Raw genomic sequence first — 57671 nt, 5'->3', positions numbered from 1 at the left:
CCGGACAGGCGCCGGAGCTGTTTGTACTGGGGAAATACTATGAGGCCAATGAGCGGCTTCTCCCCCACAGGATTTTCCAGATCAACGGTTCAACGGAGGCGGCGGTCCTTGGTGGGATGGACATTGTGATGATACCGGGTGATGAGGGAAATTATAAAATTACGACCAGGGCAGACCTGGAACGTTTCAGGGAATTTATTTCGCAAAAAGAGGATACGATGGGAGAAATTTCAAAATGAAGGCATGGGTGCTTGAAGATATCGGGAAGATCCAATATAAAGAGGTGTCAAAGCCACTGCCCGGGGAGCATGAGGTTTTAGTGGAAGTGAAGGCGGCGGGAATCTGCGGCTCGGACATTCCACGGATCTATCAGACCGGCGCGCACCGGATGCCGCTGATCCCGGGACATGAATTTGCGGGCCGGGTAGTGCAGACCGGCGAAAATACGGATGCAAAATGGCAGAATAAACGAGTCGGCATTTTTCCGTTAATTCCCTGCCGCAGCTGTATCGCATGCAGGAAAGGACAGTATGAGCTATGCAGAAATTACAGCTACCTTGGTTCCAGACAGGATGGGGGATTTGCGGAGTATGTGGCAGTGCCGGAGAGCAATCTGATCGAACTGCCGGAAACTGTTTCATATGAGGAGGCAGCGATGCTGGAACCAATGGCAGTGGCATGCCACGCACTGCGGCGTGTGGGTGCATCATACCAGGATACGGTTGCCGTGTGCGGACTGGGGACGATCGGAATGCTGATCGTCATGCTTTTATTGGAACGGAATGTGAAGGATCTCCTTGTAATTGGAAACAAGGAATTCCAAAAACAAATGATTTTAAAGCTTGGCATCAAAGAAGAACAGTTTTGTGACATCAGGTCGGAAAATGTGGATGCATGGCTGGATAAAAAGACCGGAGGAACCGGGGTAGATGTTTTTTTTGAATGTGTTGGTAAAAATGAAACCTTTTCACTGGCAATTGAGCATGGGGCGCCGGGCGGAAAGGTTTGTCTGGTTGGAAACCCATATTCGGACATGCTGCTTGATAAGCAGGTTTACTGGAAGATTTTAAGAAATCAGCTGACCGTAACTGGAACATGGAATTCTTCTTTTACAAGGGAAGTGACAGATGACTGGCATATGGCAGTGTATCTGCTAAAAGAAAAAAAGATTGTTCCTTCACAGCTTATTTCCCATCGGTATAAGCTGGAAGGATTAGACCGGGGATTTAAGATCATGGGGAACAGATCAGAGGATCATATGAAGATCATGGCGGTTACGTAACAGCAGCTAACAGGAAAATGAATGGTATACAAGAGGCAGGGCAGATGAAAGAAATTTCAATGGATTTTTTCAGAGATGAAGTGAGAAACGGATTTTTTATTCCCACAGTGATAAAACAGGCATGGGCGGCGCAGTTACAGGTGTTGGATGTGATCGATACCATCTGCAGAAAGCATGGCATCACGTATTTTGCAGACTGGGGAACGATCCTTGGAACTGTGCGCCACGGCGGATATGTGCCGTGGGATGATGATCTGGATATCTGCATGAAACGGGAGGATTACGTCCGGTTTAAAGAAGTGGCCAGGACAGAACTGCCGGAACATTTTTGCATTCATGATTATGAACATAAGGAAGACCACTGGGAGTTTTTAGCCCGTGTTGTTAATCATGAACATATATGCTATGATCTGGATCATCTGAAAGAGTTTCATAATTTCCCGTATCTGACAGCAATTGATATTTTTGTGCTGGATTATCTGTATAAAGATGAGCAGAAGGAAAAGCAGCGATGTGAGGAAGTGAAATACATTATCGCATTTGCGGACATGATTGTTGGGGGAAATGTTACACCGGCAGTCAAGGAGAAAAATTTAAAAAAGCTGGAACAAAAATATCATAAGAATTTTAACAGGAGACTGGATGCTCGTCATATGGGGATCGAATTGTACCGTCTGGCAGAGGAACAGATGGCCCGTGTGCCGCAAGAGCAGTCTGACAGGATGGCGCAGATATTCCCATGGGGGCTGTTGGGAAAACGTGGAGAGGATAAAAAATATTACGGGAAATTTGTAAGACTTCCATTTGAAAATACGACGATGCCGGTGCCTGCCGACTATCACGAAATTTTGAGCCATAAATATTATGATTATTTTAAGATCCATAAAGTGTGGGGGGGACATGATTATCCGTATTTTGAAGCACAGCGCAAAAGTTTGCAGGCGGTTGCTGATTTTAAACTGCCGGAATTTACATTTGACAGGGCAATGCTGCGCCAGAATATTAGTCTGACAAAAAGTGACCACACGATGCAGAACACCGCTGCCGATGCGCTGCAGACGATCCAGGAATTGCATAATGCATTTATTGAGGGAATGCAGGGGAAAGCAGGCAGCGGATTAGTGGCAGATGATATAGAGCATATGCTTAATATACTGGCACAGTGCCAGGACATTGTGATCGATCTGGGCAATTATATTGAGCAGATGAAAGGAGAACATCATCCGTCAGCAAAGAAATGTGTTGTGGTATTGGAAGCGTATTGTGAAAAGCTTTTTCATGTATATAACGCACTGTCCGGTGGAGCAGAGAACAAAAACTTATGTGAAGAATTGAAGCAGGCATTTGTTCAGATGAAACAGACGGTTGAAAAGGAGATCATCCATAAAAAACTGGTTGCCTTTTTACCGGATGATCCTAAACGGTGGAAAGAAATGCAGAAGATGTATGACCATTATAAACAGCAGGAAAATACAGAGGTCTGCGTGACACCGCTGCCATTGTTTACGAAAGATCCATATGGAGAGATCACGGCACAGAAAGAGGGAAATGACAGAAATGATAAGAGAGAGGAATATCCGGATCATTTAAATGTTATACCATGGACGGCTATCCAGATGCAGTTTTATGAATTTGCGGCCATTGTGATCCAGAATCCATATGATGGGGAGAATCCATATCTGACGATTCCACCGGCATATTACGCAAAACGGCTTCAACAGTACACAAACTGCCTTATCTATATGATGCCCCAGGGGGTTAATGACTTTACGGAAGATGATATTACAGATGTATATGGGTTGAAGTACAGCCTGACTATGCCGGGGGCCATGTATGCTGACAAGATTTTAATAGAGTCTTCTGCTATGAAGGAGCTGTTTGCAGATCACCTGACTGCATTTGCAGGTGAAGATACAAGAGCAGTCTGGAATGAAAAAATAGAGCCGGTCTGCGCATTTTTGGGTGTGGAAAATTGTCAGGAAACTCCAGAGAACAGAAGCGGGCAGAAAAAAACACTTCTTTATTGCATTGGTGAAAATGAATTTTTTGAGAATACGGCTGCTGCACTTGATAAAGTGAAAGAACGGCTTGAGGTCATGGCGCAGTATCCGGATCGTCTGAAAGTGGCAGTATGCCTGTACCCATATGATATTGCAATGTGGGAGATCATTTCTGCGGCAGAAAAGGGTGAAGTGATCCAGGTATTAAAAAAATATTGTCATAGTAAGCATATAGAATTTTTGGAAACAGCTGATATCCATATGGATGATATGACTGCCTATTATGGCAGCCCGTCCCCGCTTATCTGCCGGTTCGTAGAACAACATAAACCGGCGATGGTGTCTGAATGTGGCTGTGACGTTACACAATGAAAATGAACTGCCCGTGTCCAGTAACTATAGTGTAAGCATATGCTAAATCCCGCAGTTATATCAGATATGCATGAATTGCATAGTATATGAAACAGATTTTCATTGATTTTCAGAAATAATGAGACTATAATGAGCATTAAATTAGTTACAGCGGTCAAAAATAGTAAGGCATTTTAGGTTTTAGACAGAAAGATTCCGAGAAAATCTGAGTAAAAGAAACGGAGGATATAAGATCATGGAAAAGAAAAATCTTGACTGGGCAAATATTGGTTTTGCATATATGCCAACTGATATGCGTTATGTATCAAATTATAAAGATGGAGCATGGGACGAGGGAACTCTGACCGCTGATTCCAATGTTACGATTAATGAGTGTGCAGGTATCTTACAGTACTGCCAGGAATGCTTCGAGGGCTTAAAGGCCTATACAACAGAAGATGGAAGCATCGTTACCTTCCGTCCTGATATGAATGCAGAACGTATGATGACTTCTGCCGAGAGACTGGAAATGCCAGTATTCCCTAAGGAAAAATTCTTAGATGCATTGGATCAGGTTGTTAAGGCAAATGCAGCGTGGGTTCCGCCTTACGGAAGCGGCGCAACCTTATACATCCGTCCATATATGTTTGCTTCAGGTCCTGTTATCGGTGTTAAGCCATCCCATGAATATCAGTTCAGAATGTTTGTTACACCAGTTGGACCATACTTCAAGGGCGGCGCTAAGCCGATCACTATCTGTGTCAGCGACTTTGACCGTGCAGCACCTCACGGAACAGGCCATGTAAAAGCTGGTCTGAACTACGCAATGAGCCTTCATGCACATGAAGTAGCACATGCAAATGGATTTGATGAGAACATGTTCCTGGATCCGGCAACCAGAACTTATGTAGAGGAGACCGGCGGTGCAAACTTCCTGTTTGTAACAAAGGATGGCGAGGTTGTTACTCCTAAGTCTGATTCTATCCTTCCTTCTATTACAAGACGTTCTCTGGTATACGTTGCAGAGCATTATCTTGGTTTAAAGGTTACTCAGAGACCGGTTAAACTGTCTGAGTTAGGTGACTTCGCTGAGTGCGGACTTTGCGGTACTGCAGCAGTTATCTCCCCTGTTGGCAAGGTAGTAGACCACGGCAAAGAAATCTGTTTCCCAAGCGGCATGGACGAAATGGGACCAGTGATCAAGAAGCTGTATGATACTTTAACCGGTATCCAGATGGGACGTATTGAAGCTCCGGAAGGCTGGATCAGAAAGATCTGCTGATAGATATTAAACAGACAGACATAGATATCATATCTCCCGGATATATTGTTGTAACAGTATATCCGGGAGATATTTTGTGAAAGAAGTAAAGGATTTATTATGTAAAGTCTGCATCTGGATGACAGTATTTTCCCTGCTCTTATCCGGCTGCAGCATTCTGGACAAAAAAGAGGAGAAAGTACGTGATCTGGAGATCATGCCTGTTTCGGACAGTGAACTTCCACAGGAATTACAGACGCTGATCGCCCAGAAAACATCAGCTCCCTTTAAAATGACTTATTCTACAGATGAAAATCTGTACATAGCTGTTGGATATGGGCCACAGGAAGGCGGCGGATACAGCATCAGTGTTAATGAACTGTATCTGACGGGGAATTCCATTGTTATTGATACAGAGTTAAAAGGACCGGAAACAGGAGAAAATACAGGAACAGAAAGCTCCAGCCCTTATATTGTGGTAAAAACAGAACTTTTGGAACTGCCGGTTGTGTTCCGGTAAAAATGTTACAGTTCAGCCATGACTGTAACTAAAAGGTAACTAAAAAAGCAGAAATTGGTGTGAACACTCTTTTCTGGAAATTGTTCATATGCTATACTGGTACATCATTTTCGAAACGATGTACTAATCCATCATTTTCAGAAGGGAGCAGTATTATGATATTTAAAGATATTTGGCTGGACATTAAGGCAGTACAGGAACGGGATCCGGCGGCCAGAAGCGCTCTGGAAGTTTTGCTTTTGTATCAGGGGATCCATGCACTGATCTGGCACCGGTTTGCACACTGGTTTTATAAGCATAAGATGTTTTTTATAGCCAGACTGATCTCACAGATCGCCAGATTTTTCACCCTGATCGAGATCCATCCGGGAGCACAGTTAGGCCATGGCATTCTTATTGATCATGGTTCGGGTGTAGTCATTGGTGAAACAGCGGTGGTTGGCGATAACTGTACCATTTATCAGGGTGTCACTCTGGGTGGTGTAGGAACCCAGAAGGGCAAGCGTCATCCTACTCTTGGAAACAACGTAATGGTTGGTGCCGGAGCCAAGATATTAGGTGCATTTGAAGTGGGTGACAACTGTTCCATTGCTGCCAACGCAGTGCTTTTAAAACCGCTGGAAGACAATGTAACAGCTGTTGGTATCCCGGCAAGACCGATTAAAAAGGACGGAGTGACCATTCCAAGACGGAAAGAGACTATGACTTTGGAAGAATATGAGCAGATGAAAGAGCGTATGTCCCAGATGGAAGAAGAAATCCGTCAGTTAAAGGAAAAACTGGAGAAACAGTAAAAGGTTCAGGAAATATATTTAAGTATAAAACACCTGTTGTCCGCATAGACTTTCGTAAAAGACTATGAAAACGGCAGGTGTTTTTTATGGAATTAATAAAGAAACAGATACATATGAACCAGTGGAAAGGAAATGCAGTGACCCAGATCACTCTGGATGAAGATTTTATCGTTCCGGACACATTAGAGGATATGGATCAAGTTATTTTAGATAATGCAAGGATCCTTGGGGAAAATGGGAGAATCCAGGATGAGAAAATGACCATAAAAGGAAAAATGGAATTTGCGGTCCTTTACAGGAAGGAAAATGGCGGTCTGGAGACTTTAGGAGGTAATATTCCTTTTGAAGAAATGGTAAATGTACCCGGTCTTAAGGAGGGGGATGATGTAACAACAAGCTGGATCCTGGAGGATATGAAGGCAGAAATGATCAATTCCAGGAAGCTGGGAGTCCAGGCAGTTATTACAGTGGAGATACGGGCAGAAGGAGAGGAAAATGCATATGCAGCTTCTGATGTGAAAATGTCCGGGACAGAAGGCGGCATGATACCGGAAAAAGATGTGCCGGAAGTAAGGACTGGGATCATCTCACCGGTGGTGCTGGCATTACACAGGAAAGATACCTACCGTATCCGGGAGAATACAGCTGTTACAGGAGGAAGACCGGATATTGCCAGGCTTTTATGGAAGGAGATCCATATTGGAAATCAGACGGTAAAGCCTTTAGAGGGACGTCTGTATCTGGAAGGCCAGTTAAATGTATTTGTTATTTATGAAACAGAGGAAGAAAACATGCCGGTACAGTGGATGGAAGAGGTGCTGCCATTTTCCGGGGATATAGAGATATCCCAGGCCCATGAAGGCCAGATCCCACAGGTATCTGTGAGGCTGTCTCACGGGGAAATAGAAGTAAAGCCGGATGCAGAGGGACAGATGCGGGAGCTGGACGTGGATGTGGTACTGGAACTGGATATCAGGTTATACGAAGAAAAAGAGGAAACCCTGATCCGGGATATGTATTCCAACAGCAGTAAATTGATCCCGGAGACAAAAAAACTTCAATACGAGCGGCTGATCGCCAAAAATGTATGCAAACCCCGGATCGTGGAGAAAATACATCTGGGGCAGTCAGAACGCATTTTACAGATCTGCCATACCCAGGGAAGCATCCAGCTGGATGAGGCAGAGCCTCAGGAAAACAGTCTGCTGATAGAGGGGGTATTAGATGTGACCATTCTTTATCTTACCAGTGATGATAAAGCACCGGTCCGCTCTGTTTCCCGCCAGATCCCCTTTAAATGCAGTGCCCAGGCATCTGGTATTACAAAAAACAGTGTGTATCAGCTGGATACAGCCTTAGAGCAGCTGGCAGCACTTATGACCGGGAATGATACTGTGGAGATCAGGGCAGCTGCAGCCCTTGATTTTATGATATTAGAACCTGTAACGGAAACTGTGATCACAGGAGTAAAAGAAGAACCGCTGGATCTAAAGGCACTGCAGGCACTTCCCGGCATAGCTGGATACATTGTACAGGAAGGTGACTCACTGTGGGATATTGCAAAAAAATTCCATACCACTATGGGAAATATCATTACCACCAATGAACTTCCGGGAGAGCAGATCAAGGCGGGCCAGAGACTGCTTCTGGTAAAAGAGGTGGGAGTGTAGAAGGACTTTCTGGAGTTATGAAGAAAAAAAGTAATGTAAGATAAATGAAATATGTGCTATCATAGTATCTGCAAACGAAAAAAGAAATGAGGTACGAAATGAATTTGAATTTTAAGCCTGTAGAGGCTGAAGATATGTCCAGGCTGCACCCTTTTTATGGTCTCAGGCCCAATAGGACCTGTGACAGCGTATTCCTGGACTCTTTTTTATGGAAAGATTACTATAAGGTAAAATGTGCGGTCAGCGAAGACCGGGCTGCTTTATGGCTTATGGAAAAAGATGGCATTCTTTCAAGTGCCATGCCGCTTTGCAAAGAGGAAGATCTTCCGCATTTCTTCTATCAGATGGTAGATTATTTTGACAATGTACTCCATAAACCTTTCTATATTTCTCTGGCTGACGCAGAAGCTGTAGAATATCTGGATCTGGATCCGGAAAAGTTTGAAGTAACAGAATTAGATGACTTAAAAGATTATCTTTACGATGGAAATGCCATGCGTACACTGGCAGGAAAGAAGCTCCACAAGAAGAAAAACCGTTTAAACGGCTTCTTAAAAACCTACGAAGGCAGATATGAATACCGCAGGATCTGCTGTTCTGACCGTCAGGAAGTGTGGCAGTTTATGGAAAAATGGAGACAGCAGAAAGTAGAGTCTTATGAAAATGAGATTTCCCTGGATTACGAAGTAGCCGGTATCCATGATATTTTAAAAAACTGCTCTGCCTTTAATGTGCCAATGGCCGGTGTTTATATTGACGGGGAATTAAAGGCATTTACAGTGGGAAGCTTAAATGAGCGGGAAAATATGGCAGTGATCCATATTGAAAAGGCGGATCCTGAGATCAATGGCCTGTATCAGTTCATCAACCAGCAGTTCTTAGTCCATGAATTTCCGAATGTGGCGTTAGTAAACAGAGAAGATGATGTAGGCATGCCGGGACTGCGCAAAGCGAAGATGAGCTATTATCCGGTGGATTTTGCAAGAAAATACTCCGTTAAGAAGAAATATTGAGTTTACAGAAATTAAGATAAATTCGTTACAGTTCAGTCATTACATCTTCTTGTTTCCATATTCATGAAAACAAGAAGCTTGGTGGTTCAAGCATATGCTGATTTGGAAGAAAAAGTGCTTATGCAAGCAAGCTTGCAACACACTTTCTCATTCAAACCAGCGCATGGCTGAACTGTAACATAAATTCCATTCAATAAGGCTGCTGTACTGGGCAGAAAGAGGTGGATGTGGTACGATATTTAGATAAAAGTGAATACGGAAAATGCAGACTCTTATGGGAAGAAGCATTTCCGGAAGATTCAAAAAGCTTTGCAGATTATTATTTTTCTGAAAAACTCCCAGGCAGTAAAGTGCTTGCCATAGAAGGAGAGGAAGGGAAGCTTTTGACCATGGCTCATTTAAATCCATATATGATCTCTGTAAATGGAAAAAAATGGGAACTGCCTTATATTGTAGGCGTGGCCACGGCTGCAGACCAGCGTCATAAAGGCTATATGCGCCAGGTCCTTTATAAAATGCTTCGGGATTTAAATCAGGAGAAAAAGCCTTTCTGTTTCCTGATGCCTGCCGCAGAGACGATCTACCGCCCTTTCCAGTTTGCCTTTATCTATGACCAGCCGGTGTGGAAACCAGAGGACGAACCGGAAAAAGATCTGGAAAAGTGCCCTGTGGATCTGGCAAAAAAGGCAGAAACAGCAGCTCACTGGATGAATGATTGGCTTGAGAAGCATTATGAAGTTTATGCAGTAAGAGATAAGGCTTATATGGAGCTTCTTAAAAAAGAGCTTGAAAGCGAAGCAGGAGAAGTGACCGGCTGGTATGAAAAAGACGGAAAACTTCATGCATTGGAAGCCTGGTGGGGACTTGGAAAGAGAGAAGAGCGGTTTTATTACACCTTATCTGAAATCGAACCGTCAGATACGCACCCGGCGATCATGGCCCGGATCACAGATATAAAAGCACTACTGGAGGTCATCGGTTTAAATGAGAATGCGCCGGAAGACAGATTTCAGGCGGTTCTTTCCATAAAGGATCCCATTATACCGGAAAATGAAGGCCGCTGGCTGTGGAAACTGGAAAAAAATGGAGGTACACTGGAGCGGATGATTGGACTGGGGCTGCAGACAGAAGCAGAAGGCAGCGAACAGGCGATTTTGTCTTCAAGTGAGGTGTTGGAGATCAACATTGATGAGCTTGCACAGTGGATCTTTGGGTATAGGCCCTTAGAAGAGATATCAGGTGTTGCACCACCGTTCTGGACAGAGTATGTGAGGACGTTGCGAGGAGTATTTCTGGATGAAGTAGTGTAAATTTCTCGCAAAATCAAGTACAAAAAGATTCCGAGAGTACATTACATTTTATAGGAGGAAACGCATATGGATGAAAAATGGCAGCAGTTAAAAGACTGGATCAATGAAAGCGACAACATTGTATTCTTTGGCGGAGCTGGTGTCTCCACGGAAAGCGGCATACCGGATTTTCGCAGTGTAGACGGGCTGTATAACCAGAAATATAAATATCCGCCGGAACGGATCATCAGCCACAGCTTTTACATACAGAATCCGGAAGAATTTTACCGCTTCTATAAAGACCGCATGCTGTTTCCTGATGCAAAACCGAATGCAGCCCATAAAGCTCTTGCAAAACTGGAACAGGAAGGAAAATTAAAGGCTGTGATTACCCAGAACATTGACGGTCTTCACCAGATGGCAGGAAGCAAAGAAGTGCTGGAGCTTCATGGTTCTGTACACAGAAATTACTGCACCCGCTGCGGCCAGTTTTATGATCTGGACTATGTAAGAAACAGTGAAGGCGTTCCCACCTGCTCTTGTGGCGGCCGCATCAAACCGGATGTAGTCCTTTATGAAGAAGGACTGGATGACCGTACGATCCGGAAATCTATTGACTATATCCGCAATGCAGACATGCTGATCATTGGCGGCACTTCCCTTGTAGTTTATCCGGCAGCAGGTCTTATTGACTATTACAGAGGCAGTAAACTGGTTCTGATCAATAAAAGCGTAACTTCCAGAGATTCCCAGGCAGATCTGGTGATCTCTGACAGCATCGGAAAGGTGCTGGGAGCAGTTGTGGAATAATAGATATTTTGGTACAGACAGGAGAAAAAGAATATGCCTGAAGAACGTTTAAACTATGAAGTAGGAGATATCGTAAAATTAAAAAAGCCCCACCCGTGTGGAAGCAGTGAGTGGGAGATCTTAAGAGTAGGAGCGGATTTTCGCTTAAAATGCACCGGCTGCGGGCACCAGATCATGGTAGCCCGCAGACTGGTGGAGAAGAATACAAAAGGGTTAAAGAAAAAAGATGGGATCACCGGTTGATATAGCGCCATAAAGTGGTACGGCTGATCCCCAGCTTCTTTGCTGCAGCTGTCTGGTTTCCATTGCAGCTGTTTAAAATATGCTGGACAATGTCCTGATTGATGCGGTCAAGAGGCTGTTCTAAGTTTAGGGAAAAGTCTTCTTTTTCAGGAAGCGCTTTGGAATGTGTTATCATATGCGCTTCATGGTCATCCGGGAAAAAGGCGGACTCTTCTTTTAATATTTTTTCAATTGTATCACGGGATATATAGGCAGTGCTGGTTTCCAGTACTGCTTTTTTTAATATACGTTTAAACTGGGTGCGGTTACATGGATAGTCATATTCTATAAGAAGCTTTGCGGCCCCGTCTTCCAGTCCTACCACCTGGCGGCCCAGATTCTGGTTCAATGTATCAATATAAAGGGCGGCTGAAGGAACAATGTCATTTTTCTGCTCCCGTAAAGGCTTGATAGGAAGAGGCACACACCCCAGCATATTGGTATACTCCAATGCAGCATGGGGCATATGACCGTCCTTTGCCTGGGTACAGGAAAAGATCAGACGGTTGCGGATGTGCAGGTTGGTGTCCAGTATGATGGATAACAGCTGTTTCTGCCGCTGATGGGACAAAACGCCCAGATTGGAGATGTAAATGGTATTTCCGTTGTCTGTAAAAGGAGAGTTGTAATGATTGATCAGAAAATTCCAGGTTTTATCATTTAACATGGAACAGTTTACAACGTAAAGCGGTTCATCATTAAACTGGCTCTTTGCATAGTGGAGATAAGCTACACGGTCTTTGCCTGTACCGATCTCTCCGGTGATCATAAGAGGGACTGAAGAAGAACCTGACTGATCCATGGCAGCGGCAGCACTGCGGGATAGTTCTGTATTGCTGTAAAAGCTTTCAATAAAGCTTTGTAATGCCTGTTCTTTATCCATAATGGTAATGCCGTATTTAGAGTGGCTTAAAGGAATCTTGGATAACATGATGCGGAAGATGATATAAGGGAAATCCCCTTCCTCAGCCAGGCTGGAGCGGACGGAATACAGCTGGTTTCCCAGTGTGATAAAGAAAGAACGCCTGGAGGAAGTGCGGCATTTTCCAAGCTCTTTTTGCAGGCTCTGGATAAATTCCTCCTCTTTTTCATCATTGACTGTGGAATAATGGCAACGGCCTTCCAGATCCAGGATCAGATACTGGTTGGAGCTGCTGCGGATCAGGGACTGCATCATGGCATTGGAATTGCACAGCTTCTGGTACTGCTGCCAGGTGCCAATAGCATTTTCAATGGCCTGTTTTACACTTTCTGCACTGGAAGTAAGAAGGATAGGTGTAAGTCCGATCATTTTTGCATGGTCATAAGGGATCATATCGCAGACTACAGTTTTATAGCCCTGTTCCTTCATACGGTCCAGAAGATCGCCGGAGCCTTTCCAGTTATCTACGGAGAAGGAGAAAATATCTACATGGATCTGGAGAAGATCGCAGAGGTTTTTTGCGATGACAGTCAGGGACTGGAAGCCTAAAAGGGCAAATTTGGTCCCGGTATTCTGGGCCATTTTAATACAGCGCAGTACATCATAATAGCCAATACCAATATCGATGACCGGGATATGTACAGACTGGGAGATCATCTTGGCTGTGTTTGCACGGGAGATGATAACGTCATAATGTTCGCTGTAGCGTTTTGCAAGGGCAAGTCCCTGTTCCATGCTTCCTGCATAGGCGGTAAACTCAATCTCAGGGTACTGCAGGGCACATTGTTTCATAAGAGTAGCAAGTCCTTTATAGGGGGCAATTCCCAGTATACGGATTTTTTTTATCATTTAGGGCACCTCACATTTATAAATGTTACAAATTTAAACATATTATACAACAAATTCATTGAAATAGAAAGACAAAACCGTGTAGAATATAAAACGAACGAGAAATAAATCTAAAAAAAATATGAACTCTCACAAAAGTGTTTCAAAAATGAACAATTAGAAAGGCGGTGAAATGGTTGGAAGAAAGATACCTGATCATTGCAGATGATTTTACCGGAGCTAATGATACCGGCGTCCAGCTGCGCAGAAGAGGTTTTCCAACAGAAGTGCTGTTTTGCGGAAAGCCGATGGGTGCAGACAGATCTATTGTCATTGATACAGAGTCCAGAACGGTTCATCCTGATCATGCATATGAGATAGTGTCCCATGCACTGGAAGATGTGGATTTTGGCAGCTTCCGCTATGTGATCAAAAAAGTTGATTCCACCATGAGAGGAAATATTGCAGCAGAAATCAAGGCAGTAGATGAACATTTCAAACCGGAATTAATGATCTTTGCACCGGCTCTTCCGGATTTAAAGAGAACGACTGTAGACGGGGTGCAGTGTTTAAACGGCGTAGAGATCTGCCGCACGGAGCTTGCCAGCGATCCTAAGAACCCGGTAGTAGAAGATGATCTGGTAAGGATGCTGGGAAGATATTATGAAGAAAAGGTCATTTTAAAAAGACTCCCGGATGTGAGAAGCGATGATCTTGATTTTACAGAAGGCCGCATTTATGTATGCGATGCAGATTGCAATGATGATTTAAAGAAAGTTTTAAAGGCAGTTGCAAAAACAGGAAAAAAGGTGCTTTATATCGGCACAGCAGGACTGGCTGATAATCTGATGGAACTGGAACGGCCGTCTCTTCCGGCGCTGGGAGTGGTTGCAAGTGTAAGCACCGTGACTAACCGGCAGATGAAATACTGCGAAGAAGCCGGGATTAAAATGGTAAAGCTTCCTATGCATGATATTCTGTCCGGAAAAGAGGATACAGAGTGTTACCTGAAGGAAGTGGTAGATTCTTTAAAGGCAGGTAAAGATACCATTCTTCTTACCAATACAGCCTATGACAGAAGCGAACTGGAGCTTTCCTTTGAAGCTGGTGAGGCGTTAGGACTTGGCCCTGTAGAGACTGGTGATAAGGTACGTTCCATAGTTGGTCGTCTGGCAATGGAGATCCTGGAACAGGTAAAGGTTTCCGGTGTATTCCTTACAGGTGGTGATACAGCCCTTGGAACGCTGATGAACATCGAAGCAGACGGTTCCCAGATCCTTTCTGAGATCCGCGTAGGTATCCCATTAGTGCAGGTAAAGGGCGGAAAGTACGAAGGAATGAAGCTGGTAACAAAGGCAGGCGCTTTTGGAGCTGATGATGCAGCTGCATTTGCATTGCGCAAGATCAAAGAAGCATAAAATGATCAAATCATGACCCTTATATAACATGATGTTGGGGTCAAAAGGTATTTTGACCCCTCTGATACCGAATTGCTACGTGCTTTGCACTCCCGCAATTCTAAAAACATTCGTAATCCGCTCATTTTTCTTCAAAAAATGGCTTCTTACTCATGTTTTTGGCGGGTCCCAAGTTCAAAAATCCTCCTGCAAGCAAGCTTGCATCGGATTTATGACCTTTTGACCCTGGTATCATAACATATAAAGCAATAAAAAACGTAAAACTTAACGATTTAATCATTCATTTAAAACAGGAGGAAGCAGAGATGAAAGAATTTTTATTACCTTATGGAAAAGAAAAATTAACAGCAAAGATCGAGGATGAGCATCTGGCAGGTGTGCTGTTATCTGAACTTCACAGCTACAAGGCGCCAAAGAGCGGGGCAGAGCTGGTTCAGGATGCTTTGGAGCATCCCATTGGAACTCCAAGACTGTGCGATATGGCAGTTGGAAAGAAGAAGGTAGTTGTTATTTCTTCTGACCATACAAGACCTGTTCCAAGCCACATCATGATGCCTCTGATCTTAGCTGAGATCCGTAAGGGCAATCCTGATGCTGATATTACCATTCTTATTTCAACCGGTCTTCACAGAACAACTACCAAAGAAGAGCTGGCAGCAAAATTTGGTCCTGAGATCATGGCAAATGAGAAGATCATAGTTCATGACTGCGATGACAAGGACAACCTGGTATACCTTGGCAAGCTTCCATCTGGCGGCAATCTGATCATTAACCGTCTGGCAGCAGAAGCAGACCTGTTAGTAGCAGAAGGCTTTATTGAGCCACACTTCTTCGCAGGCTTCTCCGGCGGCAGAAAGAGTATTCTTCCAGGCGTTGCAAGCCGCGAGACTGTTATGTACAACCACAACTCCGGATTTATTAATGATCCTCATGCACGTACCGGTGTTGTTGAAGGAAACCCGATCCACAATGATATGCTGTATGCAGCAAGAGCAGCAAGACTGGATTTCATCGTAAATGTAGTTATTGATGCAGCACATGATCCTATTTTTGCAGTAGCCGGTGACTGTGATCTGGCTCACAGAGTTGGACGTGAGTTCTTAGCTTCCAAGTGCCAGGTAGATGCAATTCCGGCAGATATCGTTATCTCTACCAACGGCGGATATCCTCTGGACCAGAACATTTATCAGTCTGTAAAGGGTATGACTGCAGCTGAGGCAACTGTAAAAGAAGGCGGCGTTATCATCATGCTTTCCAAGGCAGCTGATGGACACGGCGGAAAATACTTCCATGAAACCTTCCGCGATGAGAAGGATCTGAACCGTATGATGAAGACCTTCCTTGACAGAAAGCCGGAAGAGACTATTATCGACCAGTGGCAGTCCCAGATCTTTGCAAGACTGCTGTTAAAGGCAACTGTAGTATTTGTATCTTCCTGCGATGACCAGTTAGTAGAAGATCTGCACATGGTTCCTGCACACAGCATGGAAGAAGCTTTGGAAAAGGCAAAAGCTATTGTTAAGAAGGAAGACTACAAGGTAACTGTTATCCCGGATGGCGTATCTGTTATCGTCAGAGAGTAATGGATCAACTTTAAACTCTGAAATGTCTGGAAGCAGGCTTTCTGGTGTGTTTCCAGACAGGTGAAATAAATGTACTCCCGGAGTTTTTCTCACAAAATCAGGTATAAAAGGATTCCGAGAGTACATATAAAGAAAAAGGAGAAAGACAGACATGAAATTTGTTCTCATTCCTGATTCCTTTAAGGGAACTTTAAGTTCTGAGCAGATCTGCGAGATCGCAAAGGAAAAAGTAGAAAAACATTTTCCTGGAGCTGAAACAGCCTGCGTTCCTGTAGCAGACGGCGGCGAAGGCTCTGTAGATGCATTTATTACCGCTTTAGGTGGCAGCAAGGTAACTGTAAAGGTTAAAAACCCATATTTTGAAGATATGGATTCCTACTATGGCCTGATCAATGAAGGCAAGACCGCAGTGATCGAAATGGCTTCCTGTGCAGGACTTCCATTAGTAGAAGACCGCAAGAATCCGAGAAAAACAACTACATATGGTGTTGGACAGCTGATCCTGGCAGCAGCTGAAAGCGGTGTGGAAAAGATTATTGTAGGATTGGGCGGATCCAGTACCAATGACGGTGGCTGCGGTGCAGCAGCAGCAGTTGGCGTTAAATTCTATGACAAAGACGGAAAGGAATTCGTTCCAACCGGCGGAACTACCGCAGATATCTGTAAGATCGACTTAAGCGGCAAGGCAGAGATCTTAAATAAAGTTGAGATCGTTACCATGTGTGATATTGACAACCCAATGTACGGGCCAACCGGCGCATCCCACATCTTCGGACCGCAGAAGGGCGCTGATGAGGCAATGGTACTGGAGCTGGATGAAGGTATCAAGAATTTAAGCCGTGCTATTACAGAAGCAATTGGCAAAGACATCAGTGAAGTTCCGGGAACCGGCGCAGCAGGCGCTATGGGCGCAGGCATGATCGCTTTCTTTGGCTCCCGTCTGCAGATGGGCATCCAGACGGTTCTGGACACTGTAAAGTTTGATGAAATGATCAGTGATGCTGATTACATTATCACCGGTGAAGGAAAGCTGGATTCCCAGAGTCTTCGCGGCAAAGTTGTGATCGGTATTGCAGAGCGTGCAAAGAAACAGGATAAAAATGTGATCGCTGTTGTAGGCGGTGCAGATGATGCAGAGATCGATAAGGCATACGAAATGGGTGTAACTGCCGTATTCCCTATCAACCGTTTGCCTCAGGACTTCTCCATAAGCCGTCATCACAGCAAGGAGAACCTGGCTTATACAGTAGATAACGTTTTAAGACTGATCGCTGCAAAATAAAAAATATAATTTAACATAAGGGGGATACTAGAATGAACATTCTGAAAAGCGTGAAAAAAATTCCTGGTGGTTTAATGGTAGTTCCGTTGCTGTTAGGTGCAATTATTAATACATTTTTTGGCGGTACGATCTGGACCATGTTTGATGGTACATTTACTACATACCTTTGGAAATCAGGTGCAATGCCGATCCTGGCAGTGTTCATTTTCTGTAATGCAACAACCATCAACTTCAAAAAAGCAGGCGTTACCGTTTATAAAGGCGTTGTAATTACCGCTGTTAAAGTTGGTGTTGGTATTATCATTGGTCTGATCTGTGGTAAGCTGTTTGGCGAAGCAGGTTTCCTGGGACTGTCCACACTGGCGATCGTAGGTGCCCTGGCAAACTCCAATGGTGGTCTGTACGCAGCATTAGCTGGTGAGTATGGTGATGCAACAGACGTAGGTGCTGTTTCTATCCTTTCTATCAACGATGGTCCTTTCTTTACCATGGTAGCTTTAGGTGCTGCTGGTGTTGCAAAGATCCCAATGTCCGTACTTGTAGGCTGTATCATTCCTGTAATCGTTGGCTGTATCATGGGTAACTTAGATGAAGACATCCGCAAGTTCTGCGAACCAGGTGCTTCTATGCTGATCCCATTTTTCGCATTCCCTCTGGGCGCTGGCTTAAACATCATGAACCTGATCAAGGCAGGTGGCCCTGGAATCCTTTTAGGTGTTGGCTGTACTCTTATTACAGGTCTGGTTGGATACCTTGTATACAAGCTGTTAAGAATGGATCATCCGGAAGTTGGTGGTGCTATTGGTACAACAGCAGGAAATGCAGCAGCAACTCCTGCATCTGTAGCAGCTGTAGATGCAACCTTACTTGCAGTATCTGAAGCAGCAACTGCCCAGATTACTGCAGCTATCATCGTAACCGCTATCTGCTGCCCGATTCTTGTATCATGGCTCCATAAGCTTGAGGATAAGCGCAGAGCAGCAAAATAAGTAAATAGATAATAAAAGAATAAGTACAGCTGGTTTGGCTGTAAGATAAGTGGGACCGGGTGGAAGCATCCGGTCCTGTTTGCTGGCATATACCATTTTTAGGTAGATGTGGTATAGTAAATAGAGAAAAATCATCATTCCATTTTTCAGGAGGCAGATATGAGCGAAAAGAAGATCGTGGGTATCACCATGGGGGATCCGGCCAGCATCGGACCGGAGATCACCGTAAAAGCATTTGCAGATAAGTCTTTATATGACCTGTGCAACCCGGTAGTAGTAGGCGATGCCAGCGTAATGGAAGCAGCACTTCCGGTCGTAGGACATACAGAAATGAAGATCAATGCCATTAAAGATGTTTCAGAGGCAAAATATGAATACGGGACCATTGATGTGCTGGATATGGGGCTGGTTGATATGGCACAGTTAAAAAGAGGGGAAGTTTCCGCTATGTGCGGAGATGCCGCTTTTAAATATGTAACAAAGGTCATTGAACTGGCTATGGATAAAAAGGTAGACGCTACTGTTACCAATGCATTTAATAAAGAAGCAGTAAATCTTGCAGGACATCATTATTCCGGACATACAGAGATCTACGCAGATATGACCGGAACTAAGAACTATACTATGATGCTGGCGCATGAAAATTTACGTGTAGTCCATGTTTCTACCCATGTTTCCCTGCGTGAAGCCTGTGACCGCGTAAAGAAGCAGCGTGTATTAGATGTGATCCGTATTGCGGATAAGGCATGTAAGGATCTGGGCATTAAGGAGCCAAAGATCGGCGTAGCTGGTTTAAACCCACACAGTGGTGAACACGGTTTGTTTGGAAGAGAAGAGATCGATGAGATCATCCCTGCAATTGAGGCAGCAAAGGCAGAAGGCATCAATGCAGACGGACCTGTACCGCCGGATACAGTATTTTCCAAGGCAAGAGGCGGCTGGTACGACATTGTAGTTGCCATGTACCATGACCAGGGCCACATCCCGTTAAAGGTAGTAGGCTTTGTATACAATCATGAGAAGAAAGCGTGGGATGCAGTGGCTGGTGTAAACATTACCTTAGGACTGCCCATCATCAGAGTATCTGTAGACCACGGAACTGCATTTGACCAGGCTGGAACCGGTAAGGCAAGTGAATTAAGTCTTAGAAATTCTATTGAATATGCAGTCATGTTTGCAAATAATAAGAAGTAAGGATGTTATGACGTTACTGTACATGGTAGGCACTTTTGGAACCGAAAGTGCCGTACGATAACGTAGTGGTAGCGGGAATTTGCCGTATTTAAATGCGAAGCCACGGCAAATTCCGTTGCTGGTCATGCAACGCATGAACAGTAACGTTATGACTGAACTGTAATAAAAAAAATATGGAAAAGGTCTTGCATTTAAGACCTTTTTTTGCTAGAATAACTATTCGTGACATATTAAATCCTTGCTCCTGAAACTGAAAGCAGGGGCCAGAGACCACAAGGAGGTAAAACAAGATGAACAAGTACGAATTAACCGTTGTTCTGAATGTGAAGCTTGAAGACGAAGAGCGTGCAGCAGCAATCGAAAAGGTAAAAGGTTACATCACCCGTTTCGGTGGCACTGTGACCAACGTAGATGAGTGGGGTAAGAAGAGACTTGCTTATGAGATCCAGAAGTCTCATGAAGCATACTACTACTTCATCCAGTTTGAGTCCGATTCTGTATGCCCTAACGAAGTAGAAGCTCACGTTCGTATTATGGAACCAGTGATCAGATACTTATGCGTTAAGGCTGAGGCATAAGAAATACCCAGACCGTGAAAACGGAGTTAAAAAAGGAAGTGTGACCGTATGAACAGAGTTATCTTAATGGGCAGATTAACAAGAGATCCGGAAGTAAGATATTCACAGGGAGAGCGTTCTATGGCAATTGCCAGATACACTCTTGCAGTGGACAGAAGAGGCCGCAGAGGTCAGGAGGGAAGTGACCAGACTGCAGATTTCATTAACTGTGTGGCATTTGACCGCGCAGGTGAGTTTGCAGAAAAGTATTTCCGTCAGGGCATGCGTGTGCTGGTTTCCGGAAGGCTTCAGACAGGCAGCTATGTAAATAAGGACGGTCAGAGAGTATACACCACCGAAGTCATCCTTGATGACCAGGAATTCGCAGACAGTAAGGGTGCGGCATCTGATATGGGCGGCTATGGACAGTCAGCTCCATCTCAGAGACCGGCTCCTACCAGCGCGATTGGTGATGGGTTTATGAACATTCCGGACGGAGTTGAAGACGAAGGACTTCCGTTCAACTAGGCTCTATTATGCCGGATATGTTCCATGGTTAATAATAAAGGAGGACAACACCAATGGCATTTAATAAAACAGACAGACCAGAGGGCGCTAAGATGAGAAGACCAGGCGGAATGCGCAGAAGAAAAAAAGTTTGCGTTTTCTGTGGTGATAAGAACGGCGTTATCGATTACAAGGACACTAACAAATTAAAGAGATACGTATCTGAGAGAGGTAAAATCCTTCCTCGTCGTATCACTGGCAACTGCGCAAAGCATCAGAGAGCTTTAACTGTAGCTATCAAGCGCGCTCGCCACATCGCACTCATGCCATATGTTTGCGAATAATATTTGATTAAAATATGTAGATATTTTGGGACTCTGCGTGAGAGATCATGCAGGGTCTTTTTTATACGTCTGGAAGAAACGGTTGATGTTTTGACCTGGGATCAGATGCATTATGTATTCAAAAAAGTAAAGTAAAAATATATTCTGGCCATGTAAGGCATAGATAATAATTGTTTCAATAAGTAACACCCAGATGGCTGGTATAAGTTGACGAAAAGCTATCTGAGTGTTACAATTCTATACAGTTTTGGCAGAAGCCGGAGTTTCTCCTGATGAACAGGATTGTGTAAAAAGCGATTATTTAAAACGGAATTATGGAAGATAATCATACCAGGAAGGTGTGAACGCTACAGTAAGGGCGATTCATATCTTCCTGTTTCATTTATGGTGATGTCCCCGCCAGTGACATGTACGTTTATCGTATAGGTACCGATGGTGCATCACCGGTCAGGTTTAAACATGAAAGGAGAAAGAAGAAAGTGAAAAAGAACTGGAAAAAAGTTTTATTAACAATAACAGCAGTCCTGGTGGCAGCAGGTCTTGCAGGCTGTGGAAAAGGAAATGCAACAGGAAATACAGCAGGACAGACAGAGCAGCAGGCTGAAAGTACCAAAGAGCAAAAGAATCAGTCACAGACAGAAGATACAGGGAAAAAAGACTCTGTTATTGTAGTCATGGGGCCGTCCTCAGAGCCGGAGGCAGGTTTTGATCCGGTGTATGGCTGGGGTGCAGGGGAACATGTTCATGAACCGCTGATCCAGAGTACATTGACAGTGACTAACAAGGATCTGACCATCGGTTATGACCTGGCAACAGATATGAAAACTTCAGAGGATGGTCTGACCTGGACTGTGACCATTCGCCCGGATGTGAAATTTACAGACGGGGAAGGGCTGACAGCAGAGGATGTGGCGTTTACCTACAATATGCTTCGGGATAACAGCACTGTAAATGATTTTACCATGCTGGATAAGGCAGAGGCTGCAGATGATGTGACCGTGGTATTTCATATGAAACGGCCTTATTCCATCTGGCCATATACCATGGCGATCACAGGTATCCTTCCGGAACATGCTTACGGACCTGATTATGGACAGCATCCTATTGGTTCCGGCCGTTATATTATGAAACAGTGGGATAAGGGACAGCAGGTGATCTTTGAGGCAAACCCGGATTATTATGGGGAAGCTCCGAAAATGAAACAGGTAACGGTTCTGTTTATGGAAGAAGATGCTGCTTTTGCGGCAGTTCAGGCTGGACAGGCAGATCTTGCATACACAGCAGCTTCTTATGCTGACCTGGCTGTGGATGGATATGATCTTTTAGCGTTTAAAACAGTAGATAACCGGGGATTTAACCTTCCGGCTGTTCCTTCAGGTGCAGTAAACGGAGATGGTGTAGCAGCGGGGAATGATTTTACTAGTGATGTAAAAGTGCGCAGAGCCATTAACCTGGGCATTGACAGGGAAGAAATGATCGAGCATGTGTTAAATGGATACGGCAGCCCTGCTTACAGTGTCTGCGATAAGATGCCATGGTACAATCCGGACTCTGAAACTTCCTATGACCCGGAAGCGGCAAAAGCCCTGTTAGAAGAAGCCGGATGGACGGAAGGAAAAGACGGGATCAGGGAAAAAGATGGCGTTCAGGCAGGTTTTACACTTTTATATCCTGCAAGTGACTCTGTCCGCCAGGCACTGGCAGCAGATACAGCCAACCAGTTAAAAGAACTTGGTATCCAGGTGTCCATTGAAGGCGTAGGCTGGGATACCGCTTATGACAGAGCACAGTCTACTCCTCTTATGTGGGGCTGGGGTGCCCATACACCAATGGAATTTTACAATATTTACCATACAGCCCAGAACGGCTCTTTTGCAGAGTATTCCCCATATTCCAATAAAAAAGTGGACGAATACATGGATCAGGCCCTTGAAAGCCAGTCTCTGGAAGAGTCCTATGATCTTTGGAAAAAAGCACAGTGGGATGGTGAAAACGGAGTTACCCAGGATGGGGATATCCCGTGGATCTGGCTGGTGAACATTGATCATCTTTACTGGTCCAGAAATGGGCTTCATGTAGCTGACCAGAAGCTTCATCCACATGGACATGGCTGGTCTATTGTGAATAATGTGGATCAGTGGACTTGGGAATAAAGTATACAGATCAGAAAATACCATGGCTGGATAACAGTTGCGGAAAATAGGAGCAGACAGGTTTGAAGAAACAGGTTTTATTTATCAGTAAAAATTTCATACGGATGCTGGTCCTTCTCATTTTTGTAAGCATAGGGGCCTTTGCCCTGGTTTCCATGACCCCACTGGATCCATTGCAGACCAATGTAGGGCAGGCAGCTCTGGGCTCTATGAGCCCGGAGCAGATCGAAAGGCTGCGGCTTTACTGGGGTGAAGGGATACCGCCATTAAAACGCTATCTCGCATGGGCGGGGGATTTTGCTTGCGGAAATATGGGAACTTCCCTTTTGTATCATCAGCCTGTGGAAAAGGTGATACAGATCCGTTTTGCCAGCTCTGTATGGCTGATGGCAGCTGCGTGGATCTTGTCCGGTGTTGCAGGTGTGATCCTTGGAATGGCGGCTGGTGCCAGAAAGGGAAGCCTGGCAGACCGGGTGATATCTGCTTATGCCCTGGTCACAGCCAGTACACCGGCTTTCTGGGTGGCTCTGGTACTCCTTATGGTGTTTGCGGTGTGGTTAAAAGTCCTTCCTGTGGGATTGAGTGTTCCAATAGGCGCAGATGCGGCCGCTGTTTCCATAGCAGACCGTATCCGTCATGGCATATTGCCGGCAGCGGCTTTAAGCCTTACAGGTATTTCTAATATCACGCTTCACACAAGAGAAAAGATGATACAGGTCATGGAAAGCGATTATGTGCTTTTTGCAAGGGCCAGAGGCGAAAGCCTGGGTTCTATTGTTTTCAGACATGGGCTTCGCAATATGATCCTTCCGGCATTAACACTGCAGTTCGCTTCGATCAGCGAGATTTTTGGCGGTTCTGTTCTTGTGGAACAGGTATTTTCCTATCCGGGGCTGGGACAGGCGGCAGTAAGCGCCGGTCTTGGAAGTGATATCCCGCTGTTAATGGGAATTACCATGATCAGCGCGGCAATAGTGTTTGCAGGTAATTTTATTGCAGATATTTTATATGAGATCATAGACCCCAGAATGCGGAAGAACAGCCAAAAAAGTAAGTGAATGAAAGATTCCGGGCGCATACATTAGACCGGGGATGAAAGGTAATGATAATTTGAAGAAGCATTTGAAACGTACAGAAGGAATAAGCAGCAGGCGCATATTTATAACAGCGCTTACGGCGGCAGCGGTACTGATCCTTGGGGCAGTGCTGGTTTTGGGGGTCTGTTTGAAGGAACAGGCATTGACCACGGATTTTACCAGGAAAAATATAGCACCCTGTATACAATATCCTTTTGGGACAGACTGGATGGGGCGTGATATGTTTGTACGTACCCTTACAGGTTTATCTTTAAGTATACGTATCGGCCTGATCACATCTGTGTTCAGTTCTGTTATTGCAGTAGGACTGGGACTTGCCTGTGCAGCAGGTGGAAAATGGGCAGATAGCTTTATAAGCGGTCTTATTGACGTGGTAATGGGTATTCCCCATATTCTGCTTTTGCTTTTGATTTCATTCGCATTGGGAAAAGGCTTAAAGGGTGTAGCTGTGGGGATCATCCTGACTCACTGGACTTCTTTAACCAGACTGATCCGGGGGGAAGTATTGCAGCTGAGGGAAAGCCATTTTATAAAGATCGCAGAGAAAATGGGCATGAGCCCATGGCAGATCGGGATCAGACATATGATGCCCCATCTGCTTCCCCAGGTGCTGGTGGGAATGGTGCTTATGTTCCCTCATGCCATATTACATGAAGCAAGTATTACATTTTTAGGCTTTGGTCTGTCGCCGGAACAGCCTGCGATCGGGGTGATCCTTTCTGAAAGCATGAAATACCTGACGATGGGAAAATGGTGGCTGGCCTTGTTCCCGGGGCTTTTGCTTGTGTTAGTGGTCATAATGTTTCATGTGATCGGGGATACGTTAAACAGTCTTCTGGACCCGTCCAGGGCTCATGAATAGAGAAATGCAAAGAAGGCAGAAGGGAGGCATAGGTGCAGATGGAAGATTTACAAAGAGAAGAACTTCTTCGTATTGAACATTTATCCGTTACATTTACCCAGTATGACGGCTGGTTTTCCAGAAAAACACTGCCTGTGATCCGGGATTTAAGCCTTAAGGTTTCCCGTGGGGAAATGGTGGCTGTGGTTGGCTCCAGCGGCTCCGGGAAAAGTCTTCTGGCTCATGCAGTCATGGGTGTACTTCCTTATAATGGAAGCTGCGGGGGAGATATTTATTATAAAGGAAAGCAGCTGACCACAAAAAGGATAAAGCAGCTGCGGGGCAATAAGATCGTTCTGGTCCCACAAAGTGTGTCTTATCTGGACCCATTGATGAAAGTGGGAGAGCAGGTAGCTGGCGGTAAAGACCGGATCAGCCTGGAAAAAAGCAGGAAGGCTTTGACAAGGTATGGTCTTGATAAAGAAGTGGATAATATGTATCCCTTTGAACTTTCCGGTGGAATGGCAAGGCAGGTTCTGATCGGAACCGCAGTGGTAGAAAAGCCGGAGTTGGTGATCGCAGATGAACCGACCCCTGGACTTCATATGGAAGCGGCAGTCCGGGTCTTATCCCATTTCCGGGAGATCGCAGATGAGGGAGCAGGTGTACTTCTGATCACACATGATCTGGAACTGGCGTTGAAAACAGCGGACCGGATTGTTGTATTTTATGCAGGAACTGCAGTGGAAGAGGCGGCATGCGTGGATTTTAACCAGGAAGCGGCATTGCGCCATCCATATACCAGGGCGTTGTTTCGGGCGATGCCGGAGCATGGATTTGCACCGGAGCCGGGGATCCAGCCTTATGTGAGAGATCTGCCTGAGGGGTGTCCTTATGGTCCAAGATGTCCGAAATACAGGGAAGAATGCAGTAAAGACATCCCCTATGTACCTTATCAGGGGGGACTGGTGCGGTGTATCTGTCCGGGGGATGAAAAGGAGATTTTACCTGGAATATTATCGAAATCAGAGGTATTGAAGGAGAAAATGACGTCAGAACCCAGTTCTGGTGAATGCAGTGTATGTGGAAAGGAAGGCGCAGGCTTATGAAATTAGAAGCAAAAGACCTGTCATTCCGCTACCATAAAGGAAACAGGCAGATATTAAATCATGTATCTGTAAGCTTTGACAGCAAGGATCGTCTGGGGCTGGCAGCACCTAGCGGATTTGGAAAAACTACGTTTTGTAAGATACTTGCAGGTTATGAACAGCCGGATAAAGGTCAGGTTTTGTTAGATGGAAAGCCCCTTTCCCAATATAAGGGTTACTGCCCGGTGCAGTTGATCTGGCAGCATCCCCAGGAAGCGGTCAATCCCAGAAGACGGATGAAGACCGTTCTGGAAGAAGGCGGTGTGCTGGATGAACGTCTGATCCGGGGACTTGGGATCGAGAAGGAATGGCTGGAGCGGTATCCGGGGGAATTGTCAGGAGGAGAACTGCAGAGATTTTGCATTGCAAGGGCTTTAGGTGAGAAGACCAGATTTCTTCTGGCAGATGAGATCACAGCTATGCTGGATCTGATCACACAGAGCCAGATCTGGAATTTTCTGCTGGAGGAAGTGAGAAGCCGGGAAATCGGGCTTATAGTAGTCAGTCATACAGATTCCCTGCTTGACTGGATCTGTACGGACCGGATCCAATTGTAGGATTTAATGTTCTCTCAGAAAAACGGTAGTAAAGGCAGGTATTAAAAAGTACACAGATTGTTTCTTGTATCGGTGGATTTCTGATAGAGTAATTGTGGATAAAGGAAGGAGGAAACTTAAGCAATCAAAATCATTGTTAATAGTGATTAAATATGTTAAAATATACTCATGGAGGATATTGTTATGAACACATCTAATATCACTAATTACAAACTAAAAGATTTTGCTGAATTATTGGGTGTCTCAGTCAAAACGTTACAACGTTGGGATAGAGAGGGGATTCTGAAAGCAAATCGAACTCCGACTAATAGGCGTTATTATACTTATGATCAATATCTTCAGTTTAAGGGGATAAATACTGAAAGCGATAATCGTCAGATTGTTATTTATGCCAGAGTATCTACAAGAAACCAAAAAGATGATTTACAAAACCAAGTAACTTTTTTACGTCAGTTTTGCAATGCTAAAGGTATCATTGTAGACCAATGTATTGAAGATTATGGAAGTGGGCTTAACTACAATCGTAAAAAGTGGAATCAATTATTAGATGAAGTAATGGAACAAAAAATCAAAACTATCATAGTTACACATAAAGATAGATTTGTCAGATTTGGCTATGAGTGGTTTGAAAAATTCTGTATGAAGTTTAATACAACCATAGTGGTAGTGAATAATGAAGAACTATCACCGCAAGAAGAACTTGTACAGGATATGGTATCTATACTTCACGTTTTTTCTTGTAGATTGTACGGTCTTCGTAAGTATAAAAAACAAATAGAAGGGGATGAGGAAATTGCTAAAGAGCTTCAAAACGGAAATAGATCCGACAGTCGAGCAAAAAATCAAGATCAACAAGACTATCGGCACTTGTAGATATGTTTACAACTTCTATCTCGGTCACAACAAAGCTTTATACGATAAAGGTGAAAAGTTTATGACTGGCAAGAGTTTCAGCGTATGGCTCAATAATGAGTACATTCCTGATAATCCTGATAAAATATGGATTAAAGAAGCATATTCAAAAGCTGTAAAAAAATCTATTGAAGATGGATGTACTGCATTTACAAGATTTTTTAAACATCAAAGTGCTTTTCCTAATTTCAAAAAGAAAGGTAAGTCTGATGTAAAAATGTATTTCGTAAAGAATAATCCTAAAGATTGTAGATGCGAGAGACATAGGTTAAACATACCCACTTTAGGTTGGGTACGCATGAAAGAAAAAGGCTATATACCAACAACTAAAGATGGATGGAAGATCAAAAGCGGTACAGTATCCATCAAAGCAGACAGATATTATGTGTCAGTTCTTGTAGAAATTCCCGACGCTAAGATTGTTAATAATAGCAATGACGGTATGGGAATTGACCTGGGATTGAAAGACCTGGCGATTGTTTCTAATGGTAAAACTTATAAAAATATCAATAAGTCAGCAAGAGTTAAGAAATTGGAAAAGAAATTGCGCAGAGAACAAAGATGTCTCTCACGCAAGTATGAAAATTTAAAGAAAGGAGAGTCCACTCAAAAGAATATACAAAAGCAAAAGCTCAAAGTGCAAAGACTTCATCATAAAATAGATAATATCCGTACTGATTATATCAATAAATCAATAGCCGAGATAGTGAAAACCAAACCATCTTATATAACGATTGAAGATTTGAATGTATCAGGAATGATGAAGAACAGACATCTATCAAAAGCCGTAGGATCACAAAAGTTCTATGAATTTAGAACTAAGCTTAAAGCGAAGTGTGATGAAAATGGTATTGAATTAAGAGTCGTAGACAGATGGTATCCATCATCCAAAATATGTCACTGTTGTGGTGCTGTCAAGAAAGATTTGAAGCTTTCAGACAGAATATACCGTTGTGATTGTGGCTATGTCGAGGATAGGGATTTTAACGCTGCTCTTAATCTAAGAGATGCTTTAACTTACGAAGTTGCATAATCAACGCAAACGTAAGTATGTACTGCGGGCTATCGCAGGAATTTACGACTGTGGAGTGTACAAGAATTTGTGAGTAGCGTATTGTTTACAATCGCCAAAGCATACACAATGAAGCAGTAAGAAGTATCCGCAAGGACTTCAATTTCTCGATGTGTTTGAGTATATTTCAACACATTTTGAGTGGCAGAATGAAGCATGGATGTGCATAAGATGCTGGAGCAGGTAAAGGCGGGCCAGCTGGATATTGCAGAGGCAGAAGAAAAGTTAAAAGATCTGCCCTATGAGGATCTGGGCTATGCAAAGCTGGATCATCACAGGAAGCTGCGTTCCGGTTTTGGCGAAACCATTTTCTGCCAGGGAAAGCCGGACCCGTATTTGAAAGAGATATTCCTGAAATTTTATGAAAGGGACGGGGAAGTCCTTGGAACCAGAGCCAGCAAGGAGCAGTATGAGCTGATCCGTTCTCTGGTGCCGGCAGCAGTTTATGATCCTATTTCCCGTATTGTAAAGGTGGAAAAGCCGGATAAGGAGCATGTGGGATGTGTGGCAGTTTGTACCGGTGGTACAGCAGATATCCCGGTGGCAGAGGAGGCAGCCCAGACAGCGGAGTATTTTGGCACAAAGGTAGACCGCATCTATGATGTGGGAGTTGCAGGCATTCACAGGCTGTTAAGCCAGAGAGAGCGTATTTCCAAAGCAAACTGCATTATCGCAGTAGCAGGAATGGAGGGGGCTCTTGGAACTGTGATTGCAGGACTGGCAGATGCACCGGTGATCGCAGTACCTACATCTGTGGGGTATGGGGCCAGCTTCCATGGTCTGTCAGCTCTTCTTACCATGATCAATTCCTGTGCAAATGGAATTTCAGTAGTAAATATTGATAATGGCTATGGAGCCGGATACATTGCAACACAAATAAACAGAATGGCGGTGAAGAAATAATGAAAAAAACATTATATCTGGAGTGTAATTCAGGAATCAGCGGTGATATGACCGTAGGAGCGCTTCTTGATCTGGGGGCAGACAGAAAGGTGCTGGAGGATGCGCTGGCAAGTCTGGGGGTAGATGGCTATCATCTGCATTTTGGAACAACGGAGAAATGCGGCATCAAGGCCTATGATTTTGATGTGCATCTGGAGTATGAAGAGCATGAACACGACCATGGAGATCACGATCACGGCCATGAACACGCACATGCACATGTTCATGAGGATGGTACAGAGTACAGCCACGAGCATTGCCACGATCATGAGCACGAACACACTCATGAGCACAGCCATGAAGAGTGCACAGAACACGTACATGATCATGAACACACCCATACACATACCAATGAGAATGGCACAGAGCATGCACATGAGCATTGCCACGATCACGGACATACTCACGACCATGGAGATCATGATCATGTACATACCCATGACCATGGAGACCACGACCACGTACATACTCATGATCACATGCACCCACATACTCACCGCAATCTCTATGATATTTACACCATTATCGACCGTCTGCAGTCTTCAGATAAGGTAAAGCAGCTGGCAAGACGTATTTTTGAGATCGTGGCAGAGGCTGAGTCAAAGGCCCATGGTCTTCCAATCGACCAGGTACATTTCCACGAAGTTGGGGCGATCGACTCTATTGTTGATATTATCAGTACAGCAGTATGCCTGGATAATCTGGGCATCGAAAAAGTCATTGTTTCCCCACTTGCAGAAGGTCAGGGATATGTAAGGTGCCAGCATGGCACACTGCCGGTCCCGGTGCCGGCTACAGCTAATATTGCACAGGCATACGGTCTGAAGCTGCGTTTTACAGAAACACCAGGAGAAATGGTCACACCTACTGGTGCAGCGATCGCAGCAGCACTGGGTACCGGTGCTTCCATGCCAAAGAACTATCGCATTGTAAAAATCGGTATTGGGGCTGGAAATAAGGATTTTGACCATGCAAACATCCTCCGCGCCATGATCATTGAAGAAGAGGAAGAAGAAAAAACAGACAGCTTAGAGCTGTTAGAGACTAATTTAGATGACTGTACAGGAGAAGTGCTGGGATATACCATGAACCTGCTGTTAAAGGCTGGTGCAAATGATGTATGGTATACACCGATCTATATGAAAAAGAACCGTCCGGCTTATATGCTTTCTGTATTATGCCGTGAAAGCAGCCGCGAGACTATGGAAGATATTATTTTTACTCATACCACATCTATTGGCATCCGCCGTTTTTCGGCGCAGCGCACTGCCCTGGACCGAAAAAGGATCCAGGTGGAAACAGTTTATGGAGCAGCGGATGTAAAGGTTTGCAGTTATAAGGGAAAGCAATACTGCTATCCGGAATATGACAGTGTTTCAGCAATATGTGATAAGCAGGGAAATGTGGATTTTAATACTGTTTATGAAGCTGTGGAGAAAGCAGCAAAGGAACTGGTATAAAGCAGGCTGCTCAGGCTAAGATCAGTCCGTAAAACAGTTACAGAGAGGTTTCGACAGCACGCTTACAAACAGGGGGCAGCAAAAACAGATAACCGGGGAAGACAAAAGTTTATTATAAGACCTACAGTAAAGGAGACCGGAAGGATGGAAGGACAGAATCACTCAGTAAAAGAAAGACTGGAACAGTTAGAAACATTCATGGGAAAGTACACAGCAGGGGGGAAAGACCTTTGTGTAGCTTTCTCCGGCGGCGTGGACAGCAGTCTGATCTTAAAGGCTGCTGTAAAAGCAGCCACAAAAGACGGCAGCAAGGTTTTTGCAGTTACCTTTGACAGCCGCCTGCATCCTTCATGTGACCTGGAGATCGCAAACCGGGTGGCAGCAGAGCTTGGGGGTGTTCACAAGGTAATACATGTAAATGAACTGGAGCAGGAAGCCATCCGAATGAACCCGGTGAACCGTTGTTATCTGTGCAAAAAGCATCTGTTTGTAAATTTAAAGGAAATGGCAAAAAGCCTTGGCGCTGAGACTGTTATGGACGGAACCAATGAGGATGACCACCATGTATACCGCCCGGGTATCCAGGCATTAAAAGAACTGGGCATCGTCAGTCCGCTGGCGCAGCTGCACATTACCAAAGCGGAAGTAAAAGCCATGGCAAAGGAATGGGGCATTTCTGTAGCGTCCCGCCCGTCAACCCCATGTATGGCAACCAGACTGCCGTATAATACGCCGATCGACTATGATGTTATGAAGCAGATCGAAGCAGGCGAAGGCTATTTAAGAGAGCTGTTAGGAGGAAATGTCCGCCTGCGCCTTCATGGAAATGTAGTGCGTATTGAGGCAGACAAGACCTCATTTGGAAAGCTGTTAGAGCATGGAGATGAGATTGTAAAGACATTAAAGGATCTTGGTTTTGTATACATTACCATGGATCTGGAAGGCTTTCGTTCCGGCAGCATGGATGTTGGTCTGGATAAATAATAGAAGCAGACACATCGGCTGCATGAATAGCAAAAGAACAGCAGAGTAGCAAAGAAACAGCAGAACAGCAAAAAAGCTCCTCAGCCCAATTACCTGGGCGGGGAGCTTTTTTTGCTGTTCTATAGATATTGTGTGTGATGTGTCTCTGCAAATAAAACGACGTTGGCAGATCCTACAGGTATATTCTGCTTAGTGTGTAGCACCTTCCGCAGTCAGGATATCGTTTTCATTTTCACCAATAGCAGCAATGGCAGCTTCAATCCCTTTTGCAATATCCTGTAAATTCATGGATGGTACAGACGGACGGTTTACTACTTGGCTTGGAATAAAAGGAACGTGCATAAAGCCGCCTCTGACTCCCGGATAGCTTTTAGCCAGAGTATAGAGAACACCGTACATCAGGTGGTTGCATACAAAGGTTCCGGCAGTGTTGGAAACGCTGGCAGGAAGTCCGGCATTCCGGATATTCTGTACCATAGCTTTAATAGGAAGAGTAGAAAAATAAGCAGGGGCACCGTCTTCAAAGATGGGCACGTCAATAGGCTGGTTGCCTTCGTTGTCTTTGATGCGGGCATCATCTAAGTTAATGGCAACACGCTCCGGTGTCAGGTCAAAACGTCCTCCGGCCTGTCCGATACAGAGAACAGCATCCGGTTTTTCTGCTTTAATGGCTTTTGCCACTGTGTCAATGGATCTGCCGAAAACAGTAGGTACTTCCAGCTTTACTACCTGGACAGCGCCAACAGTACCGGAAACAAGTTTTACAGCCTCTAAAGCCGGATTGACCGGATCTCCGCCAAATGGGTCAAATGCAGTGAGAAGAAGTTTCATAGTATATCATCCTTTCTGAGAAATTGTCGAAAAATGTTTTACCGGATATTCAAAAAAAAATTAAGATTTATCCGGTAAACTTTGTTAAAAATTAGTTATATTTTATGCAGTATATGCAAAAAAGAACAATATTTTAACGAAATGCCAGAGTATACATTAATACAATGTGAACAGCAAGCATCACCAGCGCAACCGGCAGCTGGCTTAAGATAACAATGTATTTGTTCTTTGTTTCAAGAAGGGCTGCAGGCAGAATATTAAAGTTAGCTGCCATAGGAGTCATTAAAGTACCGCAGTAGCCTGCTGTCAGGCCAAGTGCGCCTACAACCACAGGGTCAGCCCCCTGGGCGATCAAAAACGGGATGCCGATGCCTACGGTGATAACAGAGAAAGCGGCAAAGCCATTACCCATGATCATGGTAAATAAAGCCATGGAGATACAGTAAACAGCAGTAGCTGCAAACAGGTTTCCGGCCGGGATCACGGCGCTTACGCCGCTTGCGATCACATCGCCTACACCGGCAGCTGTGAATACAGACCCCAGTGCTGCCAGGACCTGGGGAAGGATACCGGTAACACCTACATTGTCAGTGAGACGGGTACAGTCTTTTACCGCATAAACAGCCTTTGGCCTGAAAATGATAAAAGCAGTGACCAGGGCGATGGAGCCGGAGATACCGATAGCATTATTGGCACCAAGTACCTTTAAGAAAGTAGCAACTAAAACAGCGCTGACAGCCAGTACCAGCGGCGGGATAAATACGCTGTAGCCAAGTCTGTCAGCAGCAGCACGGGTTTCTGCCTCTTTTGGCATATCGCTTTTGCTTGGGGCTACACGTTTAAATGCAGTAAGGATGGCTAAAAATACAACGCACAGACCGGTGATCCATTTTGGAAGATAAGGTCCCATGATAAAGGTAAATGCAAGAATGAACCAGAAAAGGGCGGTAGTGCCTTTTTTAACACAGGTATCATCTTTTAGGGCTTTCATGCCTGTTGCGATAAAATTAAGGCCGATAATGCAGTAGAAAACTTCTGCAACAATGGTGCTTATGTTCCAGGTCATATTATTTGTCCTCCTTGGTGGCTTTAGATGCCAGACGGCGTTTTAAAATCTGGTCAAAGATCAGGGCGTAGATAATGCCTGTAACAGCAGAGATCACAGCGATGGGAACAGACTGGCCTGCGATCTGGAGCGCGTCTACAGGATAGCCCTGTTCGCTTAAGGTGGATACGATCAGAAGAGTTCCGGAAGATCCCATGAAACAGTTTTGTGCAAAGAAGTTGCCGTAGTTTTCACTTCCGGCACACATTCCTTTGATCTGGTCTTCGGATTTCTCGTCCAGTTCCTTGTACTGTACAACGGCTGCTGCCTGGGCCATAGGATTGATCAGTGGGCGGATAAACTGGGGGTGGCCGCCGACACGCAGGGAGAAAGCAGAGGCAAAGGTACGGATGACCTGCCAGATGGCGATAAGCTTTCCAGTGGTCATGTTCTTTAAAGAACGGATAAAGTCCACTGCCTTATCTTTTAAACCATTCCGCTCACACAGGCCGATCACAGGCAGTGTAAGGATGAAAAGAGTGGCAGTGCGGTTGGTGATAAATGCGGTGCCAAGTGTGTTCAGGATATCCATAGGACTCATTCCGGCAACCAGTCCGGTGGCAAGGCCTGCCACAACGACTACAGCCAGAGTATCTAATTTCAGGATAAAGCCGATCACGACAATAAGTACACCAATTAATTTGATGATTTCCATTAAATAAAACCCTCCTGTTTAAAAATATAGTACACTATGGGTGTCAAAAAATCTTTAACACCTGCAGCATAGTAGGGAGAATTGTAACATATTTATAATTTGCGGGCAAGGAGAAAGGTCTGGAAATAAGATACAGAGGGGGTATTGGGAAAAATTGTCAAAAAGAAAACGAAGAGTTTGTGAAAAGCATAACGCGAGTTAGGAAATTGTTAAGACAAAACGAACAAAAAAAGTTAGAGTGTCTAAAAAAAATTGCAAATAATGCAAAAAATGCCATTGCTTATTTATGGGATATCGAGTATAATCTATTCAAGTTGTACAAAATCTGTAGGGATAGTTTCGGTATTTTCCAATTGTATTTATAAAAAAACAACAAAAAACACCGGAAAGTTTGATATACTATTGACAAGGAAAGGGATACATTTTATGAAAGACTGGCAGTATATTCTGAGGAATCTTTCACTGCTTAGCCAGATGGGAATCTCTCTGGCAGCTCCGCTGCTGTTGTGTCTTTTTTTATGCAGCTGGCTTAACAGCCATTTTATGATAGGGGGATGGATCTATATCCCCGGCTTTATCATGGGGCTTGGAGGCTCATTTATGACGGCATATAAATTATACCTGGTCATTATGAAAGAACAGAAAACGACGAAAAAGAAGAACAGGGAACATGAGAGATCCTTTAACAGACATGTATAACTCATTGGGGATAGGCGCAGGTAAAACGCATATCCGTGCAGCAGGGAGGTAGAAATATGAAGATCCAGCCGGCAGTAAAAAAAGAAACAGGACACATTGCATGCTGGAGTGGCGCAGGTACGATACTTATGATCGTCGCTTTTGCAATCTGTCATAAACTTTTTCCGGAGGCAATACCATTTGATCATAAGGTAATTATTGGCGGCATCATTGGGACAGCTGTTGCAGTAGGAAACTTTTTCATTATGGGACTTACGGTGCAGAAGATCGCATCCGGGGAGCAGAGTGATGAACAGGCCTACAAGAGTATGAAAATAAGTTACAGATACCGTTCCATGGCCCAGTTATTATGGATCGTTCTGGCAATGGTATTACCATTTGTTAATGCTGCGGCGGGCATTATACCGCTGTTTTTCCCAAGTTTGAGCATTAAGCTTATTAACATTCTGGGAATAATAAAAGCAAAGCCAAATCTATAAGAAAGGAGATGAAAATGCGGATATGAATTTTAATATTTCAGGTGCTGCGGTTTATTTCAGGATCCCTACAGGCATACCTGTCCTTGGCGATTTCCTAATATCCGAAACACTGGTGGTCAGCTGGATCGTAATGATACTTATTACGGGACTGTGTATCTGGTTTACCAGGGACCTGAAGGTAGAGAATATATCCAAACGGCAGGCAGTGGCCGAGATGCTGGTAGAACAGGCACAGAAGTTTGTGAGAAATAATACCGGCGGAACAAAGTTTGATAACCTGATCCCATTTGTGGCAGCTTTGTTTACGACCAGTGTAGTTTCCAATCTTATCAGCCTTACCGGTCTGAGAAGCCCTACAGCTGATCTTTCCACAGAAGCAGCCTGGGCAGTGGTAGTGTTCATTATGATCACTTCCAATAAGATCAAGGCTGGCGGCATACTGGGATACTTAAAGGGCTTTACTACCCCAATCCCGGTCATGACACCATTTAATGTCCTGTCAGAACTGGCAACACCGGTAAGTATGGCGTGCCGTCATTTTGGAAATATTCTTTCTGGCGTTGTTATCAACGGGTTGATCTATGCAGCTTTGGCGGTAGCAACATCAGCGCTTCTTGGCTGGCTGCCAGGTGCGCTTGGGCAGGTCTTAGGAAGCATCCCATTCCTTGATGTGGGTATTCCGGCCATTCTGTCTGTCTACTTTGACTGGTTCTCCGGTTTCATGCAGGCATTCATTTTCAGTATGCTGACGATCATGTATATTGCAAATGCGGCAGAAGGTTAAAAACACGCAGTAAGAAAATCTTATCAAAGATATTATTCACATTATTCTAGGAGGAAATTTATTATGACAGATTTTCAGTTATTAGCAAAAGGTATTGCTTTAGCAGGTTGTGCTATCGGCGCTGGTGCTGCTCTGATCGCAGGTATCGGACCTGGTATTGGTGAAGGTAACGCAGTTTCAAAGGCACTGGAAGCGATCGGACGCCAGCCAGAGTGCAAGGGCGATGTAACCAGCACCATGTTACTTGGTTGTGCTATCGCAGAGACCACTGGTATTTACGGTTTCGTTACCGGTCTGCTTCTGATCTTCGTAGCACCTGGTACTTTCATGAACTACCTGTCCTAAGTTTAACGAAACACTTACTGTTTCAAAGTCTACACATACAAATATAAATATGTGAAGACTTCACAAAAACAGAAGGCGGTTTCCACAGACAGGAGGGTAGAAAGATGCGGGAAACACAGGAATTAGTAACGATCATACCGTGGACTTTCATTGCCCAGATCTGCAACCTGTTCATCCAGTGCTGGCTGATCAAGAAATTCTTGTTCAAGCCGGTATGCGCGATCATCGAGAAGAGAAGAGCATTGGCTGATTCTCAGATCCAGGATGCGAAAAAGGCAAAGGAAGAAGCGGCTGCCATGAAGGCTGATTATGAAGCTGAAATGGCAAAAGCAAAAGAAACTGCAAATTCCATTCTCCAGAATGCCCAGAAGGACGCTGCAGCACGCAGTGAGGCCATGATCCAGGAAGCCCAGACACAGGCAGCAGGGATCAAGGCGAAGGCTGAGGCTGATATCGCCCAGGAGAAGAAGAAGGCAGTCAATGACATTAAAAATGAGATCGGCGGCATTGCCATGGACATTGCCGGCAAGGTGATCGAGCGCGAGATCTCAGAAGAAGACCATAAGAAGCTGATCGACGAGTTTATTGAGAATGTAGGTGAGGCATCATGACCAAGACCGCAAAGATCTATGGGGACAGTCTCTATGACCTTGCCGCAGAAGAAAAGCTGACAGAGGAGATACTTCCACAGATGGAGCAGATAATGGCTCTTTTCAAAGAGAACCCAGATTATCTGACTCTTCTTTCTGAGCCATCCATTCCCAAAACAGAACGTGTAGGGCTGTTGGACAAGGCTTTTGAAGGACAGCTTTCCCTGTATCTGTTAAACTACTTAAAACTGTTATGCGAAAGCGGCATGCTGCGGGAATACCGTGACAGCTGCAGACAGTTTAAGGCACGCTACAACGAGGATCACAACATTGCGGAAGCAGTGGTCACTACTGCAGTAGCCCTTACAGAAGCACAGGCACAGGCATTAAAAGAAAGACTGGAAAAAATCAGCGGCAAGACCGTCCTTCTTACACAGAAAACGGACAGCACCATACTTGGCGGTATCCGCGTGGAGTTAGAAGGAAAGCAGCTTGACGGCACTGTTCAGGAACGTCTGTCAAGGCTTAAAAAGAAAATTACGGAGTAACTGTATTAAATTAATAAATAGTTACGTTACGGAAATCATCGTATAAAGGATGTGAATGGAATGCAATTAAAACCGGAAGAGATATCCAAAGTCATCCGAAGCCAGATCAAATATTACCAGAATGCTATTGAGCAGAGCGAAACAGGAACCGTTCTGATCGTAGGTGATGGTATTGCCAGAGTAAGCGGCCTGACCAACTGTATGTCAGGAGAGCTGCTGGAGTTTGAAGACGGCACCTTCGGAATGGCTCAGAACCTGGAAGAAAACAGCGTTTCCGTCGTTCTGTTCGGTTCTGATCAGGGGATCAGTGAAGGACAGACTGTTAAGCGTACAGGAAAGGTAGTAAGCGTACCTGTAGGCGAGGCAATGATCGGACGTGTTGTAAATGCCATCGGCCAGCCGATCGATGGCGCAGGCCCTATTGAGACAACTGAATACAGACCGGTGGAATCACCGGCACCCGGCATCTGTGACAGACAGCCGGTTAAGGAACCATTACAGACAGGTATCAAGGCGATCGACTCCATGATCCCTATCGGAAGAGGACAGCGAGAGCTGATCATCGGTGACCGACAGACTGGTAAGACTACTATTGCTACAGATACCATTTTAAACCAGAAGGGCAAAGACGTTATCTGTATCTATGTTGCCATCGGACAGAAACGTTCTACCGTTGCCAGCCTGGTATCTGAGCTGCAGGCAGGCGGCGCTATGGATTATACCATTGTTGTTGCTGCAACTGCATCTGAGACAAGCCCATTACAGTATATTGCACCTTATTCAGGCTGTGCAATGGGTGAATATTTTATGAACAAGGGAAAACACGTACTGATCATCTATGATGACTTAAGTAAGCATGCGGTTGCATACCGTGCACTTTCCCTTCTGATCCGCCGTCCACCGGGCCGTGAAGCTTATCCTGGTGACGTATTCTATCTGCACTCCCGTTTACTGGAGCGTGCAGCAAAGCTTTCTGATGAAAAGGGAGGCGGTTCTCTTACAGCCCTTCCGATCATCGAGACACAGGCAGGTGACGTATCTGCATACATCCCTACCAACGTTATTTCCATTACTGACGGACAGATCTTCCTGGAGACAGAGCTGTTCCACTCCGGTATCATGCCTGCTGTAAACCCTGGTATCTCCGTATCCCGAGTTGGTGGTAATGCACAGATCAAGGCAATGAAGAAGGTTGCCGGAACCTTGAAACTGGTATACTCCCAGTACAGAGAGCTGCAGAGCTTCGCACAGTTCGGTTCTGACCTGGATGCAGACACTAAGGCACGTCTGGCACAGGGCGCACGTATCGTGGAAGTTTTAAAACAGGGAAGAAGCACACCTGTACCTGTAGAGAAGCAGGTAGCGATCCTGTATGCGGTAGTAAAGGGTGTCCTGACCAGTGTTGAAGTAGAAGATATCCAGGCGTACGAAGAAGGCCTTTATACATTCCTTGACAGTGATGCACAGGGCGTGGCTGCTATGGAAGGTATCCGTACTACCGGAAAACTGGAAGGCGAAACAGAAGAGAAGTTAAAAGCTGCTCTTGCTGACTATACCGACCGGTTTTTAAAGACCAGATAATAGTGATATCAGATCCCTGTTTCCCTGTTTCGGGAGCGCAGGGGTCAATGATATGAATTATAAGGAGGGAACACATGGCTGCAAATATGAAAGCCGTGAAGCTCCGTATGAAGAGCATACAGAGCACCATGCAGATCACCAAAGCAATGGAACTGGTGGCATCCTCCAAGCTGCGTAAGGCAAAGGAACGGGCAGATGCAAGCCGGCCTTATTTCCACACTCTGGAAAACACACTGGAACAGATCGCTGCAGGCAACACAGATCTTTCTTCTGTATATACAAAGAAGAGCAAAAACGAAAAATGGTGCTATGTAGTGATCGCCGGTGACAGAGGACTGGCAGGTGGATACAATTCCAACCTGTTCAAGGAAATGGAGAGCCAGACTGCCGGGAAAGACTACTGTGTACTTCCTATCGGAAAGAAAGCAGTGGAATATTACAAACGCAGGGGCATAGAACTGGTAACTGAAGAATTCGCAGAAGCAGGAGATATTTCTGTATCCGACTGCTTTGAAATCGCAGCTTTATTGTGCAGGGCTTTTAAGGCCGGGGAATTTGGCCATGCAGCTCTGGGCTATACCAACTTTGTCTCTATGCTTTCCCAGAAGCCGGATGTATCATCCATGCTTCCGTTAGAAGACCTTTCAGGGGAAGAAAAGGATATGAAACAGATCCATTCCCTGATCTTATATGAGCCGGACAGCGAAACGGTGTTTGACGCCATCGTGCCGGAGTATCTGGCTGGTATGGTATATGGTGCCATGTGTGAGTCTGTTGCCAGTGAGCTGGCAGCGAGAAGGACTGCCATGGATGCTGCATCCAAGAATGCAGGAGAGATGATCGAACAGCTCAGCCTGTATTACAACCGTGCCCGTCAGGCCAGCATAACCCAGGAGATCACTGAGATCGTAGCTGGTGCAGAGGAGCCTTAAAGAGGAGATAGATATATGACAGAGAAACACATTGGAAAGGTGGTGCAGGTTACCGGACCGGTACTGGATATCCGGTACAAGGAAGGGGAACTGCCTGCATTGCTGAACGCAATTGAGATCGACATCAACGGTCATAAGCTGATCGCAGAAGTTGCGCAGCAGATCGGTGATGACGTAGTGCGCTGCATCGCTATGAGTTCCACAGATGGACTTGTGCGCGGTACAGACGCAGTAGATACAGGAAGCCCTATTACCGTACCTGTAGGCGATGAATGCCTGGGACGTGTATTTAACCTGTTAGGAGATCCTGTAGATAATAAACCTGTTCCAGAGGCAAAGGAACGCTGGGCGATCCATCGTCCGGCTCCATCTTACGAGGAGCAGACACCGGCAACAGAGATCCTGGAAACAGGTATCAAGGTCGTTGACCTGATCTGCCCTTATGCAAAGGGTGGTAAGATCGGTCTGTTCGGCGGTGCCGGTGTAGGTAAAACAGTTCTTATCATGGAGCTGATCCACAACGTAGCAACTGCACACGGCGGTCTGTCCGTATTCACCGGTGTAGGAGAGCGTACCCGTGAAGGAAATGACCTTTACGGAGAGATGCAGGAAAGCGGTGTTATAGATAAAACTGCCTTAGTATATGGTCAGATGAACGAGCCGCCGGGCGCACGTATGAGAGTTGCCCTTTCCGGACTGACTATGGCAGAATACTTCCGTGATGTTAAGAATCAGGACGTGCTGCTGTTCATCGATAACATCTTCCGTTTCACCCAGGCTGGTTCTGAGGTTTCTGCACTGCTTGGCCGTATGCCTTCAGCAGTAGGCTACCAGCCAACACTGGCAACAGAAATGGGTGCTTTACAGGAGCGTATCACTTCTACTAAGAAGGGCTCTATCACATCTGTACAGGCTGTATACGTGCCTGCAGATGACTTAACTGACCCGGCTCCTGCAACTACATTCACCCATCTGGATGCAACCACCGTACTTTCCCGTGATATTGCCAGCCAGGGTATTTACCCTGCAGTAGATCCGCTGGATTCTACCAGCCGTATCCTGTCTCCTGAGACAGTAGGCGAAGAGCATTATCAGGTAGCACGTTCTGTACAGAGAGTGCTGCAGCGTTATAAGGAACTGCAGGATATCATCGCTATCATGGGTATGGATGAACTTTCTGAAGAAGATAAGCTGACCGTATCCAGAGCACGTAAGGTACAGAGATTCCTGTCCCAGAGCTTCTCCGTAGCAGAGCAGTTCACAGGTATGAAAGGCCAGTACGTGCCGTTAAAAGAGACCATCCGCGGATTTAAGAAGATCTTAGACGGCGAATGCGATGACATCCCGGAGAGCTGCTTCCTGTTTGCCGGAACCATTGATGACGTATACGAAAAAGCAAAACAGCAGCAGTAGAAGGGAGGAACAGGTATATGACGACCTTCCATTTACAGATCGCGACCATGGACGGAAATGTATTTGACGGTCAGGTACAGAGCGTATCCTGCCGTACCATCCACGGAGACCTTGCCATTCTGGCCCGCCATATGAATTACTGTACGGCTATAGGAATGGGAACCGCTCATGTGGTATTAGAGGACGGAACTGATAGGAAAGCAGCCTGCATCGGCGGAATGCTGACCATGATGAACGGCGAATGCCGTCTGATCCCTACTACCTGGGAGTGGAGCGAAGATATTGATGTAGCCCGTGCCGAAAAGGCAAAAAAGCTGGCAGAAGAGAAACTGAACCAGTCTAGTATGGATGACAAAGAGGTAAAGCTGGCAGAAGCAAAGCTTCACCGTGCATTGGTCCGTATTGGAACAGCGCAGAAATAAAAGGCTTCAGGCTGATTTTAAACAGTCGTGGGAATGTTAAGATTCTCACGACTGTTTTTTCTTTCTAAGGTATGATATAATGAGCGTAGGGAAAAACAAGCGGCTGCGCAGCAGACATTTGTTTTTCACAAGCCATTAACGAACGAATCGCCTGCGCAAGCAGGCAGTAGAGCGCGAATGCGCGGGATTCGTGAGTTTGCGATACAATGAGTCCAAAAGAAAAACAAGCGACACCGAAGGTGGCATTTGTTTTTCTTGGACCATTAACGAAGGTTCCGCCTGCGTTAGCAGGCAGTGGAGCGCATCCGCACAGGAAACCTGAGCCTACAAGCATATATAAACGGAGAAAATCACCATGGAAACCAAACGAATCAAAATAAATGACACAAAAAATATAAACGATGAAGAATTAAAAGAAGCCGCCCAGATTTTACGTGACGGCGGTCTTGTTGCATTTCCAACAGAAACTGTATACGGTTTAGGGGGAAATGCCTTAGATGAAAAAGCAGCAGGAAAGATATATGCGGCTAAAGGCAGGCCTTCAGATAATCCTCTGATCGCCCATGTATCCTGTGCTGCAGAAGTCACACCGTTGGTAAAATATATCCCGGAAGCAGGAAAGAAATTAATGGATGCTTTCTGGCCAGGCCCACTGACTATTATTTTCCCTAAAAGTGATATTGTACCTTATGGAACCACTGGTGGTCTTGATACAGTAGCGGTCCGTATGCCGGTAGACCCGGTTGCAAACCGCCTGATCGCACTGGCGGGTGTACCGGTAGCAGCACCAAGCGCCAATACCTCCGGCCGTCCAAGCCCTACAACAGCAGACCATGTATGGCAGGATTTAAACGGCAAGATCGAGATGATCATTGATGGAGGCCCTGTAGGGATCGGTGTGGAATCCACGATTGTAGATGTATCCGGTGATGTTCCCGCAGTTCTGCGTCCAGGCGCTATTACCATGGAAATGTTAAAAGATGTTTTAGGGGAAGTTACCATTGACCCGGCTATTTTAGGACCGATGGCAGAAGGCGTGCGTCCAAAAGCACCTGGTATGAAGTATAAACATTATGCTCCAAAGGCAGATCTGACCTTAGTAGAGCCTGCAAATGTGGCAGATGCCAGAAAAACAGGGGAAGCCGTTGCCATGACACAGGAACAGGTGGAACAAATGGTGAAAACTGTGTGGAAGCTGGCAAAAGAAAAAATCGATGCAGGTTGTAAAGTTGGTATCATCTGTACCGATGAGTCAAGATCACGTTATCCCCAGGGTGAGGTGCGCAGTATTGGCGCCAGAAAGAGCCAGGAGTCTGTAGCACATAACCTGTATGCACTGCTTCGCGAATTTGATGATTTAAAAGTAGACTATATCTTTTCTGAAAGCTTTACCCAGGATCATCTGGGACAGGCCATTATGAACCGTCTGTCAAAAGCAGCGGGATATCAGATCTATAAAGTATAATGGAACACAGCATTCCTGTATCAAAGGGGTTACAGCATAGAAAGCGGGGTTGTTAACGGAGTATGAAACAAACAGAAAAACAGACCTTAGGAGAAAAAACAGCCCAGAATCTCCTTGAAATGATCCAGCAGAAGGAATATGCTCCAGGAGACAAGCTGCCTACAGAGGCAGAACTGGTGGAAACGTTGGGAGTTGGCCGCAATACAGTAAGAGAGGCACTTCGCATCCTTATGTCCCGGAATATCGTTACTATCCGTCAGGGATCAGGAACCTTTATTTCCGAGAAAAATGGAGTGGCAGACGATCCACTTGGCTTTTTTATGATGGATGACAGGCGCCAGCTTACAGAAGACCTGATTCAGGCAAGGTTGATCCTGGAACCGGCACTTGCTGCACTTGCTGCGCAAAATGGTTCAGAGGAAGAGATAAAAGACCTGGAGCGCATTTTAGAAGAGCTGGAAAAACTGATCCGGGATAAAAAAGACTATTCCGAAAAAGATTCCCAGTTCCATGCCCAGATCGCTACCTGCTCCCACAACCGGGTCATGACCAATCTGATTCCGGTAATCACAGAAGGTGTGCGTGTTTTTGCAGATTCTGTAGAAGAAACAGAATATGAGCAGACTTTATTATCCCACCGGCGTATTTTTGAAGCCATCCGGGATGGACGGGGAGAAGATGCGAGACAGGAAATGTATTTCCACCTGATGTACAACCATAACCGATACAGAATAGGGTCATAAAAGAACCGTAATTCGGTTAATATTCGGCAGCCCTGCTTAAAATGAGCAGGAGCTGCTTTTTTTGCATGTTTGCAAATTTAATTATGTTGGTCATTTAAACCACGACATCAACGATTGAATTTATCCCATAAATATTAAGATGAAATCAGAAAAATATTGACTTTGTCTCCTTTGTATGATAAAAATGAGATATATTCATAGGACGAATTTGAAACGAAATAAAATGCTGAACATAGGAGGCGTAAAAATGAAGGAGATGTATGATGTTCTGATCATCGGCGGTGGTGTAGTGGGAAGTGCCATGGCCAGAGAATTGTCACGGTATCGTTTGAAAATCGGTGTGCTGGAGAAAAATCTGGACGTATGTAATGAGACCAGTGGCCGGAATTCCGGCGTTGTCCATGGCGGTTTTGCATATGACAGGGGAAGCTTAAAAGCAAAGCTTTGCGTAGAAGGAAATAAGATGATGGGAGATCTGGCAAAAGAGCTGGATTTTCATTTTATCCGCTGCGGCAAAGTGCTGGTGGGAAATACCGATGAAGATATGGAGACCTTAAAACGCACCATAGAACAGGGAAAAGACAACGGAGCTACTAACCTGGAGCTGATCGATGAAAAACGCCTTCATGAGCTGGTTCCTGCTGTAGTAGGAAAGTTTGCCATGTTTTCCCATAACAGCGGTATTGTAGATCCCTTTGGCTATACCATTGCCCTGGCAGAAAATGCCCATGAAAATGGCGTAGAATATCATTTTGGATGCGAAGTGACAGCGATCCAGAGGCAGGAAGATGATACATATGAAATCACCACAGCAAAAGGAAACTTTAAGACCCGCTGGGTAGTAAACTGCGCAGGACTTGGCTGCGGCAAGATCGCTGATATGCTTGGGATCACCGGCTACCGCATCATTGGTTCCAAGGGAGATTACATTATCCTGGATAAGCGTACAGGTCCTCTTCTTCCAATGCCTGTTTATCCAGTTCCAAGCAACACCTATATGGGAATTCATGTGACAAATACTACAGACGGAAATGTGATCATCGGCCCTAACGCAGATATGGTGACAGACTTTAACTATTACGGTGTACCACAGAAAAATATAGATTATCTGGCAGAAAGCGCTTCAGATCTGTGGCCATGTATCCATAAGGCAGATTATATCCGCAATTATTCCGGAATCCTGCCAAAATGGGTAGATGAAAATGGTGTGATCCAGGATTTTAAGATCGAGATCAAAGATGAGATTGCGCCTCATGCCTTAAATCTGGTTGGTATTGAGTCACCGGGACTGACAGCAGCGGTGCCAATTGCCAGATATGCCATTGAACTGATGAAAGAGAGAGAAGAATTAGAAGAAAATCCGGATTTCAATCCAGTGAGAAAAGGAATACGCCATTTCTCCCAGTGTACAAAAGAAGAACAGGCAGAACTGATCAGGGAAAACCCGGATTACGGCGAAGTGATCTGCCGATGCGAAAAGGTGACAAAAGCGGAGATCCTTCAGGCGATCCACAATCCATTAGGTGTAGATACTATGACCGGTGTGAAATACAGAACCCGTTCCATGATGGGACGCTGTCAGGGCGGCTACTGCCAGATGCGTATTGAACAGATGATCGAGCAGGAACTTGGGAAAAAAGAGACAGAAGTGCAGTATGAACGTGAAGGCTCTAATGTTTTATTTGGAAAAGTACGGGAGGTGTAACTGTGAACATGGAACATAAAACAGCAATGTGGGAAATAGAACAGGCAGATGCAGTGATCGTAGGCGGCGGCCCGGCAGGTCTGGCAGCGGCTGTACGCCTGTATGAAAACGGGATCACAGATATTCTGATCCTGGAACGTGAAAAACAGTTAGGCGGCATTTTACGTCAGTGTATCCATGATGGTTTTGGACTGGCCCGTTTTAAAACTACACTCAGTGGACCGGAATATGCCCAAAAATTCATTGACCTGGCAAATGAAAAGAAGATCCGTTATCTTACTGATGCAACTGTTCTGGAAATTTCAGAGGACAAAGTGATCACAGCAGCTACTCCTGATGGCTTAAAACAGTGGCAGGCAAAGGCAGTGATCCTGGCAATGGGCTGCAGAGAACGTACCAGAGGAGCCCTTGGCATACCAGGAGAGCGTCCGACCGGTGTATTTACAGCAGGTGTTGCCCAGGCGTATATGAACCTTTATAACCGTATGCCGGCAAAAGAAGTGGTGATCTTAGGTTCCGGTGATATTGGAATGATCATGGCCCGCAGACTGACCTTAGAAGGTGCCCACGTAAAGGCGGTTTTTGAGATCCAGCCATATCCAAGCGGTCTTCCAAGAAATATTGAACAGTGCTTAAATGATTACAATATCCCATTGTATTTAAGCCATACAGTTACAGAAATCCATGGAGATAAGCGTTTGACCGGTGTGACCGTTTCAAAAGTAGATGAACACATGAAGCCGATTCCTGGAACAGAAGAGGAATACAGCTGTGATACCCTGATCTTATCTGTTGGCCTGATCCCGGAAAATGAACTTTCCCTGGATGCAGGAGTAACACTGGATACAAGGACAAAGGGTGCTACAGTGGATGAGTATTTCCAGACAGACCGGCCGGGGATTTTCGCAGCAGGAAATGTACTCCATGTTCATGATCTGGTGGATTTTGTATCCATGGAGGCAGAAAAACTGGCAGATTCCGCAGCACGGTATATTAAAGATGGGAAACTGCCTGCATGTGAGATACAGGTAAAGACTGATAGAAATATCAATCATACCGTTCCACAGCGGATATCAGGAACAGAAGACTGCTGTCTGTCTCTGCGTGTAAACCGGCCGTTTAAGGACTGTGCTCTGGTTGTAAGCCAGAATGGAAGAGAAATCGCCCGTAAAAAGATGAAAAAAGCTCTTCCGGCAGAGATGATCCATATAGATTTAAAAGCAGAAAAACTGGAAAACAAGGGAGATCTGGAGGTGAAGGTAGAATGACAAGAGAATTTACATGCATCATTTGTCCAAATGGCTGCGAAATAAGTGCAGATTATGAGATACAGGCAGATCAGTCTGTAGTGATCCACTCATTAGAAGGAGCCACCTGCAAAAGAGGAGCAGAGTATGTGAAGCAGGAGCTGACAGATCCAAAGAGAAATATTGCAACCTCTGTACTGGTAGAAGGAGGAGAATTGCCGCTTGCCAGTGTACGCCTTACCGCCCCAATCCCCAAAGCACGTATTTTTGATGCAATGGCTGAGATCAGAAAATGCCGGTTAGCAGCGCCGGTAAAAGCGGGAACTGTTGTGATCAAAGGGATATTAGGTCTGGATGCAGATGTGATCGTGACGAAAAATGTAGAAAAAGCGTAAGTTTGACAGCTTTATATTTCCGGGAAGGAGCAGTTGATAAGACTGCTCCTTCTTGCATTTTTAGATGGTCTATTATATGATGATTACAAATGTTTTAAAAGATTCCGAGAGTACATGAAATGTAAAAGGAGAAAAAAATGTCAGATAAACGTGTTGATTATATTACATGGGATGAATATTTTATGGGAGTTGCCGCTCTATCAGGCAGACGGTCCAAGGATCCAAGTACCCAGGTGGGGGCATGCATCGTAAGCCAGGACAACAAGATCCTTTCTATGGGCTATAACGGTTTTCCAAAAGGCTGTTCAGATGATGAATTTCCATGGGGCAAGGAGCATGAACTGGATGATCCGTACAATGCAAAATATTTTTACTCTACCCACAGTGAGTTAAACGCCATTTTAAATTACAGGGGGGGAAGCCTGGAAGGAAGCAAGCTGTATGTGACCCTTTTCCCATGCAATGAGTGCGCTAAGGCGATCATCCAGGCGGGTATTAAGACTATCATCTATGGCGGGGACAAGTATGCCCACACACCGGCTGTAAAAGCTTCCAAGCGCATGTTAAACGCAGCAGGAGTGCGCTATTATCAGTATCAGCCTACTGGCCGCAAGATTGAGATCGAGGTGTAAAATGAAGGTCCTTTTAGCTGCGATCAATGCAAAATATATCCACTCCAATCTGGGCATCTACAGCCTGAAGACCTATGGAGAGAAGATGTTAAAAGAATGGGGACTGGCAGAGGAGGCGAAAGTTTCTCTGGCAGAATACACCATTAACCATCAGATGGAGCAGATCCTTCAGGATATCTATAAGCGAAAGCCGGATGTTATTGGATTTTCCTGCTATATCTGGAATATTTCCTATGTAAAAATGATACTGGCTGATATAAAAAAGGTGCTTCCGGATGTGAAAATATGGGCAGGCGGCCCGGAGGTTTCCTATCACGCAGAAGCTTTTTTGAAAGAAGAACCGGCAGTGGATATTGTTATGATGGGGGAAGGAGAGATTACCTTCGCCCATTTTCTAAAGGCGCTCCTTGAAGGAGAGGAGCTAAAACAGGTTCCTGGTCTTATGCTGCGAAATGATGACGGCACTATTACTGATACAGGCTTTCGCCAGGTAATGGATATGAGCCAGATCCCGTTTCCCTATGCTTTTATGGATATGAAAGAGCTGGAACACCGTATTATCTACTACGAAAGCAGCAGAGGCTGTCCATTTTCCTGCGCCTACTGCCTGTCTTCCATTGACAAGAAGCTGCGCTTTCGCAGTCTGGACCTGGTGCTGCCGGAGCTGGAATGGTTCCTGCAGGCGAAAGTGCCCCAGGTAAAATTTGTAGACAGGACTTTTAACTGCAAAAAGTCCCATGCAATGGCAATCTGGCAGTATATAAGAGATCATGATAATGGTATTACTAATTTCCATTTTGAGATCGCAGCGGATCTGTTAGATAAGGACGAGCTAGATCTGCTTTCTACTATGCGTCCGGGACTGGTACAGTTAGAGATCGGCGTCCAGTCTACCAATGAAAAAACACTGGAGACCATCCGCCGGAAGACAGATATCGAAGAGATCCGCCAGATCACAGAAACCATTAACAGCTGGCACAATATCCACCAGCATTTAGACCTGATCGTGGGACTTCCATGGGAAGATCTAAAGCGTTTTAAACAGTCCTTTAATGACGTATATTCTATGGAGCCGGAGCAGCTGCAGTTAGGCTTTTTAAAAATATTAAAAGGCTCTTATATGGAAGAATTGATCCTGGAATGCGACCTGCTTTACAGTGCTGCGCCGCCTTATGAGGTGCTGCAGACAAAATGGCTTTCCTATGGGGATGTGCTGGAATTAAAAGATATAGAAGAGATGACAGAAGTCCATTACAACAGCCGCCAGTTTACCTGTACTTTAAAAGAACTGGAAAAGGAATTTAATACTCCTTATGAAATGTTTTCTTTTATGGCAGGTTATTACAATAAAAACCATCTTTCCGGCATCAGTCACAGTCGTATTGCCAGATATGAGATACTCTGGAAGATGATACAGGTAAAATTGGAAAAATCTGAAAGATATGAAACCCATGAAAATCATGCCCACCGGGGAACAGAAGTAAACCCTGGTATTTCTGAAAAACTGGAAAAATACCGTGACCTGTTAATGACAGATCTGTATCTTCGTGAAAATGTAAAGAGCCGCCCGACCTTTGCAAGAGATCTAAGCGGTTCCAAGGACTTTGTCCGTGAATTTTTCCAGAAAGAAGAGAAAACTCCCCAGTATCTGTCCGGATACGAAGGCTACGACTCCAGACAAATGGCAAAAATGGCTCATTTAGAGCCATTAAGAGACGGAACTTATCTGTTATTTGATTACAAGAGACGAGATCCATTAAGCTATAATGCCCGGACAGTCCGGGTTTAAAGGAATCTGGATCTCTGTGATAAACTGGGACTGGTCATGGGTAAGACCATAGTCGATGAGAGTCATTTCCAGAGCAAAACTTTCTGGCGCAAGTCCCTCGTCCTTAAAATAGGACAGGAGTTTTTCATAAAATCCCGGCGCCTGCTCATGACTTCCGTGAAAACGGACAATAGCCCAGGTGCTTTCCGGGATGCGGATGACCTGACCATTGATAGGATCATCCTCTTCCAGAATGATAAAAACAAAATCATAAGGCTTAAAACGATGTGCCTTTAAAGAGCCATAAAACAGCCCTAATCCTACCTTTCCCAGGAAAATAGAAGCAGGGCTGTTTCCCTGTTCCATTTCCCGGATCGAATACTCCAGATCCAGATAATTTTCCGGATTTAGCTGTTTTTTCATGCAGGCCAACTGTAGAGGTGCCTTTTTTTCTAAAAAGATCTCTCCTGGATGAGCGGAAAGCGCTCCTTGGATCTGATTTAAACGGTTTTTTATCTGATGCTCAATCACAGTCAGTTCCTGTTGTTTCTTATGCACCTGTACCAGCTGCTTTGACAAAAGCTCCTGGATGCGCCCGGTGTCCCTGTTATGGAGAAAATCTCCGATCTCATCCAGCGGCATGTCTAATGCCCGCAGGTAGCGTATGGTATTTAAACACTCAAACTGTCTGATGCTGTAATACCGGTATCCAGTGTTCGGGTCCGTGTATTCCGGCGTTACCAGTCCCGTTTTGTCGTAATGGCGCAGCAGGCTGATGCTTAAATGAAACAGACGGGCCACTTCGCCAATCTGGTATAGATCTTTCTTTGACTGCATATTTTATCCTCTTTTACCTTCTCAAACATTTACCTTCTCAAACATTTATCTTCTCAAACATTTACCTTTGCCACATTTTCCTTTATTATAGACACAGGCGATTGAATTGTAAAATGCAAATTAAGATGTGAAGCAAACTTGAAATGAAATTAGGATAAAGGGATAGAAACAAATATGATCAAAATGACAGGCAAACTAAAAGAACGGATCTCTCATATATTATCAGCCTTAGATAAAGAATACGGCACTGACTTCATCTGCTACCTAAACTACGAGACCCCATGGCAGCTGCTCATTGCGGTGATCTTAAGCGCCCAGTGTACAGACGCCAGAGTGAACATTGTAACAGCGGATCTTTTTAAGAAATATCCGACGATTAAAGATTTTGCGGCGGCGGACTTAAAAGAACTGGAACAGGACATTCGTTCCATTGGATTTTATCATATGAAAGCCAAAAACATTATCCAGTGTGCAAAGCGGCTGGTGGAAGAGTACGGCGGTATTGTGCCGGAAAAACTGGAAGACCTGCTTACACTGGCAGGTGTGGGTCGGAAAACTGCCAATGTGATCCGGGGAAATATCTACCATGTGCCAAGTATTGTGGTGGATACCCATGTAAAGCGCATTTCCAGGAAGCTGGGGCTTACAAAAGAGACAGAGCCGGAAAAGATCGAGTCGGATCTGATGAAGATACTCCCGGAAGATCACTGGATTCTCTGGAATATCCATATCATTACTTTAGGGCGGACCATTTGTACTGCCAGAAAGCCGGACTGCGGAAACTGCTTTTTAAAACAATGGTGTCCTGCCTGTGAAGCACCGGCAGTTTTCAGAGAAATACAAAAAACAGATTAAACAGGAAAAATACAAAAATCAGAAAAATTCTGAATTTGTTTAAATTTGATTTTAGGAAGGACATGCTAAAATGATCGACTCATACATTGCCCTGGACTTGGAAACTACAGGTCTGGAGCCGAAGAAAGAGAAAATAACGGAGATCGCCGCCTTAAAAGTAGAACATGGACAGATCACAGGCCGTTTTGTAACTCTGGTAAATCCAAAACGGCCGTTGACAGAACGGGTAGTGGAATTAACAGGTATTACAGATGACATGTTAAAAGATGCTCCGGTAATAGAAAATATTATTGGAGAGGTGCTGGGATTTATTGGAGATCTGCCCCTTTTAGGCCACAACATCCGTTTTGATTACAGCTTCTTAAAGCAGGCGGCGGTGAACCAGAAAATGGAATTTGAATGTGAGGCAGTAGATACCCTGAAATTATGCAGGAAATTGATGCCGGAGCAGGAAAAGAAAAATCTGGGAAACGCCTGCATTTATTATAAGATTGAACAGCCTTTGACACACCGGGCAGAGGCAGATGCCTTGTCGGCGCATTTGCTTTATCAGAAGTTAAGGGGACTTCATGGAGAAGACCAGCCAGAGTTATTTGCGACAATGCCTTTAAATTGCCGGATGAAGCGACAGCAGCCGGCAACGAAAAGACAAAAAGAATACTTGCAGGATTTATTAAAATGTCATAGAATAAACATAACTGTGCAGTTAAACGATATAAGCCGGAGCGATGCTTCCAGGCTGATCGACAAGATCATCCTCCAGTACGGACGGGTGAAGCCACAGAATAAATGAGGTGATAAAATGTTAAATATGAGAGACCCTAAAGTAAAGAAGATCATTTCTACTGTTATTGTTGTGATCCTGGTACTTGCCATGATCGTGCCAATGGCGCTGAGCGCATTGATGTACTAATTAAATGTTGAACTAAATAAAATGGCAGAAGACCCGATCAGGGATCAGAAGAATTTAGGAGAATTTATGGGAAACAAGACATTGAAAGCAGGTCTTTTTGCAGCACTGGCTGCCGGGGCTTTATGGGTGCTTCCCATGACCGTATGTGCGGCGCCGATATTTCCGGAAGGTATCAGTACAGACGGGGAAAGTCTGGCTGGAAAAACATGGGAAGATGCCCTGCATACAGCAGAAGAAAAAGTGAAAAAACAGGCGGATGTGTCTGTAGCCTTAACTATTGAGGATAAAAAAGCAGAAACCACAGCCGGGGAACTGGGTATTCACTGGAGCAATCAGGAAGAAGCCGAAAAAGAGTTAAAAAGCTATGTAGGTGGAAGCCTGATCCGTCAATATATGAACAAAAAGGATCTGGAAAAGACACCGGTGGATGTTACGGTCCAGACAGCAGCGGATCCAGATAAGATAAGGGCTTTTGTAGATACCCATTGCGACGGAGTACTGGCACAGCCTCAGGATGCGTCTATCCGCAGAGAAAACGGCGCATTTGTGATCACAGAGTCTGTTTTAGGAAAAGTCGTGGATGCAGATGCCACGGCTTCCGCTTTAAATACCGCTTTTGAGGGATTAAAAGACTCTATAGGTGAGATTTCTGTCCAGGCAGTGATCAAAGAAGAACAGCCGAAGATCACTTCCGATGACCTTAAGACCATAGAAGATGTTTTAGGAACCTGTACCACCGACTTTTCCAGCAGCGGCGCGGCACGTTCCACTAATCTTGCAGTTGGTGCGGGAAAAATCAATGGACGTGTGCTTATGCCTGGTGAGGTGCTATCCGGTTATGAATGTTTACAGCCGTTTACCATCGAAAATGGTTATAAGACAGCTGCAGCCTATGAAAATGGCCAGGTAGTGGACAGTATTGGCGGCGGTGTCTGCCAGATCGCTACTACATTGTATGATGCAGCACTGCAGGCGGAAATGGAGATTGTTCAGAGACAGAACCATTCTATGATCGTAACCTATGTAAAGCCGTCAATGGATGCTGCTATTGCAGGCACTTATAAAGATATTAAAATTAAGAATAATTACAGCACACCTGTATATATCGAAGGATATACATCGGGAAAGAAACTGATCTTTACCATTTATGGAAAAGATACCAGACCTTCTGGCCGGCAGGTAGAATATGTTTCAGAGACTGTGGGGACCACCAATCCGGGAGAACCCCAGATGATCACGGACAATAGCCTTGCGCCAGGTGCTAAGGTGAAGGTACAGTCAGCACATACCGGCTATAGATCCAGACTATGGAAGGTAGTGACTGTGGATGGAGTGGAGCAGGAACGTACTCTTCTAAATGAGGATACCTACAATGCTTCCAAGGCCATTTACCGTGTAGGACCAGCTCAGGCAGCACCTGTACCGGCGCCAGAGCCGCAAGCACCAGCCACTACACCTGAAACAGGAGAGAATAATACGCCTGAACCAGCTCAGACAGAACCAGCTCAGACAGAACCAGCTCAGACAGAGACGGCACATGAGGCGGTTACAGGAGAAAATGGTGGACCGGGAGTTGTTCCTACCACTGCAGCACAGCCTGCGGGGGGAAATGCTGGTGCGGAAAGCCCGGCCAGTCCCGCACAGGAGGAAAATCCATGAGAACAGCAGGACAGGGTCCGGGCGGATTTGAAAAACGAGATGGCTTTATAAAGCCAGGTCAGGATCTGGTAGTGGCCGGATATGCCGGTATGGCCGGAGCCAGACTCATTTTCCAGAAAAAAAAGGAAAAACTGGAAGGCCGTTTTGCACCTTCTTTTCTCAGATGTCTGGAAAAGGAAGACAGCTACAATGTAAAAGAGTGGCTTGAAAATGAATTAAAACAGAAAGATTGTCCAGTTACAGCCTGGGAATACGCGAAAGAAGGCGGCATTCTCACAGCTGTCTGGAATTTATCCGGCATTTTCAACGTAGGCGTAGATATTGATCTGCGAATGATCCCTATGAAGCAGGCAGTAGTTGAAGTATGTGAGATGTTTGAGGTCAATCCATATCGCCTTTTCAGTGAAAACTGCGTGATCTTAGCCTGCGACAGAGGCGGCCAGATGGTGCGGAGCCTCAGTGCACGGGGAATCCCGGCAGCAGTGATAGGCAGTGCAGAAAAGGGAATTGCCCGGGTGATACGCCACGGAGAGGAAACAGCCGGATATCTGGAACGGCCAAGAGCCGATGAACTGACCCGTATTGGATAACAGCCGGATAAACAGGCTTGGCATACAGGTCGAAGGCGTCATATATGCCGCTTTACAGCGTCAATACCATATAAGAATATATGATTTTAATATTGGAGGAAGTTATCATGAGAGAAAAAATTCTGGCGGTGATCGAAAAAAACAGCAGGATCGATATAAAAGACCTGGCGGTATTACTTGGTGAAAGTGAGATCGCAGTGGCTAATGAGATCGCCGAGATGGAAAAAGAACACATTATCTGCGGATACCACACTCTCATTAATTGGGATAACACCAGCGAAGAAAAAGTAGTAGCTCTGATCGAAGTAAAAGTAACTCCTCAGAGAGGTATGGGCTTTGATAAGATCGCAGAGCGTATTTACCAGTATAATGAAGTTAATGCTGTATACCTGATGAGCGGATCTTTTGATTTTACCGTATTTATCGAGGGAAAGACCATGCGCCAGGTAGCACAGTTTGTATCTGACAAATTAGCTCCTATGGAGTCAGTATTAAGTACAGCAACTCACTTTGTATTGAAAAAATATAAGGATCACGGCACCATTATCAGCGAGCCGGTCCAGGATGAAAGGATGCTGATCACACCATGAGAAACCCCTTATCTGACAAAATTGTAAGTATCCCGCCCTCCGGGATCCGTAAATTTTTTGATATTGTAAATGAAATGGAAGGCGCTATTTCCTTAGGTGTAGGCGAGCCGGACTTTGATACTCCCTGGCATATCAGGGAAGAAGGTATCTACTCCCTTGAAAAAGGCCGCACATTTTATACTTCCAATGCAGGTTTAAAGCAGTTAAAGGATGAAATATGCAATTACTTAAAGCGCCGTTTTGAAGTAACTTATGACCCGGATACAGAAGTTATGGTAACAGTAGGTGGAAGTGAAGCTATCGATGTTGCCATGCGTGCCATGTTAAATCCGGGAGATGAAGTACTGATCCCACAGCCAAGCTATGTTTCCTATCTGCCATGCGTTACTCTGGCAGACGGTGTTCCGGTGATCATTGAACTGGAGGAAAAAGACCAGTTTAAGCTGACTCCTGAGAAGCTGCTGGAAAAGATCACAGACAAGACCAAGATCCTGGTCCTTCCATTCCCTAATAACCCAACCGGCGCTATTATGGAAAAACATGAGTTGGAAGAGATCGCAAAGATCGTCATTGAAAAAGACCTGTTTGTAGTAACAGACGAGATTTATTCTGAACTGACTTACCAGAGAAAACATGCTACCATTGCAGCATTTCCAGGCATGAAAGAACGTACTGTCCTGATCAATGGTTTCTCCAAGTCTTATGCTATGACCGGATGGCGTCTTGGTTATGCGGCAGCACCAAGCCTGATCTTAAAGCAGATGTTAAAGATCCATCAGTACGCTATCATGTGTGCACCTACCACCAGCCAGTATGCAGCAGTTTCTGCACTGAAAAATGGTGATTCGGATGTAGAAATGATGCGTGAGTCCTATGACCAGCGACGCAGATTTTTATTAAATGCATTCCGTGAAATGGGCATCGACTGTTTTGAGCCATTAGGCGCATTCTATACATTTCCTAATATCAGCCGTTTTGGCATGACTTCAGAGGAATTTGCTACTAAACTTCTGATGGAAGAGAAAGTAGCTGTAGTTCCCGGAACGGCCTTTGGCGCCTGCGGAGAAGGCTTTGTACGTATTTCCTATGCCTACTCCTTAAAGAGCCTGAAAGAGGCGTTAAGCCGTATTGAGCGTTTTGTAAAGCGCCATGATGGAAAGGCAGAATAAAAATATGATGAATGTTGTACTTTTAGAACCGGAAATGCCCTCTAATACCGGAAATATCGGCCGTACCTGCGTGGCCACCAATACCAGACTCCACCTGATCGAGCCTCTGGGTTTTAAGTTAAATGAAAAAGCCTTAAAAAGAGCCGGGCTGGATTACTGGGATAAATTGGATGTACATGTATACAGCGATTACCAGGATTTTCTGGAGAAGAATCCGGATGCCCTGGGAAAAATGTATTTTGCCACTACTAAGGCGCATAAAGTCTATTCAGAAGTAGACTACGAACCGGACTGCTATCTCATGTTCGGAAAAGAAAGTGCCGGCATCCCGGAATCAATCTTAGTGGAAAATGAAGACCACTGTGTCCGCATTCCCATGTGGGGAGAGATCCGGTCCTTAAACCTGTCAAATTCCGTGGCTGTAGTGCTCTATGAAGCCCTGCGCCACAATGATTTTGAAAAAATGGCATTAGAAGGCCAGCTTCACCACATGAAGTGGAAAGACGGCTGGGAACAGAAGTAAATAAGTCCGGAAGCAATCGTTAAACAACCGTCAAACGTGTCACCGGCGCGTTTTTGACATGGATGACAAAATAAGCAGCATTGTAAGTGTACAGTCCCCCTGAATTGACAGGGGGACTTTTTTCTTACAGATAT

At 45.0% G+C, this 57671-nt stretch carries 58 protein-coding genes (1 of these 58 running past the window's edge); 53 read left to right on the top strand and 5 right to left on the bottom strand.

Annotated elements, in window-relative coordinates; translation table 11 throughout:
* The 11 genes from OGM16_03285 to OGM16_03235 form a co-directional block, all read left to right on the top strand.
* A protein-coding gene (locus tag OGM16_03285) for a 2-C-methyl-D-erythritol 4-phosphate cytidylyltransferase (GenBank protein ID UYJ47308.1) crosses the window boundary here: on the top strand, positions 1 to 239 show its final stretch. 487 nt of this gene lie to the left of the window's left edge; 239 of the gene's 726 nt are visible here — the last part of the coding sequence; the start codon falls outside the window, past its left edge; it ends in the stop codon at positions 237 to 239.
* A complete protein-coding gene (locus tag OGM16_03280) occupies positions 236 to 1282 on the top strand; it encodes a galactitol-1-phosphate 5-dehydrogenase (GenBank protein ID UYJ47307.1) in 1047 nt (348 codons plus the stop codon). The genes OGM16_03285 and OGM16_03280 overlap by 4 nt, the downstream gene beginning before the upstream one ends.
* A gap of 44 nt (positions 1283 to 1326) precedes the next feature.
* Complete coding sequence (locus OGM16_03275) at positions 1327 to 3654, top strand: LicD family protein (GenBank protein ID UYJ47306.1); 2328 nt, start codon at positions 1327 to 1329, stop codon at positions 3652 to 3654.
* A 235-nt stretch (positions 3655 to 3889) separates the two neighbouring features.
* Positions 3890 to 4915 carry a branched-chain amino acid aminotransferase gene (locus OGM16_03270; protein ID UYJ47305.1) on the top strand — a complete coding sequence of 342 codons (1026 nt, stop codon included), beginning with the start codon at positions 3890 to 3892 and terminating at the stop codon, positions 4913 to 4915.
* Positions 4916 to 5033: 118 nt separating this feature from the next.
* The gene (locus tag OGM16_03265) at positions 5034 to 5414 is read left to right on the top strand and encodes a protease complex subunit PrcB family protein (GenBank protein UYJ48385.1); all 381 of its coding nucleotides are present in this window, start codon (positions 5034 to 5036) and stop codon (positions 5412 to 5414) included.
* Positions 5415 to 5569: 155 nt separating this feature from the next.
* Positions 5570 to 6208, top strand: coding sequence for a serine O-acetyltransferase (cysE, locus tag OGM16_03260; GenBank protein ID UYJ47304.1), 639 nt, complete (start codon positions 5570 to 5572; stop codon positions 6206 to 6208).
* A gap of 86 nt (positions 6209 to 6294) precedes the next feature.
* Complete coding sequence (locus OGM16_03255) at positions 6295 to 7878, top strand: DUF3794 domain-containing protein (GenBank protein ID UYJ47303.1); 1584 nt, start codon at positions 6295 to 6297, stop codon at positions 7876 to 7878.
* 98 nt (positions 7879 to 7976) lie between these two features.
* Positions 7977 to 8891: a phosphatidylglycerol lysyltransferase domain-containing protein gene (locus OGM16_03250; protein ID UYJ47302.1), complete on the top strand. Its 915-nt coding sequence runs from the start codon at positions 7977 to 7979 to the stop codon at positions 8889 to 8891.
* Positions 8892 to 9118: 227 nt separating this feature from the next.
* Complete coding sequence (locus OGM16_03245) at positions 9119 to 10201, top strand: GNAT family N-acetyltransferase (GenBank protein ID UYJ47301.1); 1083 nt, start codon at positions 9119 to 9121, stop codon at positions 10199 to 10201.
* Between the two features lie 66 nt (positions 10202 to 10267).
* Positions 10268 to 10990: an NAD-dependent protein deacylase gene (locus OGM16_03240; GenBank protein ID UYJ47300.1), complete on the top strand. Its 723-nt coding sequence runs from the start codon at positions 10268 to 10270 to the stop codon at positions 10988 to 10990.
* Positions 10991 to 11023: 33 nt separating this feature from the next.
* Positions 11024 to 11233 carry a DUF951 domain-containing protein gene (locus OGM16_03235; protein ID UYJ47299.1) on the top strand — a complete coding sequence of 70 codons (210 nt, stop codon included), beginning with the start codon at positions 11024 to 11026 and terminating at the stop codon, positions 11231 to 11233.
* Here OGM16_03235 and OGM16_03230 read toward each other — a convergent pair.
* Positions 11223 to 13043 (bottom strand): PrpR N-terminal domain-containing protein, encoded by a 1821-nt coding sequence (locus tag OGM16_03230; GenBank protein UYJ47298.1) that lies wholly within the window; start codon positions 13041 to 13043, stop codon positions 11223 to 11225. The genes OGM16_03235 and OGM16_03230 overlap by 11 nt on opposite strands.
* 176 nt (positions 13044 to 13219) lie before the next feature.
* On the opposite strand from OGM16_03230, the gene OGM16_03225 reads away from it, so the two are divergent.
* The 18 genes from OGM16_03225 to larE all read left to right on the top strand — a co-directional run bounded on the left by OGM16_03225 (position 13220) and on the right by larE (position 32062).
* Positions 13220 to 14440, top strand: coding sequence for a four-carbon acid sugar kinase family protein (locus OGM16_03225; GenBank protein ID UYJ47297.1), 1221 nt, complete (start codon positions 13220 to 13222; stop codon positions 14438 to 14440).
* Positions 14441 to 14745: 305 nt separating this feature from the next.
* Complete coding sequence (gene larA / locus OGM16_03220; GenBank protein UYJ47296.1) at positions 14746 to 16023, top strand: nickel-dependent lactate racemase; 1278 nt, start codon at positions 14746 to 14748, stop codon at positions 16021 to 16023.
* A 151-nt stretch (positions 16024 to 16174) separates the two neighbouring features.
* A complete protein-coding gene (locus tag OGM16_03215) occupies positions 16175 to 17305 on the top strand; it encodes a glycerate kinase (GenBank protein UYJ47295.1) in 1131 nt (376 codons plus the stop codon).
* Positions 17306 to 17337: 32 nt separating this feature from the next.
* Positions 17338 to 18294: a 2-keto-3-deoxygluconate permease gene (locus OGM16_03210; GenBank protein ID UYJ47294.1), complete on the top strand. Its 957-nt coding sequence runs from the start codon at positions 17338 to 17340 to the stop codon at positions 18292 to 18294.
* A gap of 189 nt (positions 18295 to 18483) precedes the next feature.
* Positions 18484 to 19488, top strand: coding sequence for a 4-hydroxythreonine-4-phosphate dehydrogenase PdxA (pdxA, locus tag OGM16_03205; GenBank protein ID UYJ48384.1), 1005 nt, complete (start codon positions 18484 to 18486; stop codon positions 19486 to 19488).
* A 290-nt stretch (positions 19489 to 19778) separates the two neighbouring features.
* Positions 19779 to 20066: a 30S ribosomal protein S6 gene (gene rpsF, locus OGM16_03200; GenBank protein UYJ47293.1), complete on the top strand. Its 288-nt coding sequence runs from the start codon at positions 19779 to 19781 to the stop codon at positions 20064 to 20066.
* A gap of 48 nt (positions 20067 to 20114) precedes the next feature.
* Positions 20115 to 20573 carry a single-stranded DNA-binding protein gene (locus OGM16_03195; GenBank protein UYJ47292.1) on the top strand — a complete coding sequence of 153 codons (459 nt, stop codon included), beginning with the start codon at positions 20115 to 20117 and terminating at the stop codon, positions 20571 to 20573.
* Between the two features lie 53 nt (positions 20574 to 20626).
* The gene (gene rpsR, locus OGM16_03190) at positions 20627 to 20896 is read left to right on the top strand and encodes a 30S ribosomal protein S18 (GenBank protein ID UYJ47291.1); all 270 of its coding nucleotides are present in this window, start codon (positions 20627 to 20629) and stop codon (positions 20894 to 20896) included.
* A gap of 479 nt (positions 20897 to 21375) precedes the next feature.
* A complete protein-coding gene (locus tag OGM16_03185) occupies positions 21376 to 23049 on the top strand; it encodes an ABC transporter substrate-binding protein (GenBank protein ID UYJ47290.1) in 1674 nt (557 codons plus the stop codon).
* Between the two features lie 104 nt (positions 23050 to 23153).
* A complete protein-coding gene (locus tag OGM16_03180) occupies positions 23154 to 24107 on the top strand; it encodes an ABC transporter permease (protein UYJ48383.1) in 954 nt (317 codons plus the stop codon).
* Positions 24108 to 24171: 64 nt separating this feature from the next.
* Positions 24172 to 25008, top strand: coding sequence for an ABC transporter permease (locus tag OGM16_03175; protein ID UYJ48382.1), 837 nt, complete (start codon positions 24172 to 24174; stop codon positions 25006 to 25008).
* 38 nt (positions 25009 to 25046) lie between these two features.
* Positions 25047 to 26096: an ABC transporter ATP-binding protein gene (locus tag OGM16_03170; protein UYJ47289.1), complete on the top strand. Its 1050-nt coding sequence runs from the start codon at positions 25047 to 25049 to the stop codon at positions 26094 to 26096.
* Positions 26093 to 26692 carry an ATP-binding cassette domain-containing protein gene (locus OGM16_03165; GenBank protein UYJ47288.1) on the top strand — a complete coding sequence of 200 codons (600 nt, stop codon included), beginning with the start codon at positions 26093 to 26095 and terminating at the stop codon, positions 26690 to 26692. The genes OGM16_03170 and OGM16_03165 overlap by 4 nt, the downstream gene beginning before the upstream one ends.
* A gap of 198 nt (positions 26693 to 26890) precedes the next feature.
* A complete protein-coding gene (locus tag OGM16_03160) occupies positions 26891 to 27565 on the top strand; it encodes an IS607 family transposase (protein UYJ48381.1) in 675 nt (224 codons plus the stop codon).
* Positions 27477 to 28637: a transposase gene (locus tag OGM16_03155; GenBank protein ID UYJ47287.1), complete on the top strand. Its 1161-nt coding sequence runs from the start codon at positions 27477 to 27479 to the stop codon at positions 28635 to 28637. The genes OGM16_03160 and OGM16_03155 overlap by 89 nt, the downstream gene beginning before the upstream one ends.
* A 195-nt stretch (positions 28638 to 28832) precedes the next feature.
* Entirely contained in the window at positions 28833 to 29579 is a 747-nt protein-coding gene (gene larB, locus OGM16_03150) for a nickel pincer cofactor biosynthesis protein LarB (GenBank protein ID UYJ47286.1), read from the top strand.
* Positions 29579 to 31078: a nickel pincer cofactor biosynthesis protein LarC gene (gene larC, locus OGM16_03145; protein ID UYJ47285.1), complete on the top strand. Its 1500-nt coding sequence runs from the start codon at positions 29579 to 29581 to the stop codon at positions 31076 to 31078. The genes larB and larC overlap by 1 nt, the downstream gene beginning before the upstream one ends.
* Positions 31079 to 31276: 198 nt before the next feature.
* Positions 31277 to 32062, top strand: coding sequence for an ATP-dependent sacrificial sulfur transferase LarE (gene larE / locus OGM16_03140; protein ID UYJ48380.1), 786 nt, complete (start codon positions 31277 to 31279; stop codon positions 32060 to 32062).
* Between the two features lie 189 nt (positions 32063 to 32251).
* Here the strand turns inward: larE and pcp are convergent, their stop codons facing one another.
* The 3 genes from pcp to OGM16_03125 form a co-directional block, all read right to left on the bottom strand.
* Positions 32252 to 32893: a pyroglutamyl-peptidase I gene (gene pcp / locus OGM16_03135; protein UYJ47284.1), complete on the bottom strand. Its 642-nt coding sequence runs from the start codon at positions 32891 to 32893 to the stop codon at positions 32252 to 32254.
* A 133-nt stretch (positions 32894 to 33026) separates the two neighbouring features.
* Positions 33027 to 33959 (bottom strand): DUF979 domain-containing protein, encoded by a 933-nt coding sequence (locus OGM16_03130; GenBank protein UYJ47283.1) that lies wholly within the window; start codon positions 33957 to 33959, stop codon positions 33027 to 33029.
* 1 nt (position 33960) lies between these two features.
* On the bottom strand, positions 33961 to 34644 hold the full coding sequence (locus OGM16_03125) for a DUF969 domain-containing protein (GenBank protein UYJ48379.1): 684 nt from the start codon (positions 34642 to 34644) through the stop codon (positions 33961 to 33963).
* A 435-nt stretch (positions 34645 to 35079) separates the two neighbouring features.
* Here OGM16_03125 and OGM16_03120 point away from each other — a divergent pair, with 435 nt between their 5' ends.
* From OGM16_03120 to OGM16_03040, 17 genes are all read left to right on the top strand, one after another.
* A complete protein-coding gene (locus OGM16_03120) occupies positions 35080 to 35352 on the top strand; it encodes an AtpZ/AtpI family protein (GenBank protein UYJ47282.1) in 273 nt (90 codons plus the stop codon).
* Positions 35353 to 35408: 56 nt separating this feature from the next.
* Positions 35409 to 35831 carry an ATP synthase subunit I gene (locus OGM16_03115; GenBank protein ID UYJ47281.1) on the top strand — a complete coding sequence of 141 codons (423 nt, stop codon included), beginning with the start codon at positions 35409 to 35411 and terminating at the stop codon, positions 35829 to 35831.
* 22 nt (positions 35832 to 35853) lie between these two features.
* A complete protein-coding gene (locus OGM16_03110; protein UYJ47280.1) occupies positions 35854 to 36615 on the top strand; it encodes a F0F1 ATP synthase subunit A in 762 nt (253 codons plus the stop codon).
* A gap of 63 nt (positions 36616 to 36678) precedes the next feature.
* Complete coding sequence (gene atpE / locus OGM16_03105) at positions 36679 to 36960, top strand: ATP synthase F0 subunit C (protein UYJ47279.1); 282 nt, start codon at positions 36679 to 36681, stop codon at positions 36958 to 36960.
* A gap of 104 nt (positions 36961 to 37064) precedes the next feature.
* Positions 37065 to 37571: a F0F1 ATP synthase subunit B gene (gene atpF, locus OGM16_03100; GenBank protein ID UYJ47278.1), complete on the top strand. Its 507-nt coding sequence runs from the start codon at positions 37065 to 37067 to the stop codon at positions 37569 to 37571.
* A complete protein-coding gene (gene atpH / locus OGM16_03095) occupies positions 37568 to 38098 on the top strand; it encodes an ATP synthase F1 subunit delta (GenBank protein UYJ47277.1) in 531 nt (176 codons plus the stop codon). The genes atpF and atpH overlap by 4 nt, the downstream gene beginning before the upstream one ends.
* 60 nt (positions 38099 to 38158) lie before the next feature.
* Complete coding sequence (atpA, locus tag OGM16_03090; GenBank protein UYJ47276.1) at positions 38159 to 39679, top strand: F0F1 ATP synthase subunit alpha; 1521 nt, start codon at positions 38159 to 38161, stop codon at positions 39677 to 39679.
* Positions 39680 to 39753: 74 nt separating this feature from the next.
* Positions 39754 to 40611: an ATP synthase F1 subunit gamma gene (gene atpG, locus OGM16_03085; protein UYJ47275.1), complete on the top strand. Its 858-nt coding sequence runs from the start codon at positions 39754 to 39756 to the stop codon at positions 40609 to 40611.
* Positions 40612 to 40626: 15 nt separating this feature from the next.
* The gene (atpD, locus tag OGM16_03080; GenBank protein UYJ47274.1) at positions 40627 to 42024 is read left to right on the top strand and encodes a F0F1 ATP synthase subunit beta; all 1398 of its coding nucleotides are present in this window, start codon (positions 40627 to 40629) and stop codon (positions 42022 to 42024) included.
* Between the two features lie 17 nt (positions 42025 to 42041).
* Complete coding sequence (atpC, locus tag OGM16_03075; GenBank protein ID UYJ47273.1) at positions 42042 to 42446, top strand: ATP synthase F1 subunit epsilon; 405 nt, start codon at positions 42042 to 42044, stop codon at positions 42444 to 42446.
* Between the two features lie 355 nt (positions 42447 to 42801).
* Complete coding sequence (locus OGM16_03070) at positions 42802 to 43911, top strand: L-threonylcarbamoyladenylate synthase (GenBank protein UYJ47272.1); 1110 nt, start codon at positions 42802 to 42804, stop codon at positions 43909 to 43911.
* Positions 43912 to 43973: 62 nt separating this feature from the next.
* Complete coding sequence (locus OGM16_03065; GenBank protein ID UYJ47271.1) at positions 43974 to 44654, top strand: FadR family transcriptional regulator; 681 nt, start codon at positions 43974 to 43976, stop codon at positions 44652 to 44654.
* Positions 44655 to 44901: 247 nt separating this feature from the next.
* Positions 44902 to 46359 carry an NAD(P)/FAD-dependent oxidoreductase gene (locus OGM16_03060; protein ID UYJ47270.1) on the top strand — a complete coding sequence of 486 codons (1458 nt, stop codon included), beginning with the start codon at positions 44902 to 44904 and terminating at the stop codon, positions 46357 to 46359.
* Between the two features lie 8 nt (positions 46360 to 46367).
* The gene (locus tag OGM16_03055) at positions 46368 to 47627 is read left to right on the top strand and encodes an FAD-dependent oxidoreductase (GenBank protein ID UYJ48378.1); all 1260 of its coding nucleotides are present in this window, start codon (positions 46368 to 46370) and stop codon (positions 47625 to 47627) included.
* Positions 47624 to 48001: a DUF1667 domain-containing protein gene (locus OGM16_03050; protein UYJ47269.1), complete on the top strand. Its 378-nt coding sequence runs from the start codon at positions 47624 to 47626 to the stop codon at positions 47999 to 48001. The genes OGM16_03055 and OGM16_03050 overlap by 4 nt, the downstream gene beginning before the upstream one ends.
* Positions 48002 to 48138: 137 nt before the next feature.
* Positions 48139 to 48633 carry a dCMP deaminase family protein gene (locus OGM16_03045; protein ID UYJ47268.1) on the top strand — a complete coding sequence of 165 codons (495 nt, stop codon included), beginning with the start codon at positions 48139 to 48141 and terminating at the stop codon, positions 48631 to 48633.
* A gap of 1 nt (position 48634) precedes the next feature.
* The gene (locus tag OGM16_03040; protein ID UYJ47267.1) at positions 48635 to 50422 is read left to right on the top strand and encodes a B12-binding domain-containing radical SAM protein; all 1788 of its coding nucleotides are present in this window, start codon (positions 48635 to 48637) and stop codon (positions 50420 to 50422) included.
* Here OGM16_03040 and OGM16_03035 read toward each other — a convergent pair.
* Positions 50390 to 51238, bottom strand: a complete 849-nt coding sequence (locus OGM16_03035) for a MerR family transcriptional regulator (GenBank protein UYJ47266.1) — start codon at positions 51236 to 51238, stop codon at positions 50390 to 50392. The two genes, OGM16_03040 and OGM16_03035, sit on opposite strands and share 33 nt — an antisense overlap.
* A gap of 174 nt (positions 51239 to 51412) precedes the next feature.
* Between OGM16_03035 and nth the strand changes: the two genes are divergently transcribed.
* The 7 genes from nth to OGM16_03000 all read left to right on the top strand — a co-directional run bounded on the left by nth (position 51413) and on the right by OGM16_03000 (position 57537).
* Positions 51413 to 52093 carry an endonuclease III gene (gene nth, locus OGM16_03030; protein ID UYJ47265.1) on the top strand — a complete coding sequence of 227 codons (681 nt, stop codon included), beginning with the start codon at positions 51413 to 51415 and terminating at the stop codon, positions 52091 to 52093.
* 70 nt (positions 52094 to 52163) lie between these two features.
* The gene (locus OGM16_03025) at positions 52164 to 52886 is read left to right on the top strand and encodes a 3'-5' exonuclease (GenBank protein UYJ47264.1); all 723 of its coding nucleotides are present in this window, start codon (positions 52164 to 52166) and stop codon (positions 52884 to 52886) included.
* Positions 52887 to 53072: 186 nt separating this feature from the next.
* Entirely contained in the window at positions 53073 to 54665 is a 1593-nt protein-coding gene (locus OGM16_03020; GenBank protein ID UYJ47263.1) for a VanW family protein, read from the top strand.
* A complete protein-coding gene (locus OGM16_03015) occupies positions 54662 to 55255 on the top strand; it encodes an AIR synthase (GenBank protein ID UYJ47262.1) in 594 nt (197 codons plus the stop codon). Before OGM16_03020 ends, OGM16_03015 begins: the two co-directional genes overlap by 4 nt.
* A 107-nt stretch (positions 55256 to 55362) precedes the next feature.
* Complete coding sequence (locus tag OGM16_03010) at positions 55363 to 55845, top strand: Lrp/AsnC family transcriptional regulator (GenBank protein UYJ47261.1); 483 nt, start codon at positions 55363 to 55365, stop codon at positions 55843 to 55845.
* Positions 55842 to 57014: an aminotransferase class I/II-fold pyridoxal phosphate-dependent enzyme gene (locus OGM16_03005; protein ID UYJ47260.1), complete on the top strand. Its 1173-nt coding sequence runs from the start codon at positions 55842 to 55844 to the stop codon at positions 57012 to 57014. Before OGM16_03010 ends, OGM16_03005 begins: the two co-directional genes overlap by 4 nt.
* A gap of 4 nt (positions 57015 to 57018) precedes the next feature.
* The gene (locus OGM16_03000) at positions 57019 to 57537 is read left to right on the top strand and encodes a tRNA (cytidine(34)-2'-O)-methyltransferase (protein ID UYJ47259.1); all 519 of its coding nucleotides are present in this window, start codon (positions 57019 to 57021) and stop codon (positions 57535 to 57537) included.
* Positions 57538 to 57671 lie beyond the last annotated feature (134 nt).

It is taken from the genome of Lachnospiraceae bacterium (assembly GCA_025758065.1).
Classification (GTDB): Bacteria; Bacillota; Clostridia; order Lachnospirales; family Lachnospiraceae; genus Enterocloster.
This window is presented reverse-complemented; position numbering and strand designations above follow the sequence as displayed.

Excerpts from the sequence above, each read along its gene's own strand:
- OGM16_03035 (UYJ47266.1), bottom strand. The coding sequence starts at position 51,238 with ATGCAGTCAAAGAAAGATCTATACCAGATTGGCGAAGTGGCCCGTCTG.
- OGM16_03120 (UYJ47282.1), top strand. The coding sequence starts at position 35,080 with ATGAAAGACTGGCAGTATATTCTGAGGAATCTTTCACTGCTTAGCCAG.
- OGM16_03045 (UYJ47268.1), top strand. The coding sequence starts at position 48,139 with ATGTCAGATAAACGTGTTGATTATATTACATGGGATGAATATTTTATG.
- OGM16_03165 (UYJ47288.1), top strand. The coding sequence starts at position 26,093 with ATGAAATTAGAAGCAAAAGACCTGTCATTCCGCTACCATAAAGGAAAC.
- OGM16_03000 (UYJ47259.1), top strand. The coding sequence starts at position 57,019 with ATGATGAATGTTGTACTTTTAGAACCGGAAATGCCCTCTAATACCGGA.
- atpG (UYJ47275.1), top strand. The coding sequence starts at position 39,754 with ATGGCTGCAAATATGAAAGCCGTGAAGCTCCGTATGAAGAGCATACAG.
- OGM16_03230 (UYJ47298.1), bottom strand. The coding sequence starts at position 13,043 with ATGATAAAAAAAATCCGTATACTGGGAATTGCCCCCTATAAAGGACTT.
- OGM16_03210 (UYJ47294.1), top strand. The coding sequence starts at position 17,338 with ATGAACATTCTGAAAAGCGTGAAAAAAATTCCTGGTGGTTTAATGGTA.
- OGM16_03025 (UYJ47264.1), top strand. The coding sequence starts at position 52,164 with ATGATCGACTCATACATTGCCCTGGACTTGGAAACTACAGGTCTGGAG.
- OGM16_03250 (UYJ47302.1), top strand. The coding sequence starts at position 7,977 with ATGAATTTGAATTTTAAGCCTGTAGAGGCTGAAGATATGTCCAGGCTG.
- cysE (UYJ47304.1), top strand. The coding sequence starts at position 5,570 with ATGATATTTAAAGATATTTGGCTGGACATTAAGGCAGTACAGGAACGG.
- pcp (UYJ47284.1), bottom strand. The coding sequence starts at position 32,893 with ATGAAACTTCTTCTCACTGCATTTGACCCATTTGGCGGAGATCCGGTC.
- OGM16_03195 (UYJ47292.1), top strand. The coding sequence starts at position 20,115 with ATGAACAGAGTTATCTTAATGGGCAGATTAACAAGAGATCCGGAAGTA.
- OGM16_03180 (UYJ48383.1), top strand. The coding sequence starts at position 23,154 with ATGCTGGTCCTTCTCATTTTTGTAAGCATAGGGGCCTTTGCCCTGGTT.
- OGM16_03215 (UYJ47295.1), top strand. The coding sequence starts at position 16,175 with ATGAAATTTGTTCTCATTCCTGATTCCTTTAAGGGAACTTTAAGTTCT.
- pdxA (UYJ48384.1), top strand. The coding sequence starts at position 18,484 with ATGGGGGATCCGGCCAGCATCGGACCGGAGATCACCGTAAAAGCATTT.
- OGM16_03020 (UYJ47263.1), top strand. The coding sequence starts at position 53,073 with ATGGGAAACAAGACATTGAAAGCAGGTCTTTTTGCAGCACTGGCTGCC.
- atpD (UYJ47274.1), top strand. The coding sequence starts at position 40,627 with ATGACAGAGAAACACATTGGAAAGGTGGTGCAGGTTACCGGACCGGTA.
- OGM16_03265 (UYJ48385.1), top strand. The coding sequence starts at position 5,034 with ATGACAGTATTTTCCCTGCTCTTATCCGGCTGCAGCATTCTGGACAAA.
- OGM16_03060 (UYJ47270.1), top strand. The coding sequence starts at position 44,902 with ATGAAGGAGATGTATGATGTTCTGATCATCGGCGGTGGTGTAGTGGGA.
- nth (UYJ47265.1), top strand. The coding sequence starts at position 51,413 with ATGATCAAAATGACAGGCAAACTAAAAGAACGGATCTCTCATATATTA.
- larB (UYJ47286.1), top strand. The coding sequence starts at position 28,833 with ATGGATGTGCATAAGATGCTGGAGCAGGTAAAGGCGGGCCAGCTGGAT.
- atpA (UYJ47276.1), top strand. The coding sequence starts at position 38,159 with ATGCAATTAAAACCGGAAGAGATATCCAAAGTCATCCGAAGCCAGATC.
- OGM16_03070 (UYJ47272.1), top strand. The coding sequence starts at position 42,802 with ATGGAAACCAAACGAATCAAAATAAATGACACAAAAAATATAAACGAT.
- OGM16_03130 (UYJ47283.1), bottom strand. The coding sequence starts at position 33,959 with ATGACCTGGAACATAAGCACCATTGTTGCAGAAGTTTTCTACTGCATT.
- OGM16_03270 (UYJ47305.1), top strand. The coding sequence starts at position 3,890 with ATGGAAAAGAAAAATCTTGACTGGGCAAATATTGGTTTTGCATATATG.
- OGM16_03155 (UYJ47287.1), top strand. The coding sequence starts at position 27,477 with ATGAGGAAATTGCTAAAGAGCTTCAAAACGGAAATAGATCCGACAGTC.
- OGM16_03065 (UYJ47271.1), top strand. The coding sequence starts at position 43,974 with ATGAAACAAACAGAAAAACAGACCTTAGGAGAAAAAACAGCCCAGAAT.
- OGM16_03040 (UYJ47267.1), top strand. The coding sequence starts at position 48,635 with ATGAAGGTCCTTTTAGCTGCGATCAATGCAAAATATATCCACTCCAAT.
- OGM16_03235 (UYJ47299.1), top strand. The coding sequence starts at position 11,024 with ATGCCTGAAGAACGTTTAAACTATGAAGTAGGAGATATCGTAAAATTA.
- OGM16_03050 (UYJ47269.1), top strand. The coding sequence starts at position 47,624 with ATGACAAGAGAATTTACATGCATCATTTGTCCAAATGGCTGCGAAATA.
- OGM16_03240 (UYJ47300.1), top strand. The coding sequence starts at position 10,268 with ATGGATGAAAAATGGCAGCAGTTAAAAGACTGGATCAATGAAAGCGAC.
- OGM16_03280 (UYJ47307.1), top strand. The coding sequence starts at position 236 with ATGAAGGCATGGGTGCTTGAAGATATCGGGAAGATCCAATATAAAGAG.
- larC (UYJ47285.1), top strand. The coding sequence starts at position 29,579 with ATGAAAAAAACATTATATCTGGAGTGTAATTCAGGAATCAGCGGTGAT.
- larE (UYJ48380.1), top strand. The coding sequence starts at position 31,277 with ATGGGAAAGTACACAGCAGGGGGGAAAGACCTTTGTGTAGCTTTCTCC.
- OGM16_03115 (UYJ47281.1), top strand. The coding sequence starts at position 35,409 with ATGAAGATCCAGCCGGCAGTAAAAAAAGAAACAGGACACATTGCATGC.
- larA (UYJ47296.1), top strand. The coding sequence starts at position 14,746 with ATGAAAGAATTTTTATTACCTTATGGAAAAGAAAAATTAACAGCAAAG.
- OGM16_03005 (UYJ47260.1), top strand. The coding sequence starts at position 55,842 with ATGAGAAACCCCTTATCTGACAAAATTGTAAGTATCCCGCCCTCCGGG.
- rpsF (UYJ47293.1), top strand. The coding sequence starts at position 19,779 with ATGAACAAGTACGAATTAACCGTTGTTCTGAATGTGAAGCTTGAAGAC.
- atpC (UYJ47273.1), top strand. The coding sequence starts at position 42,042 with ATGACGACCTTCCATTTACAGATCGCGACCATGGACGGAAATGTATTT.
- OGM16_03110 (UYJ47280.1), top strand. The coding sequence starts at position 35,854 with ATGAATTTTAATATTTCAGGTGCTGCGGTTTATTTCAGGATCCCTACA.
- atpF (UYJ47278.1), top strand. The coding sequence starts at position 37,065 with ATGCGGGAAACACAGGAATTAGTAACGATCATACCGTGGACTTTCATT.
- OGM16_03055 (UYJ48378.1), top strand. The coding sequence starts at position 46,368 with ATGGAACATAAAACAGCAATGTGGGAAATAGAACAGGCAGATGCAGTG.
- rpsR (UYJ47291.1), top strand. The coding sequence starts at position 20,627 with ATGGCATTTAATAAAACAGACAGACCAGAGGGCGCTAAGATGAGAAGA.
- atpE (UYJ47279.1), top strand. The coding sequence starts at position 36,679 with ATGACAGATTTTCAGTTATTAGCAAAAGGTATTGCTTTAGCAGGTTGT.
- OGM16_03170 (UYJ47289.1), top strand. The coding sequence starts at position 25,047 with ATGGAAGATTTACAAAGAGAAGAACTTCTTCGTATTGAACATTTATCC.
- OGM16_03275 (UYJ47306.1), top strand. The coding sequence starts at position 1,327 with ATGAAAGAAATTTCAATGGATTTTTTCAGAGATGAAGTGAGAAACGGA.
- OGM16_03255 (UYJ47303.1), top strand. The coding sequence starts at position 6,295 with ATGGAATTAATAAAGAAACAGATACATATGAACCAGTGGAAAGGAAAT.
- atpH (UYJ47277.1), top strand. The coding sequence starts at position 37,568 with ATGACCAAGACCGCAAAGATCTATGGGGACAGTCTCTATGACCTTGCC.
- OGM16_03015 (UYJ47262.1), top strand. The coding sequence starts at position 54,662 with ATGAGAACAGCAGGACAGGGTCCGGGCGGATTTGAAAAACGAGATGGC.
- OGM16_03010 (UYJ47261.1), top strand. The coding sequence starts at position 55,363 with ATGAGAGAAAAAATTCTGGCGGTGATCGAAAAAAACAGCAGGATCGAT.